This window comes from Siccibacter turicensis LMG 23730 (assembly GCF_000463155.2).
Taxonomy (GTDB): Bacteria; Pseudomonadota; Gammaproteobacteria; order Enterobacterales; family Enterobacteriaceae; genus Siccibacter; species Siccibacter turicensis.
On sequence record NZ_AWFZ01000030.1, the window covers coordinates 16392 to 74062 of the forward strand.

Annotated in this window: 51 protein-coding genes, 1 pseudogene and 1 other annotated feature (1 of these 53 only partly in view); of the genes and pseudogenes, 11 read left to right on the forward strand and 41 right to left on the reverse strand. The window is 55.1% G+C overall.

From position 1 onward, the window contains the following. Nucleotides 1–97: 97 nt before the first annotated feature. From DW58_RS09770 to sbmC, 3 genes are all read right to left on the reverse strand, one after another. Entirely contained in the window at nt 98–436 is a 339-nt protein-coding gene (locus tag DW58_RS09770) for a DUF496 family protein (RefSeq protein ID WP_024550130.1), read from the reverse strand. 176 nt (nt 437–612) lie between these two features. Next, entirely contained in the window at nt 613–1671 is a 1059-nt protein-coding gene (locus DW58_RS09775) for an FUSC family protein (protein ID WP_024550131.1), read from the reverse strand. 254 nt (nt 1672–1925) lie between these two features. Then, nucleotides 1926–2399: a DNA gyrase inhibitor SbmC gene (sbmC, locus tag DW58_RS09780; protein WP_024550132.1), complete on the reverse strand. Its 474-nt coding sequence runs from the start codon at nt 2397–2399 to the stop codon at nt 1926–1928. A 219-nt stretch (nt 2400–2618) separates the two neighbouring features. On the opposite strand from sbmC, the gene sbcB reads away from it, so the two are divergent. Then, nucleotides 2619–4043, forward strand: coding sequence for an exodeoxyribonuclease I (gene sbcB / locus DW58_RS09785; RefSeq protein ID WP_035885476.1), 1425 nt, complete (start codon nt 2619–2621; stop codon nt 4041–4043). A 105-nt stretch (nt 4044–4148) separates the two neighbouring features. Here sbcB and tsuB read toward each other — a convergent pair whose 3' ends face one another. The 5 genes from tsuB to DW58_RS09810 form a co-directional block, all read right to left on the reverse strand. Then, a complete protein-coding gene (gene tsuB / locus DW58_RS09790; RefSeq protein ID WP_024550134.1) occupies nt 4149–4376 on the reverse strand; it encodes a thiosulfate utilization sulfurtransferase TsuB/YeeD in 228 nt (75 codons plus the stop codon). A 17-nt stretch (nt 4377–4393) separates the two neighbouring features. Beyond that, complete coding sequence (gene tsuA, locus DW58_RS09795; RefSeq protein WP_024550135.1) at nt 4394–5449, reverse strand: thiosulfate utilization transporter TsuA/YeeE; 1056 nt, start codon at nt 5447–5449, stop codon at nt 4394–4396. 180 nt (nt 5450–5629) lie between these two features. Continuing rightward, entirely contained in the window at nt 5630–6997 is a 1368-nt protein-coding gene (locus DW58_RS09800) for an APC family permease (RefSeq protein ID WP_024550136.1), read from the reverse strand. Nucleotides 6998–7183: 186 nt separating this feature from the next. Further along, nucleotides 7184–8482, reverse strand: coding sequence for a 4-aminobutyrate--2-oxoglutarate transaminase (gene gabT / locus DW58_RS09805; RefSeq protein WP_024550137.1), 1299 nt, complete (start codon nt 8480–8482; stop codon nt 7184–7186). 264 nt (nt 8483–8746) lie between these two features. Next, complete coding sequence (locus tag DW58_RS09810) at nt 8747–9571, reverse strand: SDR family oxidoreductase (RefSeq protein WP_024550507.1); 825 nt, start codon at nt 9569–9571, stop codon at nt 8747–8749. 226 nt (nt 9572–9797) lie between these two features. Here DW58_RS09810 and hisL point away from each other — a divergent pair, with 226 nt between their 5' ends. The 9 genes from hisL to hisIE all read left to right on the forward strand — a co-directional run bounded on the left by hisL (nt 9798) and on the right by hisIE (nt 17074). Next, nucleotides 9798–9848 (forward strand): his operon leader peptide, encoded by a 51-nt coding sequence (gene hisL / locus DW58_RS20900; RefSeq protein ID WP_106877479.1) that lies wholly within the window; start codon nt 9798–9800, stop codon nt 9846–9848. Continuing rightward, nucleotides 9824–9947: a sequence feature (His leader region), on the forward strand. Its footprint overlaps the gene before it by 25 nt. Before the next feature lie 87 nt (nt 9948–10034). After that, a complete protein-coding gene (hisG, locus tag DW58_RS09815; RefSeq protein WP_024550506.1) occupies nt 10035–10934 on the forward strand; it encodes an ATP phosphoribosyltransferase in 900 nt (299 codons plus the stop codon). Between the two features lie 3 nt (nt 10935–10937). Then, complete coding sequence (hisD, locus tag DW58_RS09820) at nt 10938–12242, forward strand: histidinol dehydrogenase (protein ID WP_024550505.1); 1305 nt, start codon at nt 10938–10940, stop codon at nt 12240–12242. Next, nucleotides 12239–13321 carry a histidinol-phosphate transaminase gene (gene hisC, locus DW58_RS09825; protein ID WP_024550504.1) on the forward strand — a complete coding sequence of 361 codons (1083 nt, stop codon included), beginning with the start codon at nt 12239–12241 and terminating at the stop codon, nt 13319–13321. Before hisD ends, hisC begins: the two co-directional genes overlap by 4 nt. Continuing rightward, nucleotides 13318–14385, forward strand: a complete 1068-nt coding sequence (gene hisB, locus DW58_RS09830; RefSeq protein ID WP_024550503.1) for a bifunctional histidinol-phosphatase/imidazoleglycerol-phosphate dehydratase HisB — start codon at nt 13318–13320, stop codon at nt 14383–14385. Before hisC ends, hisB begins: the two co-directional genes overlap by 4 nt. After that, the gene (hisH, locus tag DW58_RS09835) at nt 14386–14976 is read left to right on the forward strand and encodes an imidazole glycerol phosphate synthase subunit HisH (RefSeq protein WP_024550502.1); all 591 of its coding nucleotides are present in this window, start codon (nt 14386–14388) and stop codon (nt 14974–14976) included. After that, nucleotides 14977–15714 carry a 1-(5-phosphoribosyl)-5-[(5-phosphoribosylamino)methylideneamino]imidazole-4-carboxamide isomerase gene (gene hisA, locus DW58_RS09840; RefSeq protein ID WP_024550501.1) on the forward strand — a complete coding sequence of 246 codons (738 nt, stop codon included), beginning with the start codon at nt 14977–14979 and terminating at the stop codon, nt 15712–15714. Beyond that, a complete protein-coding gene (gene hisF / locus DW58_RS09845; RefSeq protein WP_024550500.1) occupies nt 15696–16472 on the forward strand; it encodes an imidazole glycerol phosphate synthase subunit HisF in 777 nt (258 codons plus the stop codon). Before hisA ends, hisF begins: the two co-directional genes overlap by 19 nt. Next, entirely contained in the window at nt 16466–17074 is a 609-nt protein-coding gene (gene hisIE / locus DW58_RS09850) for a bifunctional phosphoribosyl-AMP cyclohydrolase/phosphoribosyl-ATP diphosphatase HisIE (RefSeq protein ID WP_024550499.1), read from the forward strand. Before hisF ends, hisIE begins: the two co-directional genes overlap by 7 nt. A 65-nt stretch (nt 17075–17139) precedes the next feature. On the opposite strand, the gene wzzB is transcribed toward hisIE, so the two are convergent. From wzzB to DW58_RS09995, 31 genes and pseudogenes are all read right to left on the reverse strand, one after another. Beyond that, a complete protein-coding gene (gene wzzB, locus DW58_RS09855; protein ID WP_024550498.1) occupies nt 17140–18129 on the reverse strand; it encodes an LPS O-antigen chain length determinant protein WzzB in 990 nt (329 codons plus the stop codon). A gap of 164 nt (nt 18130–18293) precedes the next feature. Next, a complete protein-coding gene (gene gndA / locus DW58_RS09860; protein WP_024550497.1) occupies nt 18294–19703 on the reverse strand; it encodes an NADP-dependent phosphogluconate dehydrogenase in 1410 nt (469 codons plus the stop codon). A gap of 132 nt (nt 19704–19835) precedes the next feature. Beyond that, nucleotides 19836–20873, reverse strand: a complete 1038-nt coding sequence (locus DW58_RS09865; protein ID WP_024550496.1) for an acyltransferase family protein — start codon at nt 20871–20873, stop codon at nt 19836–19838. Nucleotides 20874–20895: 22 nt separating this feature from the next. Then, a complete protein-coding gene (locus tag DW58_RS20070; RefSeq protein WP_071789302.1) occupies nt 20896–21732 on the reverse strand; it encodes a glycosyltransferase in 837 nt (278 codons plus the stop codon). Further along, entirely contained in the window at nt 21725–22555 is an 831-nt protein-coding gene (locus DW58_RS09870) for a beta-1,6-N-acetylglucosaminyltransferase (protein ID WP_024550495.1), read from the reverse strand. Before DW58_RS09870 ends, DW58_RS20070 begins: the two co-directional genes overlap by 8 nt. 3 nt (nt 22556–22558) lie before the next feature. Beyond that, nucleotides 22559–23785: an EpsG family protein gene (locus tag DW58_RS09875; protein WP_081706684.1), complete on the reverse strand. Its 1227-nt coding sequence runs from the start codon at nt 23783–23785 to the stop codon at nt 22559–22561. Further along, entirely contained in the window at nt 23760–24977 is a 1218-nt protein-coding gene (locus DW58_RS09880) for an oligosaccharide flippase family protein (RefSeq protein ID WP_081706686.1), read from the reverse strand. The genes DW58_RS09875 and DW58_RS09880 overlap by 26 nt, the downstream gene beginning before the upstream one ends. Next, nucleotides 24970–26211 carry a capsular polysaccharide export protein, LipB/KpsS family gene (locus DW58_RS09885; protein ID WP_071789300.1) on the reverse strand — a complete coding sequence of 414 codons (1242 nt, stop codon included), beginning with the start codon at nt 26209–26211 and terminating at the stop codon, nt 24970–24972. The genes DW58_RS09880 and DW58_RS09885 overlap by 8 nt, the downstream gene beginning before the upstream one ends. 1 nt (nt 26212) lies before the next feature. After that, a complete protein-coding gene (locus DW58_RS20075) occupies nt 26213–27100 on the reverse strand; it encodes a glycosyltransferase family 2 protein (protein WP_071813195.1) in 888 nt (295 codons plus the stop codon). A gap of 200 nt (nt 27101–27300) precedes the next feature. Further along, the gene (gene galF / locus DW58_RS09890; protein WP_024550491.1) at nt 27301–28194 is read right to left on the reverse strand and encodes a UTP--glucose-1-phosphate uridylyltransferase GalF; all 894 of its coding nucleotides are present in this window, start codon (nt 28192–28194) and stop codon (nt 27301–27303) included. 203 nt (nt 28195–28397) lie between these two features. After that, on the reverse strand, nt 28398–29393 hold the full coding sequence (locus DW58_RS09895) for an NAD-dependent epimerase/dehydratase family protein (protein ID WP_024550490.1): 996 nt from the start codon (nt 29391–29393) through the stop codon (nt 28398–28400). A 228-nt stretch (nt 29394–29621) separates the two neighbouring features. After that, nucleotides 29622–31043 (reverse strand): colanic acid biosynthesis protein WcaM, encoded by a 1422-nt coding sequence (wcaM, locus tag DW58_RS09900; protein WP_024550489.1) that lies wholly within the window; start codon nt 31041–31043, stop codon nt 29622–29624. Nucleotides 31044–31058: 15 nt separating this feature from the next. Further along, on the reverse strand, nt 31059–32279 hold the full coding sequence (gene wcaL / locus DW58_RS09905; protein ID WP_024550488.1) for a colanic acid biosynthesis glycosyltransferase WcaL: 1221 nt from the start codon (nt 32277–32279) through the stop codon (nt 31059–31061). Further along, nucleotides 32276–33556 (reverse strand): colanic acid biosynthesis pyruvyl transferase WcaK, encoded by a 1281-nt coding sequence (wcaK, locus tag DW58_RS09910; RefSeq protein ID WP_024550487.1) that lies wholly within the window; start codon nt 33554–33556, stop codon nt 32276–32278. Before wcaK ends, wcaL begins: the two co-directional genes overlap by 4 nt. 41 nt (nt 33557–33597) lie before the next feature. Continuing rightward, the gene (locus DW58_RS09915) at nt 33598–35076 is read right to left on the reverse strand and encodes an MOP flippase family protein (RefSeq protein ID WP_024550486.1); all 1479 of its coding nucleotides are present in this window, start codon (nt 35074–35076) and stop codon (nt 33598–33600) included. A 10-nt stretch (nt 35077–35086) separates the two neighbouring features. Further along, entirely contained in the window at nt 35087–36481 is a 1395-nt protein-coding gene (gene wcaJ, locus DW58_RS09920; protein WP_024550485.1) for an undecaprenyl-phosphate glucose phosphotransferase, read from the reverse strand. A 164-nt stretch (nt 36482–36645) separates the two neighbouring features. Then, entirely contained in the window at nt 36646–38016 is a 1371-nt protein-coding gene (cpsG, locus tag DW58_RS09925) for a colanic acid biosynthesis phosphomannomutase CpsG (RefSeq protein ID WP_024550484.1), read from the reverse strand. 111 nt (nt 38017–38127) lie between these two features. Then, entirely contained in the window at nt 38128–39573 is a 1446-nt protein-coding gene (gene cpsB, locus DW58_RS09930) for a mannose-1-phosphate guanyltransferase (protein ID WP_024562412.1), read from the reverse strand. Then, complete coding sequence (gene wcaI / locus DW58_RS09935; protein ID WP_024547807.1) at nt 39570–40859, reverse strand: colanic acid biosynthesis fucosyltransferase WcaI; 1290 nt, start codon at nt 40857–40859, stop codon at nt 39570–39572. Before wcaI ends, cpsB begins: the two co-directional genes overlap by 4 nt. Further along, nucleotides 40856–41335 (reverse strand): GDP-mannose mannosyl hydrolase, encoded by a 480-nt coding sequence (locus tag DW58_RS09940; RefSeq protein WP_024547806.1) that lies wholly within the window; start codon nt 41333–41335, stop codon nt 40856–40858. Before DW58_RS09940 ends, wcaI begins: the two co-directional genes overlap by 4 nt. A gap of 3 nt (nt 41336–41338) precedes the next feature. Next, complete coding sequence (fcl, locus tag DW58_RS09945; protein ID WP_024547805.1) at nt 41339–42304, reverse strand: GDP-L-fucose synthase; 966 nt, start codon at nt 42302–42304, stop codon at nt 41339–41341. 2 nt (nt 42305–42306) lie between these two features. Beyond that, on the reverse strand, nt 42307–43428 hold the full coding sequence (gene gmd / locus DW58_RS09950; RefSeq protein WP_024547804.1) for a GDP-mannose 4,6-dehydratase: 1122 nt from the start codon (nt 43426–43428) through the stop codon (nt 42307–42309). Nucleotides 43429–43580: 152 nt separating this feature from the next. Further along, nucleotides 43581–44117 (reverse strand): annotated as a pseudogene (gene wcaF / locus DW58_RS09955) (colanic acid biosynthesis acetyltransferase WcaF); the annotation flags it as partial. Between the two features lie 44 nt (nt 44118–44161). Continuing rightward, nucleotides 44162–44914, reverse strand: coding sequence for a colanic acid biosynthesis glycosyltransferase WcaE (gene wcaE / locus DW58_RS09960; RefSeq protein ID WP_024547802.1), 753 nt, complete (start codon nt 44912–44914; stop codon nt 44162–44164). A gap of 14 nt (nt 44915–44928) precedes the next feature. After that, a complete protein-coding gene (wcaD, locus tag DW58_RS09965) occupies nt 44929–46149 on the reverse strand; it encodes a colanic acid polymerase WcaD (protein WP_024547801.1) in 1221 nt (406 codons plus the stop codon). Next, the gene (wcaC, locus tag DW58_RS09970; protein ID WP_024547800.1) at nt 46124–47341 is read right to left on the reverse strand and encodes a colanic acid biosynthesis glycosyltransferase WcaC; all 1218 of its coding nucleotides are present in this window, start codon (nt 47339–47341) and stop codon (nt 46124–46126) included. The genes wcaD and wcaC overlap by 26 nt, the downstream gene beginning before the upstream one ends. After that, entirely contained in the window at nt 47338–47826 is a 489-nt protein-coding gene (gene wcaB / locus DW58_RS09975; RefSeq protein ID WP_024547799.1) for a colanic acid biosynthesis acetyltransferase WcaB, read from the reverse strand. The genes wcaC and wcaB overlap by 4 nt, the downstream gene beginning before the upstream one ends. 2 nt (nt 47827–47828) lie before the next feature. Continuing rightward, on the reverse strand, nt 47829–48674 hold the full coding sequence (gene wcaA / locus DW58_RS09980) for a colanic acid biosynthesis glycosyltransferase WcaA (RefSeq protein ID WP_024547798.1): 846 nt from the start codon (nt 48672–48674) through the stop codon (nt 47829–47831). Between the two features lie 161 nt (nt 48675–48835). Then, complete coding sequence (wzc, locus tag DW58_RS09985) at nt 48836–50998, reverse strand: tyrosine-protein kinase Wzc (protein WP_024547797.1); 2163 nt, start codon at nt 50996–50998, stop codon at nt 48836–48838. A gap of 2 nt (nt 50999–51000) precedes the next feature. Next, nucleotides 51001–51444 (reverse strand): low molecular weight protein-tyrosine-phosphatase Wzb, encoded by a 444-nt coding sequence (gene wzb / locus DW58_RS09990; RefSeq protein ID WP_024547796.1) that lies wholly within the window; start codon nt 51442–51444, stop codon nt 51001–51003. Between the two features lie 5 nt (nt 51445–51449). Next, a complete protein-coding gene (locus DW58_RS09995) occupies nt 51450–52589 on the reverse strand; it encodes a polysaccharide export protein (RefSeq protein ID WP_024547795.1) in 1140 nt (379 codons plus the stop codon). A 737-nt stretch (nt 52590–53326) separates the two neighbouring features. On the opposite strand from DW58_RS09995, the gene DW58_RS10000 reads away from it, so the two are divergent. Further along, a complete protein-coding gene (locus DW58_RS10000) occupies nt 53327–54907 on the forward strand; it encodes a TerC family protein (protein WP_024547794.1) in 1581 nt (526 codons plus the stop codon). A gap of 673 nt (nt 54908–55580) precedes the next feature. Here DW58_RS10000 and asmA read toward each other — a convergent pair. Further along, entirely contained in the window at nt 55581–57428 is a 1848-nt protein-coding gene (gene asmA / locus DW58_RS10005) for an outer membrane assembly protein AsmA (RefSeq protein ID WP_024547793.1), read from the reverse strand. 25 nt (nt 57429–57453) lie between these two features. Continuing rightward, nucleotides 57454–57671, reverse strand: the 3' portion of a protein-coding gene (gene dcd, locus DW58_RS10010) for a dCTP deaminase (protein WP_024547792.1). Its footprint extends 364 nt past the window's final position; the window shows 218 of its 582 coding nt (coding positions 365–582); its start codon lies beyond the right edge, outside the window; its stop codon occupies nt 57454–57456.

The window sequence follows — 57671 nt, forward strand, 5'->3', positions numbered from 1 at the left end:
AATTCGAAAAGCCCGCCGCGTGCGGGCTTTTTGCTATCCGCCGTAAGCCCGTCTCGCCCGGGACCAAAAAAAACCGCCATGATGGCGGTTTTTTACGTTAGTCGGCTTTAGGTTCCGTCGGGGCCTTCAGCTCGCCCATCGCTTTGAGCTTTTTAGAGATCTCGCGACGCTCTTTCGAGATTTCAGCGTTTTTGATGATGTAGTCATCGACGCGGTCTTCATAGTCCGTTTTCATGCTGGCGATGATGCCCTGGATGGCTTCAACGCTCATTCCCGGCTTGATGTAATCGCTCAGGTTATCGAGCAGCAGCACGCGTTTCTGGTTGTCACGGATCTTTTTCTCAACGTCCTGGATTTCACGCTGAAGCTTGTTCTTACGACGGAACAGACGGACAAACTCCAGTACGTCCTGAAATGAAGGTCTGGTATTTTCCATTTTTACACCCCTGCTAATTTGAGACTCGGATTCGTTGTTACAACCATCATGTTGTTAGCTTAATGGTAGCGGCTATTCAAAACAATGGTTTCGCCTCGCGGGCGCCCTGCCGCTATCATACTCTTATTTCAGGTTAAATCGACACCGCCTGGGCCTGCTCCCTGCGCATCTGGTGCTTATTTACGCAGCGCGCGGCACACTAGCTGCGACAACAGTTCAAGCTGACGGGCCAGTTCAAGGCTGAGCCACACATAGCCGTGAATGGGCGTCTCTTCGAGGCTGCCGCTGTGGCTTTCGCGAATAAGCTGGTCCAGTTCGCTGATGATCTCGTTCAGCTTCTCACGGCTGGCAATGGCGGGCGTGGGATTGCCCTCGTACAGCGCCTGGGAGAGATTGGCCAGCGTACGTTGCGTCATGTGCTGAGTGTCCCGCAGCGTGCGGGCGTTGATCATCACAAAATGGCTCTCGCGCGATGCCCAGTGCGCGTTGATTTGCAGCTCCAGGGTACACACCATGTTGCGGCAGGTGGTCTGGATGGCTTCAAAGATGCGCTTCTGAATGTGGGTCTCTTTACACGCCGGGGTGATAAGCCCACGCATTTTTACCACGTCGTTCAGCACGTTTTGCAGCGGCTTTTCCAGACGCGGACGCTCCACCAGGTTAGGTGAAAAGCCGGCCTGATAGATGCGCTCGAACGCCGACATAAAGCTCGCCATCTGAATGCGCCAGTGCACGAAGGCACGCTGCGGCCAGATGCTGGTAAAGAACATGGCCAGCAGCGACCCGAGAATCACGTCCCCGCCGCGCCACAGGGCCGTTACCATATCGCCCTGCGGGGCACCGACCACTACGCCCAACGTAATGCCGATGAGCAGTGCCTGATAGGGACGCTTGCCGAGCGTGAGCCAGCCGCAGATAAACATCGCCATTGCGCACCACAGCATCATCGCCGGCAGCGACCACAGTTCAAGCTGCAGCGCCACTAACCCTAATACGGAACCAAAAATGGTGCCGCCGATCCGCTCGAAAGCCCGCGGTATCACGTTTCCCCAGAATGAAATCGGCCCCATGACCACCACCAGCGTGATAAGCGGCCAGGAGCCTTCGGGCACATCCAGCAGCCGAACCAGCAGAAACGTCAGCACGAACGCCAGCGCGATGCGCAGACCGTGGACTATCCGATAGTGCTGATAAACGCGGACGTCAAAGGGGGTTAAGGGTTTGTCAGGACGCACAACCGCTCTCCGGAATTCAAAAAAACGAATTGTACCCGTTTTTGCACAACCAGGATCGCCCAACCGCCAGAAACCGCCCCATACAGATGGTTATTTTTTAGCATCGAAGACAAAAAAAGTGCTCCTGAACATCGCTCACTATCGCCATTAACATAACTTTATCGCGTTTTTAACATGAGTTTACTTTCTGACGCCTGAAACTGAACGTCAGGCGTCCGCACACGCCGCCATGTGTAGCATCAGCGTGGCGAAGGTTATTTGCTTTTCTTTTGCACCGGAATATACATGTCGATCTCCCAGAAACCGTCCGCATTGCCGTCATTGAGATAGACTTCGAAACAGGGCAACGGAGCGGGCAGGTAGCGGTCATCGCCAAGCAGACTGTTGAAGAACAGCAGCCACGGCTTGCCAAAGTTCCCCTCCTCCACCCGGGCATGAGCGATGGCATACTCCCCGCCGGCTATTTCGGTGTGGATCACGCCGCCGCTGTTTTCCGGCACCGCGAAGCCCGCAGGCACCGACACCACCGTTGCGGCACGCAGCCTTTCCGGCGGGGTTTCATCGGGGTTGTCGTAATAGACCGCTATCCACTCTTCAGGACGCAAATGGTGCGTCTCTACCCATAACAGCAGCTGCTGAAAGCCCTGCGGTACGGTTTTTTCCCACGGGCCGACCAGATGAAAACCCGCTACGTTGCGGGCAGGAACTGCCTCAATGTTGTAGTGCATGCTACGCTCCAGGGTTGAAAGATGACTGTATTTATATACACCCTGATGGCGCCGATGAGCGGGGTGCGGGGATAAATTTGTTCATTTTGCGAGCAGCTTCGCGAAGGTGTCACCCGGCCCGGCGAATCCCTTTCGCGAACGCGTTTCTTTCCTTCTGGTCGCTCTGGTTATGGTTTACCATGCATGCGTTCATGAAATTTTATAAGGATGGTCTTCCTGGTGTCTGACTCCCCGGCGCAATCCACGTTCCTGTTTCACGATTACGAAACCTTCGGTAAAAGCCCCTCGCTGGATCGGCCCGCGCAGTTCGCCGCTATCCGTACCGATGCCGAATTCAACATCATTGGCGAGCCGGAAGTGTTCTTCTGTAAGCCGGCCGATGACTATCTGCCCCAGCCCGAAGCGGTCATGATCACCGGCATTACGCCGCAGCAGGCGCTGGCTCAGGGCATGAACGAGGCCGATTTCGCTAAGCGTATCCACGCCCTGTTTACCGTGCCGAAGACCTGCGTGGTGGGCTACAACAACGTGCGGTTCGACGACGAAGTGACGCGCAACATCTTCTATCGCAACTTTTACGATCCCTACGCCTGGAGCTGGCAGCACGACAATTCGCGCTGGGATCTGCTGGATGTGATGCGCGCGTGCTACGCGCTGCGCCCGGACGGTATCGTCTGGCCGGAGAATGACGACGGTTTGCCGAGTTTCCGGCTGGAGCATCTCACCAAAGCCAACGGCATCGAACACGCCAATGCCCATGACGCGATGGCTGATGTCTACGCCACCATCGCCATGGCGCAGCTGGTACGCACGCGCCAGCCGAAACTGTTCGATTACCTCTTTAGTTTCCGCAGCAAGCAGAAGCTGATCTCGCTCATTGACGTGCCCCAGATGAAACCCCTCGTGCACGTGTCGGGGATGTTCGGCGCGCTACGCGGGAATACCAGCTGGGTTGCCCCGCTGGCGTGGCACCCTGACAACCGGAATGCGGTGATCATGGTGGATCTGGCGGGCGATGTGTCGCCGCTGCTGGAGCTGGATGCCGACGCGCTGCGCGAGCGGCTGTATACCCCGAAGGCGCAGCTCAACGCCGCCGCGGTGCCGGTGAAGCTGGTGCATCTCAATAAGTGCCCGGTGCTGGCCCAGGCGAACACGCTGCGCCCGGAAGATGCCGAACGGCTGGGCATCGACCGTCAGCACTGCCTCAACAACCTTAAGCTGCTGCGCGATAATCCGCAGGTGCGTGAGAAGGTGGTGGCCATCTATGCCGAGACGGAACCCTTTGTACCATCCGATAACGTCGATGCGCAGCTCTACAACGGCTTCTTCAGCGACGCTGACCGGGCGGCAATGAACATCGTGCTGCAGACCGAACCGCAGAATCTGCCCGCGCTGGATATCAGCTTTGTGGATCCGCGCATTGAGAAACTGCTGTTCAACTACCGGGCGCGCAATTATCCCGGCACGCTGGATGAGGCCGAGCAGCAGCGCTGGCTCAACCACCGCCGCGAGGTGTTTACCCCGGACTATCTGCAACGCTGGGCGCAGGAGCTGGAGATGCTCTACAACCAGTACGAGGGTGACAGCGAGAAAACCACGCTGATCAAGGCCCTCTACCAGTATGCCCAGGAGATCGTCGGGTAAGCGGCCAGCCCGGCGCAGCTAAAGGTAGAGATAAAACCCGGCTGGCGCTGCCTCCACCCCATAAAAAAGGGTCGCTTATGCGACCCTTTTTAGTATCAGAAAGGATTATCCTTTCATCACCGTGATGCTCCAGGAGGCATCCCCGACCTGCTGATAATCGGTGACGCTGTGCCCCTCTTCCGCTGCCCATTCCGGAATCGCTTCGGTTGCCTGAGTACAGTCGAAATCGATGACCAGCTCATCACCCTTCGCCATTTCCGCCATTGCCGCTTTTGCTTCGATCAGCGGGAACGGACAAACCTGGTTTACTACGTCTAATTTCTTAATTGCCATTCTTAAACTCCACTCGCTTAGGCCGCAGCGGCGCGCAGGGTCGCCTTACGCTGCGGACGAACAAACAGGAACCACGACGCCGTCCACACGCCGAGGATCATAAAGGCCAGGCCAATCCAGCCCTGCCAGGTGAGCATAGCGGTCATCACCAGTCCGTTACCGATAGAGCAGCCGCCAGCGATACTGGCTCCGAAGCCCATCAGCAGCCCGCCAGCGACGCTGCGCAGCGTGGTGGCCGCATCTGCTGCACGCACGCGGAACTCACGGCTGGCTTTGGCCGCGATATACGACCCCAGGAAGATGCCCAGCACCAGGAACACGCCCCAGTTGAGGTACTTGCTGTCACCCACCACCAGGAACTGCAGAATGTTTGCGCTCGGCGAGGTGATCCCCAGCCCAAACAGGCGCCCGGTGGCTTCGCTCAGTGGCCATGCCAGGATGGCGATAAGGCCAATCAGGATCGCGGTGACAAACGGGTGCCAGCGCTTTTCAAACAGGAGATGTGCCAGACCGGTGCGGCGCGGTGGCAGGCTCGCCACCTTGCGTTTCGGCTTCATCAGCTCCCGGCGTACCAGCCAGAGCGTTACCACCACCAGCACCGCAATCAGCGGCCATGCCGGGAGGCTGAAAGTTTCCGGAATGGAGTTGTGCGCGGTGCTGTACTCTTTCAACATCGCATTCAGCCCGGCTGCGTGCGGTGAGCGCATGATGGCGCTCATCAGCATATAGGTTACCAGGGCAATCCAGCTGCCGATAAGTCCTTCCCCGGCGCGATACCAGGTGCCGGTGGCGCAGCCGCCCGCCAGCACGATACCCAGCCCGAAGACATAGCCCCCGACCACGGTGCCGAGCCACGGGAAGGCACCCGCGTCATAGCGCACCACGCCCACCTGGATCAGCGCGAACACGCCCACGCTCTGAATGGCGATGGCGATCAGCAGGGCATAGAACATGCGGTTATTTTTGGCGATATACATATCGCGAAAGCCGCCGGTCAGGCAGAAGCGGCCGCGCTGCATAACGAAGCCCAGCAGTCCGCCGCACAGCAGGCCGGTTAAAATCATCTGTAACATAGCACCACCCGTTTCCAGGTCAGAAAATCAAAACGGCCATTATTCACGCCTGCGTCGGCCTGACCAATAACCAAACTCACTACCATATAGCGAAAGGTTATAGATATTTTCTCTGCCGAATAACGGGCAAAAAAAATCCGGAGGCTAAGCCTCCGGATCCTGTGTGATACCGATGCGCGATTACTGCGCGATATCTTCGTACTGCGGAACCGGATTACGGAAACTGCGGGTGACGCAGGCCAGATAGACGATACCGATACCGCCCCAGATCAGACCCAGCACCATGGAGCTCTCTTCGAGGTTCAGCCACAGCGCGCCGACGGTGAGTGCGCCACACAGTGGCAGAATCAGATACTGAACGTGATCCTTGAAGGTTTTGTTGCGCTTCTCACGGATCCAGAACTGCGAGATCACCGACAGGTTAACGAAGGTGAACGCCACCAGCGCGCCGAAGTTAATCAGTGCGGTTGCAGTTACCAGGTCAAAGTTAATCGCCAGCAGTGCAATGGCGCCTACCAGCAGCACGTTGAACGCCGGGGTACGCCATTTCGGGTGCACGTAGCCGAAGAAGCTGCGTGGGAACACGCCGTCACGACCCATCACGTACATCAGACGAGACACGCCCGCGTGCGCCGCCATACCGGAAGCCAGCACGGTAATGGTGGAGAAGATCAGCACGCCGTACTGGAAGGTTTTACCTGCCACGTAGAGCATGATTTCCGGCTGAGACGCTTCCGGATCTTTAAAGCGCGAGATGTCCGGGAAGTAGAGCTGCAGGAAGTAGGACGCGACGATAAACACCAGGCCGCCAATCAGCGCGGTCAGGAAGATAGCACGCGGGATCACGCGCTCAGCGTCTTTGGTCTCTTCGGACAGCGAGCTGATACCGTCAAAGCCGAGGAACGAGAAGCACAGAATGGTGGCACCGGTAATCATCGGCACAACGTGCGCGTCGGCGCTCCAGAACGGCTGCGAGCTGGTCAGCGTACCGGCGCCTTCACCGTTGGACACCCCGTGAACGATCAGGCCCACGATCACGGCCACGATGCCCATCTGCAGCACCACGATAACGGTGTTGAAGTTGGCAACGGTTTTCAGGCTGCGCAGGTTGGAGATGGTCATAAAGGCCACCAGCGCAACCACGAACATCCACGACGGTACGTTCGGCACCAGCGCTTCAAAGTAGATTTTCGCCAGCAGGATGTTGATCATCGGCATGAACAGGTAGTCCAGCAGGGATGACCAACCCACCATAAAGCCAACGGCCGGGCTGATGGATTTCTGGGCGTAGGTGTAGGCAGAGCCGGCAGACGGGAAGCGGCGCACCAGTTTACCGTAGCTGATAGCGGTAAACAGAATCGCCACCAGCGCGAAGGCGTAGGCGGTAGCGACGTGACCGCTGGTCAGGCCGGACACGATACCAAACGTATCGAACAGCGTCATCGGCTGCATATAGGCAAGGCCCATCATTACAACCGGAATCAACGTAAGGGTTTTACGCAATTCCACGCGAGAGGTGGTAGTACCTGGAGTAACGTTATGCGACATGGCGGATCTCCATTACGGCGTGTGCCGTCGCAAATGCAAATGATTGCCCCATCTTTCTGATTTCCTCGGCGACACGACTGTCGATCTTTAGGTAAGTATCTATCCGGTACGAAGCCCGGCCTCTTGTTTAAAATGACGTTTCTTAATTGCAAAAAAATAACCGACGTTATTCACGTCGGCTAATTCTCATTTTGCAGGGCGCGTATTTTGCAACATTTTCAGGCACGATGACAAGATGTTGAGCCCCTCATCGACAATTTCTTTTTCTGCGGTCAGTGGAATCAGAAAACGGATAACGTTTGCCCGTACGCCACAGGAGAGTAACACCAGTCCCTGACGCCCCGCTTCCTGCACCAGACGCTGGGTCAGCGCCGGGTCCGGACGCTGAGGATCGCCCGCCTCGACAAGCTCAATCGCGACCATGGCACCCACGCCACGCACGTCGCCAATACAGGGATAGTCCGCAGCAAGCTGGGTGAGCCGGGCGATAAGATGCTCGCCCATCGCCCGGGCTTTTTCATTGAGCTGCTCGCGCTCAATCAGGTCGGTCACCGCCAGCGCGGCGGCAATCGCCACCGGCGAACCGGCATAGGTGCCGCCGAGCCCCCCTGGCAGTGCCTTATCGAACAGCGTCCGGCGCCCCACCACCGCTGCCAGCGGGAAGCCGCCCGCCAGGCTCTTCGCCATGGTGATGAGGTCAGGCTCCACGCCGGCGTGTTCGATGGCGAAGGTTTTCCCGGTGCGGCAGAAGCCGCTCTGGATCTCATCAATTATCAGCACGATGCCGTGCTTATCGCACAGGGCGCGCAGCTGCTGCAGAAAGTGCGCTGACGCGGCGTAGAAGCCGCCTTCGCCCTGCACCGGTTCGATGATAATCGCCGCCACGTCATCCGGCGCAACGTCTGCGGCAAAAATCCCGGCCAGTGATGCCAGCGCCTGGGTGTCGCTGACGCCAAGCCAGGCGGCGGGATACGGCGCGTGGTAGATGCCGGCCGGGAACGGACCGTAGCCTTTTTTATAGGGCTGCACTTTTCCGGTCAGGGCCATACCGAGCAGCGTGCGGCCGTGAAACGCACCGCGAAACGCGATCACCGCCGAGCGCCCGGTGGCAATGCGCGCCACCTTGATGGCATTCTCGACGGCTTCCGCGCCGGTTGAGAGAAACAGCGTCTGGCAGGCGTCCGCGATGGGCACCAGGGCGTTTAGCCGCTCCGCCAGTTCGATGTAGTTCCCGTAGGGGGTAACCTGAAAGCAGGGATGCGTAAAGCACTCCAGCTGGGCTTTCACCGCCTCGATGACCGCCGGGTGATTGTGCCCGGTATTCAGCACCGCAATCCCGGAGGCGAAATCGATATAGCGTCGCCCCTCCACGTCCCACAGCTCCGCATTACGCGCCCGCTCGATATACACCGGCAGCGCATTGCCGACGCCCTGCGCAACCGCTTCCACCCGCCTCTCCTGCCACTGCTGATTGGTCTGCCCCATAGGTTCTCCTTGCCAGACGGCCTGGATGCCGCCTGAAGCCTGAGCTGCCACCCGGAAATTGTCGTCTTAGTGGCGCTGTCTGCGCATCGCGTCCGGGTGGTGTTGCGGGCGTGAATGGCGCGCCCCTCTTAAACATAGACGAGGGCAAACGCTTTACCAGAGAGGCACGAGCAGGCAGGAAAAAAGGGAAGTACCGGGCGACACGGGGGGTGCAGAAAGCGGTCGCGCCGGACTTGCAGTGTCGGCGCGACGGTGGCAGAGGGGTTACTCCATTGGCATCAGCAGCGGATCGGGATAGCTGTACTCGAAGCCCAGCTCGTGACAGATGCGGCTGCCGTCCACGCGCTTGCCCTCGGCGCCGGTCACCCCGTCGCGGAAGGTCGGCGGCTCAACCCCAAGCTGGCGTGCCATCACCGGGTAAAACTCGGCGCGCGCCGGATGCTGCGGGGCGCAGAGGTTATAGATATGCCCGCCTTTCGGCGTCTCCAGCAGCAGGGCGATGGCCGCTACTACGTCGTCGAGGTGCACCAGGTTGACGCCCTGGTCGCCGTTGGGCGCCGTCTTGCCAGCAAAGAAACGTCCGGGATGACGCCCCGGCCCCACCAGTCCGGCGAGGCGCAGAATATCAACCGAGGTGCCCGGCAGATTGTGCAGCCAGTCCTCCAGCGCTTTCAACACCCGCCCACTGTGGGTGACCGGCGTGGTGGGGGTGGTCTCTTTTACTACGCCGTTGCGATCGCCGTAGACCGAGGTGGAGCTGGTAAAGATGATGCGCGGAATGCGATGCACCAGCGCGCTGTCGACGATCTCCTGTACCGCCTGCTGGTAGAAGGTGTCGCCCTCCCCCGTACGGCGCGCCGGGAGCGTCACCACCAGCGCGTCGACGTTGAGCAGCGCATCCAGTTCGGCGCTGTCACATACCAGTTCAGGCGTCAGTTCCAATTGGTAACTCTCAATACCGCACATGCGCGCGGCTTCCACGCCGTCCTGGGTGGTTTTACTGCCGGTCACCTGCCAGCCCCGTGCGGTGAGCGCCAGCCCCAGCGGCATACCTAACCACCCTAAACCGACAATCGCTACCTTTTTCATATCCGTCTCCTGAATCATCGTGCGGCACGTCATGCTTATACCAAGCGTAACCGACAACGCTGCCGCCTGCATAGCCGCCGCACGGTAAAGGCTACCCCTGCCCGCCACGCGTGACAACCGAGGCGCAAGCCGTAAAGCGACACGGGTTGAAAAAAGCCCTTGCCATCCTCCATATATCTGGTTTACGGTAAGAAACATTGTGAATAGTCATTCATCAGAGAAATTTATGAACAGCGTTCAGTGCAAACACCACCATCATCACCATCACCCTGACTAGTCTTTCAGGCGATGTGTGCTGGGAGACATTCAGGATCTTCCAGTGGTGCAGAGCGCAACAGAAAGCCCCCGGAAGATCCTCTTCCGGGGGCTTTTTTTTGGGGTTTTGATGCCAGCCGCTCCCGGATAAAAAAAGAGATTCACTACCGATTGCAGACGACCACGACAGGATTACGAGGAACCGAGAATGTTAGATAACACCCGTTTACGCATAGCTATTCAGAAATCAGGCCGACTGAGCGACGATTCACGCGAGCTGCTGGCCCGCTGCGGCATCAAAATCAATCTGCACACCCAGCGCCTCATCGCCCTGGCAGAGAATATGCCGATCGATATTCTGCGTGTGCGTGATGACGACATTCCGGGTCTGGTGATGGATGGCGTGGTGGATCTCGGCATCATCGGGGAAAACGTGCTGGAAGAAGAGCTGCTCACCCGCCGCGCGCAGGGCGAAGACCCGCGCTACTTCACGCTGCGTCGTCTGGATTTCGGCGGCTGCCGTCTGTCGCTTGCCACCGCCGTGGACGAGCCGTGGGATGGCCCCGCCGCGCTGAATGGCAAACGCATTGCCACCTCTTATCCGCACCTGCTCAAACGCTATCTGGATCAGAAAGGCGTGCAGTTTAAATCCTGTCTGCTCAACGGTTCCGTCGAAGTGGCACCGCGTGCCGGTCTGGCCGATGCCATCTGCGATCTGGTCTCCACCGGCGCGACCCTTGAAGCCAACGGCCTGCGCGAAGTGGAAGTGATTTACCGCTCCAAAGCCTGCCTGATTCAGCGCGACGGCGAGATGGCCGATGCCAAACAGCAGCTCATCGATAAGCTGTTAACCCGAATTCAGGGAGTGATTCAGGCCCGCGAATCCAAATACATCATGATGCACGCGCCAACCGAGTGCCTGGATGAGGTTATCGCCCTGCTGCCCGGCGCCGAGCGTCCGACCATTCTGCCGCTGGCTGGCGATCAGCAGCGCGTGGCAATGCACATGGTGAGCAGCGAAACCCTGTTCTGGGAAACCATGGAAAAACTGAAAGCGCTGGGGGCCAGCTCCATTCTGGTGCTGCCGATTGAGAAGATGATGGAGTAAACCATGGCCTTTACTACCCTGATTGACTGGAACGCCTGCAGCGCTGATGAACAGCGCCAGCTGCTGACCCGCCCGGCGATCTCCGCGTCGGAAAACATCACCCGCATCGTCGGCGACATTCTCGACAGCGTTCGCCGCGACGGCGATGCGGCGCTCAAGGCCTACAGCGCGACGTTCGACAAAACCGAGGTTGAGGCGATTCAGGTCAGCGCAGAGGAGATCGATGCTGCCGCTGCGCGTCTGGGTGACGAAGTAAAAGCCGCCATGGCGGTGGCCGTCGCCAATATCAACACCTTTCACCTTGCCCAGCAGCTACCGGCAGTGGATATCGAGACCATGCCGGGGGTGCGCTGCCAGCAGGTGACGCGCCCGATCGGTTCCGTCGGGCTCTATATTCCCGGCGGCTCCGCGCCGCTGTTCTCCACCGTGTTGATGCTGGCAACCCCGGCGCGCATTGCCGGCTGCCAGCAGGTGATTCTCTGCTCGCCGCCGCCCATCGCGGACGAGATCCTCTATGCCGCGAAGCTGTGCGGCGTGCAGCAGGTGTTCCAGGTGGGTGGCGCGCAGGCGATTGCCGCCATGGCGTTCGGCACCGACAGCGTGCCAAAAGTGGCGAAAATTTTCGGGCCGGGCAACGCCTTTGTCACCGAAGCGAAACGCCAGGTGAGCCAGCGTCTCGACGGCGCGGCGATCGATATGCCTGCCGGGCCGTCGGAAGTGCTGGTGATTGCCGACAGCGGTGCCACCCCGGCTTTTGTTGCCTCCGACCTGCTTTCCCAGGCCGAGCACGGCCCGGATTCGCAGGTGATCCTGCTTACCCCGGACGCCGACATGGCGCGCCGGGTGGCGCAGGCGGTAGAGCAGCAGCTTGCTGACCTGCCCCGCGCCGATACCGCTCGTCAGGCGCTGGCGTCAAGCCGCCTTATCGTTGCCCGGGATCTCGCCCAGTGCATCGCTATCTCGAACCAGTATGGGCCGGAGCACCTGATCATTCAGACCCGCAACGCCCGAGAGCTGGTGGAGAGCATCACCAGCGCCGGGTCGGTCTTCCTTGGCGACTGGTCGCCGGAGTCGGCGGGCGATTATGCCTCCGGTACCAACCACGTGCTGCCAACCTACGGCTATACTGCCACCTGTTCGAGCCTCGGACTGGCGGATTTCCAGAAGCGCATGACGGTGCAGGAGCTGACCCCGGCCGGTTTCTCCGCGCTGGCGCAGACCATCGAAACCCTGGCCGCCGCCGAGCAGCTTACCGCCCATAAAAATGCCGTCACCCTGCGCGTTGCCGCCCTGAAGGAGCAAGCATGAGCATTGAAGAATTAGCCCGCGACAACGTGCGCACCCTGACGCCCTATCAATCGGCGCGTCGCCTCGGGGGTAACGGTGACGTATGGCTCAACGCCAACGAATACCCCGTTGCCGTTCCGTTTGAACTGACGGCGCAGACGCTTAACCGCTACCCGGAGTGTCAGCCCCAGGCGGTGATTACCCGTTACGCCGACTACGCTGGTGTCACACCGGAGCAGGTGCTGGTAAGCCGCGGCGCGGATGAGGGCATCGAGCTTATCATGCGCGCGTTCTGCGAACCGGGGGTGGATGCCATCCTCTACTGCCCGCCGACCTACGGTATGTACAGCGTCAGCGCGGAAACCATGGGCATTGCCTGTCGCACCGTCCCGACTCTGGACGGCTGGCAGCTGGATCTGGACGGCATCGCCGCGCAGCTCGACGGTGTAAAGGTGGTGTTCGTCTGTAGCCCGAATAACCCCACCGGGCAGCTCATCAATCCGGCGGATATCCGCGACCTGCTGGAGATGACGCGCGGGAAAGCGATTGTGGTGGCCGACGAAGCCTATATTGAGTTCTGCCCCGACGCCTCGCTGGCCAGCTGGATTGCCGAATTCCCGCACCTGGTGGTGCTGCGTACGCTGTCGAAAGCCTTTGCGCTGGCCGGGCTGCGCTGCGGGTTTACCCTTGGCAGCCCGGAGGTCATCGCCCTGCTGATGAAGGTGATTGCCCCTTATCCGCTCTCCACCCCGGTCGCAGACATCGCCGCGCAGGCGCTGACCGCACAGGGCATTGCGGCAATGCGTGAGCGCGTAGCGACTATCCTTGAAAATCGCCTGTTCCTGATGGACGCGCTGCGCACGCTGCCGTGCGTCGAAGCGGTGTTCCCGTCGGAGACCAACTACGTGCTGGCGCGGATCACCGCCTCCAGCGCGGTATTTAAATCCCTGTGGGATCGGGGCATTATCCTGCGTGACCAGAATAAACAACCGTCGCTCAGCGGCTGCCTGCGCATCACCGTCGGCACCCGTGATGAGTGCCAGCGCGTGATTGATGCGCTGAATGACCAACCCGGCCTGACCGCCACGGAGAAGCAATGAGCCAGAAGATCCTTTTTATTGACCGCGACGGCACCCTTATCTCTGAACCGCCAGAAGATTTTCAGGTAGACCGCATGGAGAAGCTGGCCTTTGAGCCCGACGCAATCCCGGTACTGTTGACGCTGCAGAAAGCGGGCTACCGGCTGGTGATGATCACCAACCAGGACGGGCTGGGCACCGCCAGCTTCCCGCAGGCCGATTTCGACGGCCCGCATAACCTGATGATGCAGATCTTCACCTCTCAGGGCGTGGTGTTCGATGAGGTACTGATCTGTCCGCACCTGCCCGCCGACGCGTGCGAGTGCCGCAAGCCGAAAATCGCGATGGTGAAGGGCTATCTCGACGACGGGGTGATGGACCGCGCCAACAGCTACGTCATTGGCGACCGCGAAACGGATGTGACCCTGGCAGAGAACATGGGCATTCAGGGCCTGCGCTATCACCGCACGGCGCTGAACTGGTCCGCTATCGGCGAGCAGCTGACGAAGCGCGACCGCTATGCTCACGTCGAGCGCAGCACCAAAGAGACCCAGATTGACGTCAAGGTGTGGCTGGATCGCGAAGGCGGCAGCAAAATCAACACCGGCGTGGGTTTCTTCGACCACATGCTCGACCAGATCGCCACCCACGGCGGTTTTTGCATGGAGATTGCGGTCAAGGGAGATCTCTACATTGACGATCACCACACCGTGGAAGACACCGGCCTGGCGCTGGGCGAAGCGCTGAAGCTGGCGCTGGGCGACAAACGCGGCATCAACCGCTTCGGTTTTGTCCTGCCGATGGACGAGTGCCTGGCCCGCTGCGCGCTGGATATCTCCGGTCGCCCGCACCTTGAATACAAAGCCGAGTTCACCTACCAGCGAGTGGGCGATCTCAGCACGGAAATGGTCGAGCACTTTTTCCGCTCGCTCTCCTACACCATGGGCGTCACGCTGCACCTGAAAACCAAAGGTAAAAACGATCACCACCGTGTGGAGAGCCTGTTTAAAGCCTTTGGCCGCACGCTGCGCCAGGCCATCCGCGTGGACGGCGATACCCTTCCCTCTTCGAAAGGAGTGCTGTAGATGAGCGTGGTGATCCTTGATACCGGCTGCGCCAACCTGTCGTCCGTCAAGTGGGCCGTTGAACGGCTGGGCTACGCCCCGCAGGTCAGCCGCGACCCGGATATCGTGCTGCGCGCCGACAAGCTGTTTCTGCCGGGCGTGGGGACCGCCCAGGCGGCAATGGACCAGCTGCGCGAGCGCGAACTGATCGACCTTATCAAAGCCTGTACCCAGCCGGTACTGGGTATTTGCCTGGGGATGCAGCTGCTCGGCAGCCGCAGCGATGAGAGCGGCGGCATTGAGACGCTGGGCATCATTGATGAGCCGGTGCCGCACATGACCGATGTTGGTCTGCCGCTGCCGCACATGGGCTGGAACCGCGTCTATCCGAAGGCGGGAAATCACCTGTTCCGCGGGATTGAGGACGGGGCCTACTTCTACTTCGTGCACAGCTACGCCATGCCGGTTAACCCCTGCACCATCGCGCAGTGCAGCTACGGCGAACCCTTCACGGCCGCGGTGCAGAAAGATAACTTCTACGGCGTGCAGTTCCACCCCGAGCGTTCCGGCGCGGCGGGTGCACAGCTGCTGAAAAACTTCCTGGAGATGTAAATGATTATTCCGGCACTGGATTTGATAGACGGAACGGTGGTGCGTCTCCATCAGGGGGACTACGGACAGCAGCGCGACTATGGCAGCGACCCGCTTCCGCGGCTGCAGGCGTATCAGGCGCAGGGCGCCGAGGTGCTGCATCTGGTAGATCTTACCGGGGCAAAAGATCCGGCGAAGCGCCAGATCCCGCTGCTGAAAACCCTGGTGGCGGGCGTCAGCGTTCCGGTACAGGTCGGCGGCGGTGTGCGCAGCGAAGAGGATGTGGAAGCCCTGCTGAACGCGGGCGTGGCGCGCGTGGTGATCGGCTCCACGGCGGTGAAATCCCCGGAGGTGGTAAAGCAGTGGTTTACCCGCTTCGGCGCGGAGCAGCTGGTGCTGGCGCTTGACGTACGCATCGACGACGCCGGCAATAAGCAGGTGGCGGTGAGCGGCTGGCAGGAGAACTCTGGCGTAACGCTGGAGGCGCTGGTCGAGCAGTTTTTACCCGTTGGCCTGAAGCACGTGCTGTGCACCGACATCTCGCGTGACGGCACTCTCGCAGGCTCCAACGTCGATCTCTATAAAGAAGTGTGCGCCCGTTTTCCGCAGGTGGCATTTCAGGCCTCCGGCGGCATTGGCGGCCTGGCCGATATCTCAGCCCTGACCGATAGCGGTGTCAGCGGCGTGATCGTGGGTCGTGCGTTGCTGGAAGGTAAATTTACGCTAACGGAGGCAATACAATGCTGGCAAAACGGATAATCCCCTGCCTCGACGTGCGCGACGGTCAGGTTGTGAAAGGCGTGCAGTTCCGCAACCATGAGATCATCGGTGATATCGTGCCGCTGGCGAAACGCTATGCCGAAGAAGGTGCCGACGAGCTGGTGTTCTACGATATCACCGCCTCCAGCGATGGTCGCGTCGTGGACAAGAGCTGGGTATCGCGCGTCGCGGAGGTGATTGATATCCCCTTCTGCGTGGCGGGCGGGATTAAATCCCCGGAAGACGCAGCGCGTATTCTGACCTTTGGCGCCGACAAAATTTCCATCAACTCCCCGGCGCTGGCCGACCCGACGCTGATTACCCGTCTGGCTGACCGCTTCGGCGTGCAGTGTATCGTGGTGGGAATCGACACCTGGTTTGATGAGGCTTCCGGGAAATATCACGTCAATCAGTATACCGGGGATGAGAGCCGCACCCGCGTGACGCAGTGGGAAACCCTCGACTGGGTGCAGGAAGTACAAAAGCGCGGTGCCGGCGAGATTGTGTTGAACATGATGAATCAGGACGGCGTGCGTAACGGTTACGATCTGGCGCAGTTGAAGAAAGTGCGTGAGGTCTGCCACGTCCCGCTGATCGCCTCCGGCGGCGCCGGTACCATGGAGCACTTCCACGAGGCGTTTCGTGATGCGGACGTCGACGGCGCGCTGGCGGCGTCGGTGTTCCACAAACAGATTATTAATATTGGTGAGCTAAAAGCGTACCTGGCACTACAGGGCGTGGAGATTCGGGTATGTTAACAGAGCAACAACGCGCGCAGCTGGACTTCGAAAAAACCGACGGCCTGCTGCCGGCGGTGATCCAGCACGCGGTGTCCGGCGAAGTCTTGATGCTGGGCTACATGAACGACGAGGCGCTGCGGGTTACCGAGCAGAGCGGGAAAGTGACCTTCTGGTCGCGTACCAAACAGCGGCTGTGGACCAAGGGCGAAACCTCAGGCCATTTCCTCAACGTGGTCAGCATCACGCCGGACTGCGATAACGATACCCTGCTGATTCTGGTTAACCCCATCGGGCCAACCTGCCACCTTGGCACGTCGAGCTGCTTTGGAGAGACGCATCATCAGTGGCACTTCCTGTGGGAGCTGGAGCAGCTGCTCGCCTCGCGCAAGACCGCCGATCCGGCAAGCTCCTATACCGCGAAGCTCTACGCCAGCGGCACCAAGCGTATCGCGCAGAAAGTCGGGGAAGAAGGCGTGGAAACCGCGCTGGCTGCCACGGTGAACGATCGCCACGAGCTGACCAATGAAGCGTCCGACCTGATGTATCACCTGCTGGTGCTGCTTCAGGACCAGGATCTGGATTTGACCACGGTGATTGAGAACCTGCGCTCGCGCCACTAGTCGCGGCCAAAAAGCAAAAAAGGCAGATGCATAGCGCATCTGCCTTTTTTATTGTCGGGAGTAAATTACCCTTTATGGCGCAGGTTGTACTCGCGAATGGCGTTACGTCCCAGCACGGCAGCCGCGCCGAGCATGCCGCCCAGCAGCACGGCCAGCACCAGCGTGAGTGCGCGTTTCGGGCTGTCGCGACGAATCGGCGTGTCTGGCTTCATGACGTAGCGGAAAGCATAGAGCGTATCCGGCTGCGCTTTCAGAGAGTTCACCGCCAGCAGGTTCTGACGCAGCTGGTAGTAATCCACGGTCAGCGGCAGCGGGCTGGTGGCGTGGTTCTGGATCATCGCCTTCAGCGCGTCGCTCCCCAGTACAAACAGCGTGTCGTCCGAAACGCCTTCTGACTGCTGGACCTGCGGCTTGGTAATGCCGGACTGCTCGGCAATCAGCAATGCCTGATTAAGGACTTTCTCACGCTCCTGCTGCTTCTCTTTGGCGACGTGTTCCATCGCCTGCAACGAGGACGTCAACTCTTTCACGCGCGAGTTGATGTTGCTGGTTAAATCTTTCTCGATTTCACCGGCAATGCCGCGGTTAATCTCGGTAATGTACTTCTCCAGCGTTTTGCTGGCTTTTTCCGCCGTATCGGATTCATAGCTGATCGCAAGCGGCGCCGGTTGACCTTTCACGGTCGGCTCGATGGAGAGCTTTTCCGGCTCTTCCTGGTTGTTCAACTGCAGCGAACGGGCAGACAGCGCGGCGTTCAGGCGCGAGAAGAACTGCTGCTGAATATCCGATACCAGCGGGGCGTTAGTCGGATACAGCGTGTTCATGGCGTTGGTATAGCTCGAAACCTGACCGGAATCGGGCGTTGTGATAATCGCAGAGGAGGTCCATTTCTCTTTAGCGAACGCCAGATAGAGACCTGCTAACACCAGAGCAACGATGACGAAGATGCCAATGATGACTTTGCCGCGCCAGAGTTGAACAAATATATCAATCAGATCAATGTTTTCTGCATTCTCGTGGTTACGTTCCACTGTTTTATAGTCGTGCGTTGCCATGATTACCTTATGTATTAAAGAAATAGCTACGAAGCGCCGCGCTAAGTGTAGCGATTTTCAGGCGTAATGCCTGTAATTTTTTCGCGTCAACGATAAGAAAGGACTGAAAACCAGACGGCTTGCAAGGCAGGCAAAAAAAAGCCCTCTTGCGAGGGCCTGGGGAGTTACTCCATCCACTCGGTATGGAATACGCCTTCTTTATCAATACGCTTGTAGGTATGCGCGCCGAAGTAGTCGCGCTGCGCCTGGATCAGGTTGGCAGGCAGCACGGCTGAGCGGTAGCTGTCGTAGTAGGCGATGGCCGCAGAGAAGGTCGGGGTCGGGATACCGTTCTGCACTGCATAGGCCACGACGTCACGCAGCGCCTGCTGATAGTCATCAGCAATCTGCTTGAAGTAAGGCGCCAGCAGCAGGTTGGCAATCGCCGGGTTCTCAGCGTACGCGTCAGTGATTTTCTGCAGGAACTGGGCGCGGATGATGCAGCCAGCGCGGAAAATCTTCGCGATTTCACCGTAGTTGAGATCCCAGTTGTTCTCGTCGGATGCCGCACGCAGCTGGGAGAAGCCCTGCGCGTAAGAGACGATTTTGCCCAGGTAAAGTGCGCGACGCACTTTTTCGCTGAATTCCGCTTTGTCGCCGGTAAACGGCTTCGCCTGCGGGCCGCTCAGTACTTTAGACGCTGCAACGCGCTGCTCTTTCAGAGAGGAGATGTAACGGGCAAAGACGGACTCGGTGATAAGCGACAGCGGCTCGCCGAGATCCAGAGAGCTCTGGCTGGTCCACTTACCGGTGCCTTTGTTAGCTGCTTCATCCAGAATCACATCGACAAGGTATTTACCCTCTTCATCTTTCTTAGTGAAGATATCCTTGGTGATATCGATGAGGTAGCTGCTCAGCTCGCCTTCGTTCCACTCGGTGAAGGTGGTCGCCAGCTCTTCATTGGAGAGGTTCAGACCGTGCTTAAGCAGGGAGTATGCTTCTGCGATAAGCTGCATGTCGCCATACTCGATGCCGTTGTGCACCATTTTCACGTAGTGGCCAGCACCGTCAGCGCCGATGTAAGTCACGCACGGCTCGCCATCTTCGGCCACGGCGGCAATCTGCTTCAGGATCGGCGCAACCAGCTCATAGGCTTCTTTCTGACCGCCAGGCATGATAGACGGGCCTTTCAGGGCGCCCTCTTCACCGCCGGAAACGCCGGTACCGATGAAGTTGAAGCCTTCGGCAGACAGCTCGCGGTTACGACGGATGGTGTCCAGATAGAAGGTGTTACCACCATCAATGATGATGTCGCCTTTTTCCAGATACGGCTTCAGGGAGTCAATCGCTTTGTCGGTACCCTCGCCCGCTTTCACCATCAGCAGGATGCGGCGTGGGGTTTCGAGGGACTCGACGAATTCCTTAACGGTATAATAAGGAACCAGCTTCTTGCCTGGATTTTCGGCAATCACTTCCTCGGTCTTTTCACGGGAGCGGTTGAACACGGAAACGGTATACCCACGGCTCTCAATGTTGAGCGCCAGGTTGCGCCCCATGACTGCCATACCGACAACACCGATCTGTTGCTTGGACATTACATACTCCTGTCAGGTTTGGTCACCGCAGCATACGCGCGGCTTGAAAATGTAGTGTAAATGTTAACTCATTATACTTAATAGAACAGTAAAATTTGACTGTATCGCAGAGCGCGATGATTTTACAGATGTTCATTTTTGATAAGCTATCTTTGACCTGAAAAATTTCCCTAGCGGCTTTTCCAGATATTCATGAATAATGCAACCGAAAACTATAGCTGCTATAAAAAGACTAAGCCCCATTACCCAATGAATCTTGATTGCAGGCCAACTTAACGAGTTGAAGACAATATGCGTCAAATAGATACTATACGAGGCGTTTCCTAAATAACATAGAAAGCGCCCAATAGGTGTTTCTTTATATTGAAAAGACAGAAGCAAATAGAAAACTATAGTAACACAAAATATTAATACAGCCTTTGATTCATGTAAATTTGGGCATAACATTAGCACTAACAGTATACTTAGTAAGATGAAACCCAATATTGTATTTTTTACAATTACTAGCTTCGGCGCAAAATACAAAATCGCACCTATTGCAAAGCATAAATTTATCATATCAGAAACTACATAAAGCCAATTAACCCATCGCCCCCTTGATGGTTCAAATAAAGAGTTAATGATCAAAAATGATCCCAAAAAACAGACTAATAATATATAAGGTATATATTTTAATTTAAAAAAAACGAGTAAAACTGCAAATAATGCATAAAAGAATATTTCGTAAACCAAACTCCATGCGGTTGCTAACGGCATCGCATAAAATTCCGAGTTGTACAGCGGAGGGATCAGCGTTAAAGCGCTAACCAATTCTCCAACTCCCTTCGGGTAATAATTTAGATTTATTAACCATGATAGCTCACCTCTCGTGTAATGAAAGATAATCAAGGAAAGCAATGTAAATGTTACGTATAACGGATATATTCTTACAATCCTGTCTAAAATAAAGACTTTAGCCGACTTAGGCCTTTCATTACATGAAAGCATCATGACGAAGCCACTAATACAGAAAAAGAAATATACGGCAAAATCCCCTAAATAATTAAGATGAACCACATCAAAGAAAGCATTATGGTGAAAAATCATCTGTAACTGAGGTAATAATAGATGATGAAACGCCACAACTAGTGCGGCAATGCCTCGGCCAATTTGAATTTGCTCTAGTTTCATTATATACCTTAGCTATTAAAAGCTATTTCCGGGACCTTAGCGCAGAATATAAACTAGTCAATACTTTAGTTGGAAGGTATCTCGATAAGGCTCTAATAAGAAATATAGAGATAGTTTTCCATTTGCTGCCTATTCGAAGATCAATTTTAAGCTTCATCAGCTTAAATTCGCTTTTTATATAATTCCATCCACGTCGACGGCTGATCATTTCACTACCAGCCCTAACCTTTACTAAAATATCTGGCAAATTAGCCACTTTATAACCTAAAGCAATCAAGCGCAGCCATAAATTATAATCTTCCATATACAAATGGTGCTGATATCCGCCACATTTTATTATCGCATTTTTTCTGAACATTACAGTCATATGGTTGAAAGGATTACGAGAGACCGCCAGTTTTAGAATCTCATCCTCCAGAGCAGGTACAACTCTAACCCCTGTTTCCTTGGAAAAATCTGCATTATATTCAGCGATTGCTCCTCCAAGTAAAGCGACTTCGGTATGACACTGCATATATGAAATTTGCTTTTCAAAACGATTTTTACTACAAATATCATCTGTATCCATTCTAGCAATTATTTCATAATTACATGCAGCAATACCTGCATTTAACGCAATACCAAGACCTGAGTTTTTTTCGAGTTTGACCGAAATCAATCCATGATTAACTCTGTAATAATCAATTATTTTTTCAAGACGTTCTGTTAACGGACCATCTTCTACTAAAATGACCTCAGCTGGCACTAACGTACTCGAGTAAATACTAGACAAACTTTCATTTAGAAAATCAGGATGTTCCTTAAAATATACAGACATTAAAACAGAGAAATTAGCAACGGGCGAACTGGAGTTAGTCATGTTTGAATTCTTTAAGTTTGCTTATCATTTCGGATTCATGAAACTTTCTACTAAACCAATTTTTTTTATTCATTTTCAAAACATGGTCCAGATTCAAGTACTTCGGATTTGATGCACCTGGCGGAAATTCAATATATCTTTTATTATCATCAGCAATTTTGCAACTGCCTTCCGCTCTTATATAAGTCGCAAAAGCATGTTCATCAGCACAAGTAATCCTGACATACTTTTTAAAGAAGTTTCCGTTTTCATACTCTGCGACTACTTTCTGTGCAAAATCCCTATTGATTGAACACCATAGAGATCCGTAATATGCATCGCCTTTGATTCCTGAAGTATTAATAAAATACGATATAAATCTTAGCGTTCTTTTCAACACCTTCCCAGGAAAAGTCCTCATGTGCTTCGTGTCCGCGTGCGGCATCCAGGTCCTAACCCGCCATTCATTGTCGGCTCGATGATGACTTTCAATGTAGTTTAAATTCGGGTTTTTATCCCATTCTCGTTCCATTTCAGAAAAGGGTATAAGTGGAAAACATTCTGCACTGATCAAGTGTATATACTGGATGCCTTTCAGCTTCACGGCAAATGATAATAGTTTTATAACCGCCTCAACCTGACTAAAACCAGCCCAATATACGGAGGTGCGTTCTTCGATAAAGTGCACATTTTCAAGCGCGTAAGCTTCTTTATTATTATCGAGATGTACCTTAAGATCGAAATGAACAATGAATACCGTTTCAGGGAAAGCTTTTGCTAAGTGGATTATATAATCAATGTTTTTATGAGCTAATATTGCAACCGCTGTTTTAAAAGTAATCATTTTTTATAACTTAAAATTCGCCGTTAAAAATTCGATAATATTACTATCAAAGTAGGCCGGATTGTAAATTAATGATGAATATAAATTATACATTATAAGCCCTCCCCCGATGTAGACCATTACTAAATTTGCAACAAACTTTGTATTCGAAACCAATATCTCTTTAATCTGAACAAACTGGATGCTGATAACAATATAAAAAAGTAATACTACAAAATAATATAATCTTTCAACGACTTTTGAAATGTTAGACACCAACGCAATTGTAATAACCAAAAGCGTTAAACTAAAATACATTAGTTTATATATATCGCTGCGTGGAATTAGTTTTTTATAGATAATAGAGTCAAATAGCAATGCACCGATTGAAAGGACTAGTACCCTTATAATTGCAACGCCACCAAAATCTGAACCATCCCAGGATGCATAGTAGTTTAATTTAGATGAGATATAGCCTGGTAAAACCGTATCAAGCAAGGATGAAACTGGTATAACAAGTGTTATTATAAGACATAAAATTGCAACCCCAGCAACTTTTCTCATGTCAAAATTATGCATGAGTCGATATATAGGGATAATAGATAATAGTAGAATACCCGTGCTATGAGACATGGCAACAACAACCACAAAAAAAAGTGCCAGAATTCTTTTCTTCTCAATCAATAAAACAATAATGCCAATAAAATATGTAATTACCCAAGCCTGCCGGATATAATTCCCATATAAGTTCCAGAATGAAAAGGATGATAACAAAAGAATGAAAAACAGACTGGCTATTTTAGATGTTTGTGTGACTCCATATATCTTACTTAAGTAATTGAAAAAAAGTATATATGGAAAAAAAGAAATAATATTAACAATCCAGAAAAAAGTAAAAGGATCGTTGTTAGGTATTGCTTTTAAGATTAAAGATATACTTTCCCAAAAGAAAAAATCTGTTTTACTTTCACTCCAGGTGGGGTATTGCCCTTCAAGAACATTAAAGTAATAAGTAATGAAGTCATTACCTTCACCATATAATGACTTTGTAGCCAAAATACCTGAAAAGAATAAAACTATAAAAGTTACATATAAATTTAATGTTACTCTTTTATGCAAACCAAAAAACAAAACAGAAAGAACAATAAACACACCGCCAAGATTTGGAAATAAAAAAAACAAAGAAAACACGATAAAAAAAACAATAGGCATTAATTTTTGGGTGTTAATCATTTTTAATGCGTTTGTCATTTTTCTTTCTCATAATAAGTGTTATTGAAACCAACATAGCTACTACAACTACTACCTCTGTAGATACTAAAGTCAATGCGGCATCCTTCAGAGAGTTAGGAGTTACAAAATACCTAAGCATCATTATATTCCATAATGCTCCAATGCATAATGAGATTGCGAATGGCCGGTTATGATCTTGCGCTAATAAGAAATTCACACCGAGCATCCCGCTCAGGGCCATTGGTATTAAAGAGGAAAACATGATAATTACGATCATGAAACTTGAGCTTAACTCTGGAAAGAAACTTAACAATATATCCTTTGCGAGGAGTAATGTTAAGACACCTAACGCAGCCATGATGACGAGAGCAATTGTTAATATAAGAAAGTTCTTTCTCGATGCATTATTGCAGAAATAAGGATAGGTTGCCTGTTGAAAAGCATAAAATATTGAATTGGCTGCACGAACTAATTTATCAGCCAGGCTATAAACACCCAGTAACGTTGGGTTGAGCAATGAAGATAATAAAATTATTGATAATTGTGAAAGCCCCATGCTCATTACGCGTGAAAAAAATATCCATAGTCCATCTTTTAGTTGCAAATTAACATCTTTGAACTCAACCTTCGATAGCTTTACATTTAACTTTTTATAGATTATCCATGTCATTAGTAATGATGACAGAAGATTTATTATCGCGTAGCCAGCATATAAGGGACCACTTGTGGTTTGCTCTCGAAAATTGATTAAATATAAGATAAAACAGCAAAAAGCGAAATTTAGAAAAATAGTGTTATATACTAAGTAGCCCATTTTTCTTATACCTTGAAAAAGATATACTGGCATAATTACTTGACTAAAACAGAATATAATTACCCCAATCGAATTTTTAGTTTCTCCCCTCAAGATAAAAATCATTATTATCACTACCGATACAGTAGTGAATAGTATGGCTTTACTTATCATTGCTACACTATAATAATGTGAAACCAAATTTCGATCTTCGTATACCCTGGAGATATTCCTACTCGCGGTATAGTCAAACCCGAAATTTACAAAAACCGATGCAATTGCTCCAAATGCTAATAATACGTTATAATATCCATACTGATCTATACCGAGAAGTTTAATTTGAAGAGGGATTAAAATTAATGGGAAGAATAATGTTAATCCACGCACCATTATCATTGATAATATTGATTTAAGCATGATGTTTGTTTTTGGCTATATCGATAATCTTATTGAGTTCTTTAAGCGAGATTTTTCCCGGCTTGAATATATCAATGTCAACCAGCCATTTGTTTAAATAATAAGAAAGTATGTCATCATTGCTAAAATATTTATAAAAGCTTTCCCCCAAAAAAGTAACGTCTTTGTTGCATATTATAGCTTCAAGACCAACCGTTGAATTAATCACCACTACTTTTTTTGATTTTTTTATTAATGAAAATGTATTGTTAGTGGAAATTAAAAATTTCCTCTCATGCTTGAGCTTTATAATTTTTGTTAGAACAGTTGCATCTGGTTCAGCCGGATGAGGTTTCACAATTAGTGGTAAATTTAGTTTTGTGGCTTCTTCACAGGCAATATCGAGGGCTAACTCATTGCTAACCTTTGAGTGTAACTTTATCTGTGAATCACCAAAAACTTGCAATGGAAATAACACAAACCCATCTAAGTGATCGACGCTATCCGTGTAGGGTTCCCACTCATTTATATATAGTTTTTTAGTTACTTTCTTTTTATCAGATAATGCCTCATCGATTTTGAATCTTTGATAGGAAGGTAACCTCATTAAAAACTCAGCAAGTCCATATGCTCTATGAATGAGTGCCTTGATTAAGTTTTTTTTCGTTGCTTGTTTGACTATATGATTATTAAATTTATCGTTGCAATAATCACTCTTCCATCGAGTTAATACATCATCATTACATTTTTCGAATCGGATTTCATTATTTTCTAAAAGCTCATAAAAATATGAACTTGCATTGGAACCCTGACTATCAAAAAATAGCTTGCCATCAATATTTGACAATTCTGTAAAAACAGAATAAACATTCTTATTTTCTTTTTTAAATTGTAGTATTGCCTTATCGAATGCATGCAGGCCATTTCCACCGAAGATATAGACATCGTCAATGTGGTCTTTGAATTTGACGAGAGCTTTAGACGTTGAGTGGTAAATTTTAGATGCGCTTCTTATGTTTACAAATCCAGCGGCAACATCAATTGTTTTATTTAAATCAGTAACAATATTTTCACAGCGGCTGTATTTTATTAGTGAAAGAGATTTTCTGTCGTAACCTTTGCTTAAGAACCAATAATATTCCCTGAGGCTGAAGCAAATGATATTAGTATCAATTCTGTTTAATTTCGCTGCTTCACACAAACTCCAAAACATTTCTCTGCGGAGGCCATCATGAATTACAAATACAAAAGTCATTTTAACCTCTTAATGTTTTATATATATAACTAGCAACACTTCTAAAAATAATGAATACAGAAAAAATCATATTCCCGGGCTTGCCAGGCGATTTTGCAGAGTATGTAAGCAGAAACTTAAATAGTTTTAATCTGTTTTTAAAAGAAAGACGACTTCCTCGTCCATCTCCCGTTATCACATAACAACTAACAGGCAAAATCCATTTTAATCCAGTCCCATTGTTTACTAGTTGCAAATAAGTTGCAATATCTTCACCCCATGGCAAAGAGTTTGAGGGAATGTTTTCTAAAAAATATTTTCTCCGGATTACCAGGCTACTGAAATTTGGCATGCCATACTTAATGTAATCTAATGCGCTTTTTACTGTTTGCTCTTCATTCTCTTTTTTGAATTTGATTTCTGCGAGATTGGGCTCATGATTAGACGTATATGAAGGCGTATAAAAGAAGTTATATCTACTACATCTATGTGATGTTATATACTCAAGAAAGGCTTTAAAATTTTCTTCTAAGAGAATATCATCAGCATCGAGAAAGAATATCAATTCTGTTTTCGATAATTCTACGCCTTTGTGTCTTGCAATGGCGGGTCCGGAATTTTTATTAAGCTTATGATAAGTTATATTTTTATTATCAAAGTTCTTAACTATAATTTCCGTATTATCAGTGCTCGCATCATCGATAATGATCCACTGTATTTCATCTGAAAGAAGATCACGAAATCTGGCATACTGTTTATTGATAAAGCCTTCTGAGTTATACGAAGGAGTAACTATCGTTATCATACATCCCCGAAAAAATGCTACCGCCCCTGGCTCAACAGCTACCAGTGCACTATGATCCAGGCCTTCTGCATCCGAAACGTCATTGATGACGCTGGCAGAACGCATTGTATTTGCTTACTTCCGAACGGCTTTTGGCTGCTGCCATATGGGTGAAGCCCACATCGCCCAGCCCGTTAATGCTCTGTATTTTGTAGTTAATCTTTCACAAAAGCAAAACGGCAGCGTCATTCAGTGTGTAAAAATCAACCAACCTGAATGCTCGACTACCGTTTCGTTATTACTTTGGCTGCTTAAAACGTCAGGCCTTAACCCGCCAGCACCTTCTTGATGCTCTCGCGGAACTTCTGCCCTTCTTTCAGGTTACGCAGGCCGTAGTTCACAAACGCCTGCATATAGCCCATTTTCTTACCGCAGTCATAGCTTTCACCGGTCATCAGTGCAGCTTCGACCGGCTGTTTCTTCGCAAGCGCTGCGATGGCATCGGTCAGTTGGATACGGCCCCAGGCACCCGGTTCGGTATTGGCCAGCTCATCCCAGACATCAGCCGACAGCACATAGCGTCCAACCGCCATCAGATCGGAATTCAGCGTCTGTGGCTGGTCCGGTTTCTCGATGAAATCGACGATGCGCGCAATCTTACCCGGGTTATCGAGCGGATCCTGCGTGGTGATCACTGAGTACTCAGAGAGATCGCCTTTCATGCGTTTTGCCAGTACCTGGCTGCGACCGGTTTCGTTGAAGCGCGCAACCATAGCCGCCAGATTGTAACGCAGCGGATCGGCCGTTGCATCGTCCAGAATAATATCCGGGAGCACCACCACGAAAGGATTGTTGCCGATGATGTGCTGCGCGCACAAAATCGAGTGGCCGAGACCCAACGCCTGCCCCTGACGCACGTTCATCATGGTCACACCCGGCGGGCAGATTGACTGTACTTCAGCCAGCAGCTGACGCTTAACGCGCTGCTCCAGCAGGGCTTCCAGCTCATAAGAGGTATCGAAGTGGTTTTCAACCGCGTTCTTGGATGAGTGGGTAACCAGAACAATCTCTTTGATACCCGCTGCGACGACTTCATCCACGATGTACTGAATCATCGGTTTGTCGACGATGGGCAGCATTTCTTTAGGAATCGCTTTCGTTGCCGGCAGCATATGCATGCCGAGGCCTGCAACCGGGATAACCGCTTTTAAATTACTCATCTCTCTTCCACCTCTAAACGTTAATAATGCTGAATCCTGTAAGCGCGGGCCGCGGGAACCTCTCGTTCAGCGCGACGCCCCAGTTCTTATGGGTTAAGGAATACGTTAATCATAAGAACTGACTTACCTTTCAATGTGGCTCAGAGGATTCGGAAAAAAAAGCGAACCGTGCATTTTCCGGAACAACCGCAGCCCGAACGCTATTATTCAGAAACGAAGGTGATATCGTCTTTCTTCACCGCCACGAACTCATACTGTAGCGTACGATCCAGCCCTTCTGACAGGCTGTACGGCGCGATGAAGCCAGACTGATGCACTTTGGTGGCATCGAACTGGGTGGTAGCGCAGAACTTCTTCACGCGCACCGCGCTGACGGCATACTTTTTACCCGTCAGTTTACTCAACACATCAAAGCACATCCCGCCGATCATGCCGACCGGATACGGGAGGTGTACGGAAGGAATCTTTTTGTTCAGGCTCTGTTCCACTTCCGCTACCAGCTGATTCATATTCAGGTCGGGTTTATCAACGTAGTTATAAACCTGGTAGCCCGGCGTCACGTTCTGCAGCTTAAACTTGATGAAGGCAACGATGTTACCGACGTAGGCCATCGACTTATAGTTGTTGCCCGCCCCCACCATGGCAAAGCGCCCGCTGGAGATTTGCTTAAGCAGATTATAAACGTTACCGCGGTTACGCTCGCCGAAAATCACCGTCGGACGCACAATGGTTAGCGAGCGTGTTTCCGGTGAGCGGCCATACCACTCGCGCAGAACTTCTTCGGCCTGCCATTTGCTTTTGCCATAGTGGTTGAAAGGGTCGACCGGATGCGTTTCGTCAGGGTTGGTTTTGTTCAGACCATACACTGCAACCGAGCTGGTGAAGATGATGTTATTGATGTTGTGCTTGTCCATGGCAGCCAGCACGTTACGGGTGCCCTGCACGTTGACATCGTAGTACAGCGAGGTGGGGCTGACATCATCGCGGTGTTCAGCCGCCAGCAGCACCACGGTTGAGCAGGATTCAAAGAGGCTATCGAGGGTGTCCGGGTCGCGCACATCACCGATCGCAGTTAACTCGGGGTAAAAGTGGCTGGTTTGTTTGTCTACGTTCTTGATATCGAAATCAGCAATTGCGGTTTCAATCAGTCGAGTACCAACAAAACCGGACGCGCCGATAAAAATAACCTTCTCTTTCATGTCCTGCCCGATGCGTTATTTGTGCGAAAAAAAACTGAAAGCGCTCTCCTGCTTTCACAAACAGGAAGCGACTTTCAGTATTGAATATGCGTCCCGTAAATTCAGACCCAGAAGTATAAACCTTTGCCCCGGGACTGCCAGTAGAAAAAATCCCAAACCCTGTCAAAGTTCACGATGTGAATGAGTGACGTACAGCGCGCTTCGCTGCGGATTTGGGATTGTTCCGGGCTAGCCTTTACGTGCCGGCAGCGCGAAGTTGATGGTCGAGACGTTGAGATGCTTATGATCCAGGCGGTCGATATCTACTGAACTGTCGCCGTTTTCGTTCACCGCGTTGATGTTTGCCATCGACAGCAGCGTATCGTGTTTCGCCGCGAACTTACCGCGCACGTCCTTACGCAGGTCGAAGTGCAGCCGCATCGCCGGGCCGCGCGCCGCAGGCTGCATGATGTCGATATTACGTAAGAACAGGTGCTGCGGTTTGTTATGCAGCTCCAGCGAGGCACGCGTCATCTTCAGGTTGGTGATGGCCACAAACGAGGTGGCATTCCCGGAGGAGATCTGAATACCGCGCAGCTTCCAGGGCAGGTCGCCGTTCAGCAGCGCCACGTCGTTCAGCTTGAAGTTCTGCGGAATCGACAGGTATTTCCCCTTCACCACTCCGTAGCCAATCAGCATCCCGGCGCTGTTTTTCATCTTCACGTTATCGATGATGAAGTTGTCGCAGCCGTAGATTGCCACGGTGGCGTTATCAATCCCGGCTTTTTTACTGAAGTCGGGCGTGATGTTCTCCGCCTTGATATTACGAATAATAAAGTGTTTGCCGTTCTCGACGTGGACCAGCTGGCGGCAGTTGCGACCAGTGATGTTCGCGACCACAAAATGCTTCACCGCCTGATCTTCCGGATAGTCATTGTCGTAGGTGCTGCCCGCAAGCCCGATCCCGATGCCCCAGTTAATTTTGCCGTTGGTGCAGTTGATGTCCTCCAGCAGGTGATCGGAGATCAGCAGGTCGCGGTCGTTGATGGCGACGTTCCACTCGATGGCATCCCCCTGCAAGCGTCGGAACTGGCAGTGGACGATACGCACGTTGGTCATCTGGTTATGGAAGCCCTGACGCAGAATGGCGTAGTTGGCATCGTGCACGTTCAGGTTTTCCACCAGGAAGTTATTCATCACCCGCTTCTGCTTGCCGCCGATATAGATCAGCGCCACCGGCGCCAGGCCGGTCATCTCCAGATCGCGGATGACGCAGTCCGAGCCGCGCACGTCCAGCACCAGGTTATTGATTCTGCCCTTCCCTTCGCCACGCACGCTGCATCCGTCCTGCAGGATAAAGCGCCCTTTGCCGTTGCCCTTCAGGCCACCGGCAATAAGCAGCGTGGCGCCCGGCGGCATCCACACCGCGCTGTTGATGTTATCGCACACCAGATTTGCCGGAACGTGGACGGTTTTACCGGTCTGAAACGCGCGTTTGAAGGCGTCCGGCCAGTCCGAGCGAAAGAAATCCTGCACGTTTACCGTATCGCCCGCGGCGGCGCGCGCCAGCGGGCTGTAGAGCAGAGGAGAGACGGCCAGCAGCGAGCTGGCCTGAAGAAGCGTACGGCGGGAGAGCGTGGAAAAGACGTTGGTGTGGCTGTCGTTGCGCATAAATCCTCAACGTAGTCAGAGAGTGCTCAGCAGTCCGGAGAGTTTCCGGTAGATAACCTGCTGATTGAAGTCGGTTTCCACCTTCTGGCGCGCCCGGGCGAGCACCGGCTCCAGCGAGTCGCGATCGAGCGCGATAAACTCTTCCAGGCTCTGGGCCAGTGCCTGAGGGTCGTTTTCCGGCACCAGCCAGCCGGATTCGCCGGCTTCGATAAGCTCGGGAATACCGCTGTGTACGGTGGAAACCACGGGAATGCCGACGGCCATCGCTTCCATCAGCGCCACCGGGATGCCTTCCATGTCACCATCAATACCGGTCACCGACGGCAGCAGGAACAGGTCGGCCTGGTCCAGCATCGCTTTCACTTCATGGCTCGGTTTAAAGCCCGGCATAAAGATCACATCTTCCAGCTGATACTGTTCGATCAGGGTGCGCAGACGCCGTTCCCAGGGACCGATACCTAGTATGTTGTAACGAAAGTCGACGCCGCGCCCTTTGAGCAGGCGGCAGGCTTCGATAGCGACGTGCAGCCCTTTTTTCTCGGTCAGACGCGCCACGGAGATGATCTCCAGCGGCGTACCCGGCGCTTTGGCCGGACGGCGCGAGAACTTCTCCATATCCACGCCCATGCGCGATACCGCGATTTTCTGCGGCGGGCAGCCCATCTCTTTGAGGCGTCCGGCCCACAGATCGCTTATCGGCAGCATCAGGTCGCCGCGATCGAACAGCTTTTTGTACTCGGGGATATAGTGCTCCAGCACCTCACGGTGGGAGACGTCAATCCCGTGAAACACGGTGGCAATCTTGCCGCGCAGCACGCCTAGCTCACGCAGCTTGGCCGCCGTCACGCCCGCCGGGCCGAAGTGGGCGATAAACACGTCGGCGGCGATCTCACCGTTAACCCGGCCGCAGATGGCGGAGAGGATCAGATTGCGGGCCTCGTCCCCGTAGCGCGCCATGTTCAGCGCGCGCCAGGTGCGGCCTTTGCCGATGCCCTTCAGGGTGTTCATCGCGCGAAAGCGCAGCTTATCCATCCTGCGCTCCGGCTCGTCGAGCAGCCAGGTGGTTTTCTCGGCCAGGTTATACTGCTGCCACGCCGTATGGGTATTCTGCAGATCGCCCTTATGAATCGAGACAATCTCCACCTCGTAGCCCATGTTGATAAACGCTACGATCTGGTTGAGCACGAAGGTTTCCGATGCCACCGGAAATTTCAGCAGGAAGAAGCTGACTTTCATCGGCTGCCTCCCACGCGTGCCAGCACCGATTGCACCATCTGCTGCCCTTTTTCACGCTCGGCGGCGACGGCGACGGCCAGCCGCTGGTTGATCTCAGGCAGCTGCCCGAGGGTATCCCCGACCATGGTCTGTAACGAGCCGTCGAGCAGGTGGCGAATATCGATGGCCATCTCCGGCATCCCAAGCTGCTGCATGATGCCCGCCGACTTGTGCTCATAGTTGATGGCGATAGCCGGGGTGGCGAAGTTCATGGAGATGATCGCCGAGTGCAGACGCGTTCCGACGGTCAGCTCGCAGGCGCCGAGAATTTTGCCCATCTCAAGGTCGTTCAGTTCGTCCATCACCACGTGGAAGCGCGACGGGTCCTTAACCAGCTTGCTGAGGTTAAGCGCCACCATGCGGTCATCTTTGTTGTAGCTGTCGATGCCGGTGCAGGTGGAGAGCGCCAGCACCTGATAGCCTTCATCAATAATGCGGTTCACCACGCCAGCGAACGCCTGTTCGTAGGCCTGCTGGGTGGTACCGAGGCGCTTATCGAAGGGAGCCAGTTCACGCAGGGTAATGGCCACGGTTTTGTCGCGCGCGGCGACGTCCAGCCAGTGCTGTACCGCATAGCTCGGGACGAAATCGTCGTTGTGATGCTCCACCAGCCAGGCGGTGTCTACTCCCAGCTCCACTTTCGAGGTATCAATCTGCCCTTTCTTCATCAGGTCGAGGCTGACGGTTTCGCGCAGGATCAGCGCATCACAGTGGCCGAACACGTAGTTCGCCAGCTGGTTAAACTGTGGCTCCTGGAACGGACCCACGCTGTGGCCGATCATATAGAGCGGCTTTTTCGCCATAAAGGCGCACAGGGCGTGCTCAAACTGCGGCGTGCCGTACAGGTCAACGAAGAACGATCCGCCGACCTGAATAATGGCATCGTAGCCGTTCAGCAGGCTGACAAAATCGGTGAAGCCCTGGGCCAGGGAGATGTTGCGCAGCTTACCGTTGCCGGTCACCTTCGAGAGCAGCACCTGATGCTGGTAGCGACGGCGCAATACTTTCTTCACCCGGCCCATCACGCCGGCGGCGTTGTTGAACTGCTTCATCTGCTTATAGAGCGGGTCCGGCATCACGTCCCGGTCCAGCAGCCAGGCGGAGCTCACCGGGAAGCGGCTCATCACATCCACCTCTGCGGTGGGGTCCTGAAGGGAAATCGCATCAATCAAGCCGCGCAAAATGGCGCTGTCACCGCGGTTACCGCAGGTGTGATTGCCTAAAATTAGTAACTTCATGTTGACCTCAAAACGGGGTTCTCAAATTGGATGTCATCGGCTTAGCCAGCGCGAAGCAGCATTTTCATTTTATCGTTACGGCAAAACTGACGTTTCAGCTCGACCACCAGCGCATTGCGCGACAGCACAATCATCACGCCAAAGGCCAGCACCCCGGCGCCAATCTGCACCGCCAGCAGCGAGGCGAGTGGCAGATGGCCGTCCAGCGCCACGCCGAGCGCCCAGCTCACCACCAGCGTCGGCAGCGACAGGTAGAACGGCAGCCAGATGCTCTGGATGTACTCCCGGTAGCTGGAGCCCAGCACCGGTTTAATCATCACGAAGTAGCTCAGCACGGTGTTGACGATCTGCACCAGCAGGAAGCCCAGCGTCACGCCAAGTGCGCCGGCCATATGGCCGCCGACGATAATTGCCGGAATAAACAGGAAGGTTTTGAACACGTTGAATTTGAAGCTGATATCGACCCGCGCTTTGGCCATCAGCAGCGACCCGATAGGGTTACCGATGGAGCGCAGCAGGCCGACGATGCAGAGCAGCTGCAGGATGGGAATGATGCTGACCCACTTCTCGCCAAACACCAGCGGCACAAAGTTGTTGGATACCACCATCAGCCCCAGCAGCGCCGGGAAGTTGATGATCCCCACCACCGAGAGCAGCTTGTAGAAGTTAAGGCGCAGCTTGCCGATGTCGTCCTGGATTTTGGCGAACGCCGGGAACAGCACGCGGGTGATGATCGGGTTGAGCTTCATCGGCGGCACCACCGCCACGTTGTAGGCGAGGTTGTAGCCCCCGGCGACGCTCGCGCCGAGAATACGCGCCAGCACCAGCGTCGAGAGGTTGGTGTTGACGTAGTTGATCAGGCTGTCCGCGGTAAGCCAGGCGCCGAACCGCAGGTTAGAGGCCACCGAGCGCAGCGAGAAGTGAAGCCCCGGACGGTAAATCTTGCGCCCGAAGAAGCCAAACAGCATCGTGCGCACCACGCTGTTGACCAGATACCCCCAGATAGCGGTCATCGCCACCGGCCAGAACTGGGCGCTCACCACGGTAAAGGTGAACCCGGCCATGACCGAGAAGGTCTCAATCGAGCCGATCTTGTTGAACTCCAGCTCTTTCTGCATCAGCGCGCGGAACTGCTGACCGTGCGGAATAACCACGAAAGCAAACGACAGGGTTTGAATCAGCGGCGCCAGATCGGGGTTGTTGAGCGCTCCGGCGATGACATCGCCCAGCAGGAACATGGCGATGCACACCACGATCCCCAGCCCGACGTTCAGCCAGTAGAGGGTGGTCAGTTCGAGATTCGAGATCTCTTTGCGCTGGATGATTGAGTTCGCGATGCCGAAATCGGACAGCGTATCGGCGAGGGCGATAATCACCAGCGCCACCGTCAGCAGCCCGAACTGGTGGCTGTCGATGATGCGCGCCAGCACCGTCATCTGAATCAGCCCGAGGCTGATAATGATGACGGTGGCCATGGCTGACCACTTCGCCCCGCTGATGGTTTTATTTCTCAGGCTCATGCGTACTCGCTTAATAGGCCGCTTTGTTAACAAAGCCTTTGAAGATGGTCAGAAAAACAATCTTGATATCAAACCAGAGGCTCCACTCACGGATGTACTCCAGGTCGAACTCAACGCGTTTTTCCATTTTTTCCAGGGTGTCCGTTTCACCGCGCCAGCCGTTGATCTGCGCCCAGCCGGTGATACCCGGTTTCACTTTATGACGCAGCATGTAGCCCTGGATCAGCGAGCGATACTGTTCGTTGTGCGCCACGGCGTGTGGACGCGGCCCGACGATGGACATCCCGCCGGTCAGCACGTTGATGAACTGCGGCAGCTCGTCAAGCGAGGTACGACGCAGGAAGTTGCCCACCCGGGTGACGCGCGGGTCGTTCTGGGTCGCCTGGGTCACGACGGCGTCGTTCTCCATGACGCGCATCGAACGGAACTTCCACACCTTGATCGGCTTCCCGTCCATGCCGTAGCGGGTCTGACGGAAAATAATCGGGCCAGGAGAGCTCATCTTCACCGCCACGGCGATGCAGCACAGCACCGGGGAGATGAGCAGCAGGATCATGGCCGACAGCACGATGTCCTCCAGACGCTTGAGCACGCGGTTGACACCGCTCAGCGGGGTATCGAACAGCGGCACCACCGGCACGCCGTTCACCTCTTCGATGCGCGAGTGCAGGATATTAAAGGTGAAGACGTCAGGAATAAGGATTACCGAGCAGGTGGTGTCGGCCAGGGACTGCACCAGCTTTTTGATTTTTGACTCTTCGCACATCGGCATGGCGATGTAGACGTTGTGGATCTTTGCCGCGCGCGCGTCTTCCACCAGTTGCTCAAGGGTACCGGCCCACTGGGCGGAAACGCCCTCTTCACCTGGATCGTGGTAGACGCCTACCACCTCAAAACCCAGCCAGGGCTCATTACGGAAGCTGTTCGCCAGCTCGCTGCCCACCGGCAGCGCACCGGCAATCGCCACGCGGCGAGTGTTATACCCGTGATGGCGCAGCCAGCCCGCACCGAAGCGGATAAGGGAGCGGCACACCACCAGCCCGACGCTGCTGAGGAAGTACCAGGCAAAAATCAGGCCAAACGAGGCGTCAAAGTCGCTATTGAAGGCCATCAGTCCGGCGCTGAAGATGATGCTCAGGGTCCAGTTCTGGAGCAGCAGCATCAGTTCGGTTGAGATCTTCACGCCGCGCCATGAGCGGTAGAAATCGGTGATTCCCCCGATCATCTGGAACACGACGAGGGTCATCAGCGCCATCAGTAGGTGAATGTAGAAAAACGGCAGCGCGTAAACCTTACATACCACCCACAGTCCGAAGAACATGATGGTGATGTCAGAGAATCGTTGCACCATTGAAATTAACGATGCATTTGTTTTCGCCCGCTCGCGCTTTTTTAGATTTGTCATCGTTTTACCCGTTAGCGCCGAGGCGCACTGTAGACGGTCGGCGTCGTCTGTTCCTTTTTCCGTGAGGCGTGCACTACGCGCGCCCCACCCTCCTTAGAACATCACGTCGGGGCGTCGGCCCGGCCCGCTCGTCAGTGAGCGAACCGGGGCGATATCCCGGATGATCACTGCGTCAGCAGCGCCAGAATCTCTTTGGTTCGCGCCTGCATCAGTTCCGGATTGGCGCGCGACTCCACGTTCAGGCGCACCACCGGTTCGGTGTTGGAACTGCGCAGATTGAAGCGCCAGTCCACGAACGCCATGCTGATGCCGTCGGTGCGATCCACCGACAGTGCCTGCGGCGCGAAGTGCTGCTCCACCCGGGCAATCGCCTGCGCCGGTTCGGCAATCTTGTTGTTAATTTCGCCGCTTGCCGGGAAGGCCGCCATGCGGTCGCGCACCAGTTCACCCAGCGACTGCCCTTTCAGGCTCACCAGTTCGGCCACCAGCAGCCACGGGATCATCCCGCTGTCGCAGTAGGCGAAATCGCGGAAATAGTGGTGGGCGCTCATTTCGCCGCCGTAGATGGCGTCTTCCTGGCGCATACGCTCTTTGATAAAGGCGTGGCCGGTTTTCGACATCACCGGCGCACCGCCCGCGGCGGTCACCACGTCAACCGTGTTCCAGGAGAGGCGCGGGTCGTGGATGATTTTCGCGCCGGGGTGTTTTTCGAGGAACGCTTCGGCCAGCAGGCCAACGATGTAGTAGCCCTCGATAAACTGCCCGGTTTCGTCAAACAGGAAGCAGCGGTCGAAATCGCCGTCAAAGGCGATGCCCATGTCCGCGCCGTGCTCAATCACCGCGTTGCGGGTATCGTCCCGGCACTCGGGCAGCAGTGGGTTAGGAATACCGTTCGGGAAGTTGCCGTCCGGGGTGTTGTGTACCTTGATGAACTGCACCGGTACGCCAAGCGCAGTGAAGCGCGCTTCGATAGCGTCCACCACCGGACCGGCCGCGCCGTTACCGGAGTTGATCACAAGCTTCAGCGGCGCGAGGTTTTTCACGTCGATGTAGCTCAGCAGATGGTCGATGTAGGCATCGCGCAGATTGATCTGCTTATAGCTGCCGCGTGCGGCCTCATTCACCGGCGGGAAGTCGTTGGCTTCGGCGAGGCGCTGTACGTCACGCAGGCCGGTGTCGCCGCTGATCGGGCGCGCGCCTTCGCGCACCAGCTTCATGCCGTTATAGTCCATCGGGTTATGGCTGGCGGTCACTTCGATGCCGCCGTCCACCCCGAGATGGAAGGTGGCGAAATAGATCTCTTCGGTGCCGGACAGGCCGATATCCAGCACGTCCACGCCCGCGTCCTGTAAGCCGCGCGCCAGCGCCAGCTTCAGGGCTTCGCTGGTCAGGCGCACGTCGCCGCCCAGCACAATGGTTTTTGGCTTCAGGAACTCGCCGTAGGCGCGGCCGATACGCCACGCGATGTCTTCATTCAACTCTTCGCCCAGACGGCCACGAATGTCGTAGGCTTTAAAACAGGTTAACTTTTCCATTTTTTTATCTCTTGGTTACGCTTTTTTCGGAAAACCGTTATTCATTGGGATGCTGCGCGCTTCAGGTGGCAGGCGGCGGTACCGCTGCCTGCCCCTGAAAAGGCCGCCGGATCAGACGCGGCCGTAGCGGTCGGCAAACCGCACCACGTCGTCCTCTTCGAGGTACGATCCGGACCGCACTTCAATCAGGTCGAGCGCGATTTTGCCGGGATTCTCCAGGCAGTGGGTCGCACCCAGCGGGATGTAAATGGATTCGTTTTCACCCAGCAGTTTGATGTCGTCGTTGATGGTCACCTTCGCGGTACCGGCCACCACAATCCAGTGCTCGGCGCGGTGGTGATGCATCTGCAGTGACAGCCCTTCGCCCGGCTTCACGGTGATGCGTTTCACCTGATAGCGATCGCCGGCGTCGATGGAGTCGTATTTGCCCCACGGACGGTACACTTCGCGGTGGATATGGTGCTCATGGCGACCGTCGGCTTTGATCTGCTCCACCACCTTCTTCACGTCCTGAACGTGATTACGGTCAGCAATCAGCACCGCATCTTTGGTCTGCACCACCACAAGATCCTTCACGCCAACCGTGGTCACCAGACCCGACTCGGCGTAGACGTAGCTGTTTTCGGTCTTATGGCTGATGACGTCGCCATGATGGACGTTTCCCTCTGGCGTCCGCGGGCTTATCTCCCACAGCGACGACCAGGAGCCTACGTCGCTCCAGCCTGCGTCCATCGGCACCACCACCGCATCGGCGGTTTTTTCCATCACCGCGTAGTCGATAGACTCTTCCGGACAGGCGAGGAAGGCCTCTTCATCCACGCGAATAAAATCGAGATCCGGGTCAACGGTGCTCATGGCACGCTCGCAGGCTTCGAGGATATCCGGGCGATATTTGCCCAGCTCTTCCAGATAGCGACCGGCGCGGAACAGGAACATACCGCTGTTCCAGTAGTACTCCCCGGACGCCACATAGGCCTGGGCGGTGTCGAGATTCGGTTTTTCCACAAACTGCGCCACGCTGAACGCCACCGCGTCCACGTCCGCCGTGCCAGGGTTGGAGACCTCGCCGCGGCGGATATAGCCGTAGCCGGTTTCCGGCAGATCCGGCACGATGCCGAAGGTCACCAGCTTGCCGCTCTCGGCAAACGGCGTGGCGGCGCGCACCGCGTCGCGGAACGCCTCTTCGTTCTGGATAACGTGGTCAGCCGCGAGGACCAGCATCAGCGGATCGTTATCCGGGCTATTGCGCACCGCGGCCAGCGCCGCCAGTGCGATCGCCGGGGCGGTATTGCGGCCCGCCGGTTCGAGGATGATGTTTTCCGTCAGCTTGTTGAGCTGGCGCAGCTGCTCGGCGACGATAAAACGGTGCTGCTCGTTGCAGATCACTACCGGGCTTTCGCACTGCACGCCGTTGAGGCGGCAGATGGTGGCCTGCAGCATGGTCAGCTCGCCTTTCAGGCACAGGAACTGTTTCGGATAGAGCACGCGGGAGAGCGGCCACAGACGGCTGCCGGAACCGCCCGCCATGATCACCGGGTAGAGTTGAGACTGGCTCATGATTGATCCCCGTATTTTCTTTCGCCCACCGCCGCGTGCGGATCAACCTGTCCGCCGGTGCGCTGAGCGTCAATATCAGCAATAAACTGGCTTAACACGTTCTCTTTCTCGAGCGTGCGTTCGGCATATTCACGTGCCACCGTGTTTTCTTCCGGCATCGCCAGCGCTTGCAGAATGCCGGCCGCGAGGGCATCAACGGACTCTGGCTCGACGCAAACGGCAATGCCGGGATAGGTAGTGCAAAGCTGGCCCAGCTCGGTCTGCGCTTCTGCGGTGATCACCGCATTGCCGCCGACCGCCAGAATGTTGGTGAGCTTGGACGGCAGTACCGCATCCGCCGCACCGCGGCGCTGGATAACCAGATGGCAATCGCCCATCTTCAGCAGAGCAGGCAGCGCCTCGTAAGGCTGCAGCGGGAAGAATTTGACGTTGTGCAGGCCGCGGTCGGCGACCATTTTCTCCAGCCGCGCTTTGCCGCCGCCCTGCCCGACGATGGCGAAGGTCCAGGGACGATCGCGGAAGCGGTCGGCGACCTCAATCACGTTCTCAAGCCCCTGCTTCTCGCCGACGTTGCCGGAGTAGAGCAGCACTTTGTGATCGGCCGGCAGCCCAAGCTGGGTGCGCAGCGCCGCGACCTGAGCGGCATCGACATCGCGAAAACGCGCCACTTCAGACCAGTTAGGGAAGAAAATAACGCGCGACGGGTCGACGCCCTTCTCGATGGCTTTGTTCATCATCGAGCGCGAAATGGTAGAGACGTTATCGACGTTGTGCAGACCGCTGCGTTCGAAGCGGCTGGCAAGACGCGCCACGGTGCCGCCCTCGCCTTTCCCGGCCATACCGAGGCCGAGCATGGCATCCACTTCGTAATCCTGAATGTGCAGGACGGTGTGCGCCCCGGTCAGTTTCGCCAGCAGGCGCATGCCCGGTACGCAGAACAGGGTCGGCACCACGCCGATGATGACATCCGGCTTCCAGCTGCGCTGACCCAGCAGCGGGAACAGCGAACTGAAGGCGAAACTGCCCAGGTGAATCAGGCGTTTCAGGGTTGACGGCTGCTTTGGAACATAGAGCGGGCAGCGCCAGACGGTGGCGGCGCTCTGCTCTTTACGGTAGCGCCAGCTAGCATAGCCGTTCTGTACCGCCCACTGCGGGTAGTACGGCGGCGCGGTGATGACGTGAACGTCATGGCCCTGACGGGCCATCCATTCCACCATCTCCCCGGTGTACTTCCCGGTGCCGGTCAGCTCCGGGGCGTAGTTAATTCCGTACACCAGTATCTTCATAGCCCCGGCGCCTCCGCTTTGCGCGCGTCCAGAAAGTAAGCCCGGCTGTTGTCGTGCACATCGTTACCGGCCAGCAGCGCCTCAGGGGTCTGCCAGCGGTAGTCGTTGTGCTGCTCGTCAGGCAGACGCAGGTCCGCCTGCGTCACCTTCAGCCGGAAGCCGAGCACGATATAGTGGGTAGAGAAATCGGTGCCGGAGAAGTTGTCGTCATAGAAGTGCTGCCAGACGCCATAGAACTCCCCGTCACCCATTGCATACCCTTTCCCCAGTTCGGCCTGCGTCAGACGTTCAAACGCCGCCGCCAGGGTTTCGTCTTTCTGCACGCGTCCCCCCGGCACGAACCAGAAGCCCTGTGCCGGACGGTTGTTGCGCTTGCCAAGCAGAAACTCTCCCCGCTCGTTCTCGACGATCAGATCGATTGAGATAAGCGGCGTGGAGCGCACCACGGTGGCAAAGTCTTGCTGGCTTAAAAACATCCCTTACCCCCGGAACCGGTTCTGGTTTTCAAGGAACCACTGGTAGGTGCTGGCCAGACCCGCTTCCAGCGAGATCTCGTGATACCAGCCCAGCGCGTGCAGACGCGTTACGTCGAGCAGCTTGCGCGGCGTTCCGTCCGGCTTGGTGGCATCAAACACCACGCGGCCCTTGTAGCCGGTAACCTGCGCGATGGTCTGCGCCAGCTCACGGATGGTGCAGTCCACGCCGGTACCGACGTTGATGTGCGACAGCATCGGCTCGGTGTTCTCCTGCCATACCTCGCGGTCCAGCTCCATGATGTGAATGCTGGCAGCCGCCATGTCATCCACGTGCAGGAACTCGCGCATCGGCGTACCGCTGCCCCACACCACTACGTCCGGCGTGTTCTGCTCGGTCGCTTCGTGGAAGCGGCGCAGCAGCGCAGGGATCACGTGGGAGTTGCTCGGGTGGAAGTTGTCGTTCGGCCCGTACAGGTTGGTCGGCATCACCGAGCGGTAATCGCGATCGTGCTGGCGGTTATAGGACTCGCACAGCTTGATCCCGGCGATTTTGGCAATCGCGTACGGCTCGTTAGTCGGCTCCAGGGTTCCCTGCAGCAGTTCGCTTTCCGCGATAGGCTGCTTCGCCAGCTTCGGATAGATACAGGATGAGCCGAGGAACAGCAGCTTGTTCACGTTGTGCAGGTGCGCAGCGTGAATGATGTTGCTCTCGATCATCATGTTTTCGTAGATGAAGTCAGCCGGGTAGGTATTGTTCGCCACAATACCCCCCACTTTCGCCGCCGCCAGGTAAACCTGGTCAATCTGCTGTTCGGCGAAGAAGGCGTTGACCGCCCCGCTGTCCAGCAGGTTGAGTTCGTCACGGTTGCGCAGCACCAGCTCGATCTCATCGCGCTGTTCGAGCTGGCGTACGATGGCCGACCCCACCATCCCGCGGTGGCCGGCAACGAAGACACGTTGTTTTTTCATGCTCAGGACTCCAGCGCGATGGCAACCTCGTAGCCATGGGACTTCAGCAACGAGTGTTTCTTCGCGGCTTCGAGATCTTTAGCAACCATCTCGGAGACCATTTCCTGCAGGGTGATTTCCGGTTTCCAGCCCAGTTTTTCGTGTGCTTTGGTCGGATCGCCGAGCAGGGTTTCCACTTCAGCAGGACGGAAGTAGCGCGGGTCAACCTGTACGATAACGTCGCCCGGCTTCACGCCCGGTGCGTCGTGACCGGTAACGGATACCACGATGCCTTTCTCATCCACGCCGGTGCCTTCAAAGCGCAGTTTGATACCTAGCTGGGCAGCCGCCATTTCCACAAACTGACGCACGGAGTACTGCACGCCGGTGGCGATAACGAAGTCTTCCGGTTTTTCCTGCTGCAGCATCATCCACTGCATTTTTACGTAGTCTTTGGCATGGCCCCAGTCACGCAGGGAGTCCATGTTGCCGAGGTGCAGGCAGGATTCCAGACCCTGAGCGATGTTGGCGATCGCGCGGGTGATTTTACGGGTCACGAAGGTTTCGCCGCGACGCGGGGATTCGTGGTTGAACAGGATGCCGTTGCAGGCATACATGCCGTAGGATTCACGGTAGTTGACGGTGATCCAGTAGGCGTACAGTTTGGCGACGGCATACGGAGAGCGCGGGTAGAACGGCGTGGTCTCTTTCTGCGGGGTTTCCTGCACCAGACCGTACAGCTCAGAGGTGGACGCCTGATAGAAACGGGTTTTCTTCTCAAGGCCCAGGAAGCGGATGGCTTCCAGCAGACGCAGCGTACCCATCGCATCGACGTCAGCGGTGTATTCCGGAGACTCGAAGGAAACGGCAACGTGGCTCATGGCACCCAGGTTGTACACTTCGTCCGGCTGCACTTCCTGCAGGATGCGCGTCAGGTTGGAGGTATCGGTCAGGTCACCGTAGTGAAGGTGGAATTTCGGGTTGGTGCTGTGCGGATCCTGGTAGATGTGATCCACACGTTCGGTATTGAAGGACGATGCACGACGCTTAATACCGTGAACTTCGTAGCCTTTTTCCAGCAGAAGTTCAGCCAGGTAGGAGCCATCCTGTCCGGTTACACCTGTGATGAGAGCAACTTTACTCATGATTTCATTTCCTCTGTTATTCGGTCTGGGCCTTAGACGTTTTCAGAAAAGGCGGATTTCGTGTTGCCCTGTTCAGGCTGTTGCGGTGAGAGTCCACTCTCACCCCGGTCCCCTCCGGCAAGAGGGGCTAAATCATTTCCCGTATCACCGGGAACGCGCTCCCGCACGATGACGGCCGGGTTGCCCCGACACACCACGTTCGGCGGTAAAGACTTGAATACGCTGCTGCGGGCGCCAACCACGGTGGTGTCGCCAATCGACACGCCCGGTGCCACAAACACATCGGTGGCCAGCCAGCACTTCTCGCCAATCACAATCGGCGAGGCGGTAATATCAAAATGTTTACTCAAATAGTCGTGGCTGCCGGTGCACAAATAGCACTTCTGCGAGACCACCGAATTGGCACCGAGGGTAATATCGCCCAGGGTATACAGCACCGCGTCGTCCCCTACCCAGGCGTAATCGCCTACGGTTAATTTCCACGGATAGGTTATTTTTACCGACGGGCGAATGACCACGCCTTTACCAATTCGCGCCCCAAACAGGCGTAATAAAAATGCTCGCCAGCGGTAGGCTATTTGCGGAGACCAGGCAAATAATGTTGCCTGCACCGCCCACCAGAGTTGAACCTTAATAGCATTCCCACCCCGGAACCCATTTGGCACCGAGAATCCTCTTAATTCTTGCATTTTCTTTCCCTATATTTTCGCGTAAGGATATTCTGAAAAGTGATTTACGCTTTGTGATATAAGGCTTTCGTCTTACCGGTCGTGCGCATGCGTAATAAATAAGATAATTCTGCCCAGAAGCCAGGCACACCTAATATCTTACGCTGTACATTTTTTGCATCACGACACAGTTCAATATTATTAGAGGTCGACACCCCGCCCATGGAAAATTCAGACACCACGCCCTTAATACGTTTAAAGGCATAGCCGGCTTTATACATGCTGGCGGCAAGCGCGTAATCGGATGAGACTTTATATTGTAAATCGTAGGGGTGCTGCTTAAGCCCGGCAACCGGGAAGAAAATCGCCTGATGGCTGGCTGGCAGGCTGTGATAAATATACCAGCCGTGCTTCGCGCTGCGGCGAATTTTGGTGCCGTCGCCGAAATCGAGCAGCGCATCGGCAATGTACATCGCGCGTTCAGATTCCGGCTTGCGGGCCAGCTCACGAACGACGTCACACACCTCGTCGTGGAAGACGTCGCCGGAGTTCAGGAAGATGGCGAAGCGGCCTTCGGCCATCGCAATGCCTTTGTTCATGGCATCATAGATGCCTTTGTCTTTCTCGCTGATATAGCGTAAGTGGTACTGCCCGTTCAGGTTTTCGAGAAATTCTGCGGTGCCGTCATCGGAGCCGCCGTCAACCACGATCCACTCGAAGGAGAGGTCTGCTGCTTTCGCCAGATGGGCCAGCGACTGCCAGGTTTTCACCACACCCTCGTAATTTTTCCAGGCGACAGTAATAACGCTTAATAACATTTCGGCATACCTCATCAGGAATCAGCAATTTTTAACGCTTTTCTCAGAATAAACGGACAGACAATTAAGAACGCATATTCCGGGCTAAATATTGAACCGGTAAAAAACAGCGAAACTGGCGTAAACAAGTAGAGCTGAACACGGAAGTTTTGGTTGTTACCAAACGCATTTCGCGTCATCTTAAAAATCTTGTACATGAACCAGCCAGCGAGTATCACGGCACACCATGAGAAATATATGATGAGCAGATACAGGCCATTGTCTATTGTTTTACCGACGTCCGCACCGTTAAAAATTCCGAATGATGCAACATATTCGTAAAGCGAACCGAAACGTACGACGCCATCGATATTGGTGAGCGAGTAACCAACCATCGCCAGCGGACCAATTATACGATAATACGATGACGAGCCTTCCGTTCCTAAATCACCGAGGCGATCCGCAATGTAGGGGAATGCGAACACCACGCCGACCACAAACACGCTTAGCGAGATTATCGCCAGCGGCAACTTCTTTTTGATGGCACTTTTGTTAAGGTACTGAAACGCCCATTCGAGCAAATAGAAAATGATGAACGTCATTACCCCTGAAAACGATCCGGATAACACGATTCCAGCCAGAATCATACCATCGGTTTTCGGCGTTTTGATACCAAACTGTTTGATGCTGAGCCAAATTGAGATTAACGCCAGAGCAAAAAACGCCGGTTCAAAATAGAACGCGGTGGTGCGTCGACCGCCAAATTTAATAAAATTCAGAACATAGCTGTTGCTGTAAATCAGATACTTCGAAATTGTTTCAATTAAACTGCTGCCGCCGGTAAGAATTATTTCCGCCATTTCCACCGCCGCCAGCCCCACCACCAGGGCAATCACCACGTAAAACAGCCGCAGGATCTTCTTATGGTTGCGGGTGGAGATGGTTTTGAAGCGGATTGCCCACACCATGCTGATGATGATCACCAGATAGATAAACAGCATGGTGGAGGTGACGTACTTACTGGCATCCAGCGAGCGGCCAAAGATGTAGTTGAACAGCGTCAGCCCGGCACCAATCCCGAGACCAATCATCAGCTTCTTGAGGTTAATCTTCTCCACAAACAGCAGCAGCAGCAGTGGGAGGAAGGTGACGATGGTAATCGGGAAGCTTTCGCCCAGCTGGGCAATCTTGATGTTGACCACCAGATAGATGATGGGCAACAGCAGATAGCTACAGACTCTGATAGAACGAGACATATTCCTCCAGCATCTGTTTCCCGCTGTACGCTTCACGGCTGCGCGCGCGAAACGCGGCAAGGTCCGTCCCAAAAAGGCGCTGGGCAATGGCGGCTTTGTTGAGCTGCACCAGCTCCAGCACCTGCGACGCATCCACGGTCACGCCGCCGGACTTGCGCAGCACCTCTTCCGCCGCTTCACTGTGGGTGGCAATCACCGGTACGCCGATGGAGAGCGCTTCGCACAGGATCAGCGGATAGTTGTCCACGCGGGAGCTGAAGACCAGGGCATCCATCTGGTTAAGTTCGCTCATCAGCTTTTTCTTGTCGGTCACAAACCCGTGGTTGGTCACGTTCGGGCCGTTAAACGGCGAGAACTTGCCGAAGGTGTGCAGTTCAATCTTATCGCCGAGCGCCACCATCTGGCTCACCAGCTTCTGGTTGGTTTTGCCGTCATAGCGCAGGTCATGGGCCACCACGGCGATTTTCGGCGTACCGACGCGCGCCGGCGGTTCCGGCAGCTGGGCGAGAATGGCTTCGGTTGCCACGTCGATACCGTTATTGATGATCCTGCACTGCCCTGCCCCGTAGAGGCTGTTGAAGGCGTCGGCCACGTGCTGGCTCGGCGAGATAAACGTACAGCCGAGGGCGAGCATCTCGTTAAAGCAGCGGCGCTTATCCGCCACCAGATGGCGTGCGCGATCCACCTTCACCGGCGGGTAGTTGTCGAGGGTCGGGCACTTCACGCAGCCGCTTTTCCAGCCGTCGCAGCCGTCGAGAAAGGCGCAGCGCCCGGTCACGCTCCAGTGATCGTGCAGCGTCCAGACAAAGGTCACGTCCGCTTTGTTGGCGCGTACCTTACGGCAAAAGGCCACCACCTCATCGAGATTCAGCCAGTAGCTGTGCAGCACGTGGAAGTGCAGCACCACCGGCTCGGGGGTGGCGACAATCTGGCGGTAGAGGCCGTTGAGATTGCCAAACAGGTCGCGGTTAAAAAAGCGAAACAGCGCGATGTTCGCCATCGACACCAGCCGCGGGGTGTGTTTTTCCACCTGGCGAAACTGGTCATGGCTGACGCTTTTTTTACCGCCCTTGCCGTATCCATAAATAAAGCGGGAGTGCATGCCCTGATTCAGGGCACGCTGGTGCAGGTCGAGGGCAACACCGGCCGCCCCGCCCTCCGCCAGGCGCACGTTAAATTGCAGGATATTCACGCTATCACCTTAATTTTTGCTTTTTCGCCTACCACCAGCGCGTTATCCGGCACGTCGGTCACCACCACGCTGCCCGCGCCGACGATGACGTTATTTCCAATGGTGATATCACCAATCAGTATCGCGTTCGCACCCAGCTCGACACCGTTGCCGATAACCGGGCAGGCCAGGCTGTCCGGCCCACGGTTGCCGATGGTGACGCCGTGGCGAATGGTAAAGTCATCCCCCGCCACCACGTTCTTATTGATCACCACGGCGTAGCCATGATGAATGGTAAAACGCCGACCGATGGTCGCTGCCGCCTGGATCTCATACCCGAACAGGCATTCGGTGATGAAGCGGTACATCAGCAGCACCGGCGCGGCCCAGAGATTGTTCACCACGTTCTTTTTGCGCCACACCGAGCAGAAGTGCGCGATGCGATAAGCCACCACCATGCAGCACGGGCGCAGGCTCCAGCTATTGGCGCGTAAATCTTCCATCAGCATCACTTACTCCGCAGTCCGTCGGTCAGGCGTTTGGTATTGCGCACGCTCAGCAGCGTCATCAGGGTGCGGAAGCTCATCTGCTTATTGCGGATCTGGTAGAGCGTAAACAGCTGATACTTCTTGCTGGCGCGATCGAACACGTGCTTGTGTTTGCGGTAGAAGTTGAAGTAGCCGGCAAACTTCTTCGCCGATTTGGTGATCTGCATTTCGCCGTGGTTGATGTGCAGGATCTGGGTCGCCTCTTCCACTTTGAACGGCTCGCCGTACTGCAACACCATGCGCAGGAAGATGTCGTAGTCCTGAGCCGCCATCAGATGAACATCGAACAGGCTCTCTTTGAAACGCCATGCGAAGGTAAACACCTGGTTGCCGACGATATTGCGTTTGAAAAACAGCTTCAGCGACCAGGGCGACTTCGGATAGAGCGGCAGGCTGGTCGGCTGGGAGTAGACCTGCCCTTCGCACATGTAGTCGTTGGCGTAGAGGAAGGCGTGGGTTTGCAGCTTGTTTCGGTGCTCGAGGAAGACCGACAGGCGATTCGGGGTCCACTCATCGTCATCGTCGATGCCGGTAATAAAGGTGCCGGTGGACTTGAGGATCGCCTGGTTACGCACCGAGCAGGCCCCGGAGTTATAGTCGTTGCGGATATAGGTCACGCGCGGATCGCCCAGCTCGTCAACAAACTGCTGAAGCTGATCGTACGACGCGGAGCAGTCGTCCACGATGATCATCTCCCAGTTGTCGTAGTCCTGGCGCAGCACGGATTTGATGGCGCGAATGGCCAGTTGCTGACGGTTCCATGTCGGCATATAGATTGAAATCAGCGGGCGCGATGTGCTGGTCATATTCCGTTCCCCGATGTGGTTAATTTTTACGTTGGGTGTGGCCACCCTCACCCTGGCAATAGTGCTGTCCTTGTTCCGCCCTCCTCCCGTCCCTCTCCCTGAGGGAGAGGGCGTTACGCACGGGTTAATGGGAGGGGGTCGGGCTTAAGGGACGCGGCGGATTATTTGTGATCCGACTTGTACTCGTACTCGTAGTAACCGTAATCCTGATAGCCGGTTGCACGACGGAAGATGGAGTTGAGGATGACGCCCTTCACGTGGATACCGTTCTGCTCGAAGCGGCTGAGGCTGGTTTCCACCTCTTTCAGGGTGTTAACCGCATAGCGCGCCACCATCAGCGTCGTACCGGCGTGGCGACCCACGACCGCGGCATCGGTGACCGCCAGGATTGGCGGAGTATCGATCAGCACCAGGTCGTAGTGCTTGCTCGCCCACTCCACCAGCTGAGTAAAGCGCTCGCTCATCAGCAGTTCGGACGGGTTAGGCGGCACCTGGCCACGCGGCACCAGATCGAAGTTTGGAATCGAGGTCGGTTTCGCCGCCTGGCTAATGTCGCCCATACCGGCCAGGATGTCAGACAGCCCGTTGGTATTGGTGGTGCCCAGCAGCTCATGGGTGTAGCCCTTACGCATATCACAGTCGATGAGCAGCACGCGCTTGTCGGTCTGGCTAATCACCGCCGCCAGGTTGGCGCAGACGAAGGTCTTACCGATTGAGGGGCTGACACCGGTCATCATCAGGACGTTGTTGCTGGCCTGCATCATGGCGAAGTGCAGGCTGGTACGCAGGCTGCGAATCGCTTCGATGGCGAGATCGGTTGGATTACCCACCGCCAGCAGCTGGCTCTGCTTGTAGCGCTTGACCCCTTTGTTGGTCTTGACGCTGTCACGCGCTTTCTGCCATTCGGAAAGTGGGATGCTGGCGTAGACGCTGATCCCTGCCTCTTCCAGTGCCTGCGGGCTTTCGATACCGCGGTTGAACAGCGAACGCAGCAGCACGCCAACGATAGAGAGCAGCAGACCGAGAATAATGGCGCCAAGGATAATCAGCGCGCGCTTCGGTTTCACCATGCCCGGCTGGGTAATCGCCGGGTCGACGATACGCACATCGCCCACGGTGCTCGCTTCGGTGATCTTCAGCTCCTGCTGTTTGTTCAGCAGCTGCATGTAGACCTGCTGGCCGGACTCCACGTCGCGGGTCAGACGCACGATCTCCTGTTGGGTCTTCGGCATCGCCGTTACGCGGTCGTTCAGGCGTGACTTCTCATCTTCCAGCGCCTGGCGTTTCTCCAGCAGCGTGCGGTACGCCGGGTGCGCTTTGGTGTAGAGCTTGGAGATTTCCGCCTCTTTAAAGGTCAGCTCGTTGAGCTGGGCGTCGATGTTGACCATCGAGTCCAGCACCGCTTTGGCTTCCAGCGGCAGGTCAACCGAGTCTTTATCCTGACGGAAGGCGTTAAGCTTGTTCTCCGCGATGTCGAGGTTGTTGCGCACTTCGGGCAGCTGCTTCGCCAGGAAGGCCAGGCTCTTCGCCGCCTCTTCCGATTTGCGCTGCACGTTCTGCTCAAGGTAATTGCGGGTGATGCTGTTGAGGATGTCGCGGATCTGATCGCGGTCTTCACCGGTGTAGGTCAGGCTCAGTACCCCGGAGTCTTTGCCGTTCTCGGTCACCATCAGGTTGTTTTGCAGCTGGTTGATCATCCCGAGGGTGGAGTATTTGGTGACGGTGAAGCTGCTGCCTTCCGACGCCTTGATCTCGCTGACCAGCAGGCTGACGCCGTTTTTGTTCAGCATCTGCCCCACTTCGCCGCGCGCGCTGAAGCCCGCGTCGCTGGTCAGTTCATACTGTTTCGGGCCGAGCACTTCAAGGGTGAACACATCGGTGCCCATGCCTTTCGGCAGATTGAAGGTGGTGACCGTTACCGTATCGTTGGCGCGCCCCATCAGGCGATCCCAGCCGGCCCCGAAAATCGGGAAGCTGTTCTTCTGGACCGCGATATCGAGGTTCAGATCGTCAACGGTTTTCCCCAGCACCAGACGGGAGGTAATCAGCTGCATTTCCGCCTGGGACGCCGGTGGCTTATTGCTCAGGGCGCTGTTGATATCCTGCACCAGCGAGTTGCCGGTGTTCTGCTCAATCTGCACCATGGCGTCGGCGCTGTAGATTGGCGTGGCGAACATCACATACACCAGGGCCGCCAGCGCGAACAGCGCCGTAATCCCCAGCACCCACCAGCGCGCCTCGATCACCGTCCCTAACAGACGGCCGATATCAATTTCATCGTTGCCCTCAGTCGAGGCGGCAGAATGTCTCACGTGTTCTGTCATTGTTATCCCTGCTGAGCTTTCAGTGCATGCGCCCACTTGCGGGCAGAATGGTCAAGGAGTGAGTAGACCGCTTCAAACGCCTCGCGGCTTTTACGATACGGGTCGGGGATTTCACGTTCGTTATCCCAGTGCCCGAACAGCATCACCTTGCCGCGCATCTCCGGCGCCATTTCGCATAGCGTATGGATATGCCGTTTCTCCATGGCGAGGATCAGGTCGTATTCCCGGCACATGCGCGCGGTGATCTGTCGCGCGACATGCCCCTCCAGTGAAAGGTCATGGGCCTGAGCGACATCAACCGCCGTCGCATCGGCTCCCTTGCCGACCAGCGCCCCCAGCCCCGCTGACGCGACGGTCAGCGCTGGCTGGTACTGTTTGAGCAGGCGCTCTGCGGTAGGGGAACGGCATATGTTCCCCACGCATACCACAAGTATTTTGTTAAACATGGGCATTACCAGTTGTGAACGTCGCTTGCCGTATCCGTCATATAACGAACACCGCTGATGGTTGGCAGCAGCTGGCTGACCAGACGGTTCCAGCGCGCGACCGGTGCGGTGGTGACATACACCACGTCATACGGTTGCAGCCTGAAGTTGGTGGCCATAATCAGCGAGGTAGCATCCGACATATCGAGCTGATAGATGCTGGCAATTTTGCCGTCGCGGCTCTGATCGCCTTTCAGCGGTCGGATAACAAAGATGCCGCTGGCGTTGGAGGTGGTCATATCCAGCCCTTCCGCCTGGCCGAGCGCTTCGGTGAGCGTCATGCCGCTGAAGTCCATCTTGAGGGTGCTCTGTTTTTTCACTTCGCCCATCACGAAGACTTTCAGGTCATCGTTACGCGGCACAAACAGGATATCCCCCGGATAGAGCAGGCGGTTCTGGCTCAGGTCGCCGTTTTGCATCAGGGCCTGAAGCGAGATGCGCTGCTCGACACCGTTGTGGGTGAGCACCACGTTACGCCAGTCGGCGTTTTCGGTCAGACCGCCCGCGGCGTTGATGGCATCCAGCACGGTTAACGGCACGTTGGTGATCGCCTGCTGGCCGGATTTGTTCACCTGGCCGGACACGTAGGCTTTCTGAGAGCGGAACGCGGCGATGTTCACATCAACCTGCGGGTCGTTAATGTACTGGGCGAGGCGGCCGGTGATTTCGGTGCGGATCTCGGCGAGGGTTTTGCCCACGACGTGGACTTTACCAATATAGGGATAGAACATGGTGCCGTCGGACTGCACCCAGTTACCGGTGTCGCTTGAGCTACGGTACTGACCGGCGGGGGTTGTCAGCTCCGGGTGGTCCCAGACGGTGACGCTGATAACGTCGCCCGGACCTACGCGGTACTGATAGCTGTTTATCTCCTGCTCAAGGCTGGCGTTCGGCTGAGCAGTATTAGGACGCGGTTTTAATTGTTCGACGAGTCGGGGGGTCAAAGGATAAACGTTCACCATCCGATCCAGATCAAAATTGGCATCCTGCTGCTTGATCACGTCCTTGCCCATAGTGGACATATTGCTGCCCGGAAAGACGGTACATCCACTCATCAAGGTTACAGACACCAATAATGGCATCAATTTTAGTTTGGATTTCATCATTGAATATTTATCACTTTGGCAGAGTAATTATCCTGAGGACTTAAATAAACGTACGACAATAACTTGCGCATCAAGCATGCAGTCATCAGAGCCCAAATATAACTGGAATCTGTCCTAAAATACGCTTATTTACCGCTATCATATTGACAGAATAATCGAGGCTTATTGGCAGGTATTCAGGCACGCTACCGCCCTTGGCTTTCAGTAACCAATCCACTGCATAAACAAAAGGTTAAATAATCTTTCACCAGCAGAATAGCTGAGTTAGAGAATAATCTTATTAACCGTAAAATTAACTAAAACGTCATTTTTGGTACATTTCCCGGCTAACTTACGCTCGACCACAGCGAGGCGCTCGTTAACGTTGAATGGATTGTTACAGCTAACGTATTAGCAGGCAAGGCGCCTTAATCCTTTAAACAGCATTTTAAGATTAATATGAAGCGCGCAAATCGTCGGTTTTAGGATTATCCTGAGGTTGACAATTTGGCAGGTAAAAACTAAGCGCGTTAATATATTTTTCAATGTCAGAACATTCTTTCCGCAAGCAAGGAGTATTCTTATTGGCAAGCGATTTAAAAAGCGAACGAAAAAGTTTCGCTGCGCAAATATATAATGTGGTTAACGCTGCTCATTATTCGTTCGTGCGCTAAAAGTGGGCTAAAATTGATTTTTATGAAGAAGTTATCCATCATCGCCCTGTCTTCTCTTTACAATCACGCAGGAAACTGACCCCTATGGAATGGATTGCCGATCCCTCAATCTGGGCCGGACTCGTCACGCTGGTGGTGATCGAGCTGGTGCTGGGCATTGATAATCTGGTGTTTATTGCCATCCTCGCGGAGAAACTCCCCCGCGAACTGCGCGACCGCGCACGGGTTACCGGCCTGATTCTGGCGATGCTGATGCGCCTTGTGCTGCTCGCGTCGATCTCCTGGCTGGTCACCCTGACCACTCCCCTGTTTACCGTGAAAGGACTGAGCTTCAGCGCCCGCGATTTGATTATGCTGCTGGGCGGGCTGTTTCTGCTGTTCAAGGCCACCGTCGAGCTTAACGAGCGGCTGGAGGGCAAGGATAGCCATAACCCTACCCAGCGCAGCGGGGCGAAGTTCTGGGCGGTCGTGGCGCAGATCGTGGTGCTGGACGCGGTGTTCTCGCTGGACTCCGTGATCACCGCGGTGGGGATGGTAGACCATCTGCCGGTGATGATGGCCGCGGTGGTGATTGCCATTTCGGTGATGCTGCTCGCCAGCAAAGCCCTGACCCGCTTTGTGAACAACCATCCCACCATCGTTATTCTCTGTCTGAGCTTCCTGCTGATGATCGGCTTCAGCCTGGTGGCGGACGGCTTTGGCTTCCACATTCCGAAAGGCTACCTCTACGCAGCCATTGGCTTCTCGGTGATGATTGAAGCCCTGAACCAGCTGGCGATTTTCAACCGCCGCCGCTTCCTGCTTTCGGCCAACCAGACCCTGCGCCAGCGCACCACCGAAGCGGTGATGCGCCTGCTCAGCGGTAAGAAAGAGGATGCCGAGCTGGATGTGGAAACCGCCTCGATGCTGGCCGACCATACCGATCAATCCATCTTCAATCCGCAGGAGCGGCTAATGATTGAGCGGGTGCTGAACCTGAATCAGCGCACCGTAAGCAGCATTATGACCTCGCGCCATGATATCGAGCATATCAATCTCAACGATGACGAGGCGCATATCCGCGCCCTGCTCGACAAAAACCAGCATACCCGGCTGGTGGTGACGGACGATGACGACGATCTGCTGGGCGTGGTGCATATTCTGGATCTGCTCCAGCAGTCGCTGCACGGCGAACCGCTGGATCTGCGCAGCCTGATTCGCCAGCCGCTGGTGTTCCCGGAAGGGCTGGCGCTGCTGGGCGCCCTTGAGCAGTTCCGCAATGCCCATACCCACTTCGCCTTTGTGGTGGACGAGTTTGGTTCGGTGGAGGGTGTGGTGACCCTGAGCGACGTGATGGAAACCATCGCCGGTAATCTGCCGAATGAGGTGGCCGAGCTTGATGCCCGCCACGATATCCAGAAAAACCCGGACGGCAGCTGGACGGCGAACGGCCACATGCCGCTGGAGGATCTGGTCCAGCACGTGCCGCTGCCGCTGGATGAGAAACGCGAGTATCACACCATCGCCGGTCTGCTGATGGAGTATCTCCAGCACGTTCCGACCCCCGGCGAAGAGGTGCAGGCGGGGGATTTCATGCTGAAAACCCTGGACGTGGAAAGCCACCGCGTGCAGAAGGTGCAGATTATCCCGCTGGCGCCCGCCGGGGAGCTGGATTATGAGGTGTGATGGGGGGCTTTCGTCTATGGGCGTGTGGTGGTGTTGCGTTCACCGTAGCGGCCGCACGTGCATGTCATCTCTGCTCTTCTCTTTACCTGCGGGGTGGTCTTCGTCTTCCATCACAGCAGGCTGCGGCTGGGTTTAGTCTATGCACGTTCGGTAATGTTCCGTTCACCAGGCCACCGCGCTTCCATGGAAATACCGCCGCACGTGAACGTGCAAAGGGGGCTCGCCGCCGCCCCCTTTGCCATCCCGGCTCCCGGCCAAAAAACCGGCCCTGCGGGCTTCCCTTACCTCCGGCGTCTCGCTCCGGTCGGTCGCGATACCCCATCCCGGGGCTCGCGCCCTCTGGCGGTTCCCGACCGCCAGCCCGGACTCAACGCCTGCGCCGCGGCGGTTTTGATGCCGGAAAGATCCCTCCCTCCAGCAATGAGGTTGGTTTGAAGGAAGATAGTGCCGGTCTTCTTTACTCAACGCCTGCGGCGCGGCGGTTTTGATGCCGGAAAGATTTCTCCCTCCGGCATTGAGGTTGGTTTGAAGGAAGACAGTGCCGGTCTTCTTAACCTGGCCGGATAGTGCGCATAAAGGGGAGTAGCACAGGCCAATCTACACATGCGTCGTAATTTGCCCCCTTCAATAAAAAAACGCCCCACAGGGGCGTTTTTCATGTCCGGGTCAGGCGTCAGAGCTTATCGATCAGCTCTTTCACGTCTTTGCCTTTTTCGCTGTTCTTGTGGCGTTCGGCCCAGTCGTTAAGACGGCGTTTTGCCTCATCCTGCAGCTGTTTGCGCAGCGCCTGATCGATATCCAGACTATAGCTGAGCTGCTGCCATGGGCCATACACCCGCAGCGGCACCGCGGTTTTCTGCAGGCGGGCAATCAGCGCGCTGTCCCCTTTCCAGCCGTCGGTCACGCGCACGTTAAAGCGGGTGTCGCACTGCTCCTTCACCAGATCCAGCTGGCCCGTACCGTCAAGCGCGAGCATCGCGGATTCACCCTTCATCTGGTCAAGCCGTAGCTGACCGCGATTAAGACGCGCCACCGCGGAGAAGCTCGCCAGCGACGTGGCGTTGTCGTAATTCTGCTGTGCGCTGACGTTACTGCTGCTGCGCTCCACCGCCTGCTGCACCAGCTGCTGGAAGTTGAGCCCTTCCATGCGGCTGTTGACCATGCTGACGTCGGCCTGACCCTGCCAGGTGTCGCGGAACGCGTCGGCGTCGATTCGCCCACCGGTAAAGTCACCGTGCATCGAGAAGCGGCCGGTTAAGGCAATCGGGTAGTTAAACGCCCGCAGGATATCGCCGATCTCAATGTTGTCGATGGCCGGACGAAACGCGGCTGCCGGCTCCGGCGTGCGCGCATCAAGCCGCCCCGGAAGGGACATACGCCCCTGCCCTAAGGTGCCGTCCAGACGGGCAATGTCCAGCAGCCCGGCATCGTTCTTCAGCGCGGCGCTGACGTTGGTGAAGTCCAGACCGCGCCAGCGCAGGGATTTCGCCGTCAGACGCGCCTCGGCGCTAAAGCCGCGCAGCAGCTGATAGTCATCGTGATGGATTTCAGAGGCGATAACCGGACGCCCCGGCGTCGGCCTGGCCTGTTGCCCCTGCTGCTGTGGCGTCGCACCGGAAACCTCCTGCGCCGCCACGAGGTTTTCCAGATTGAGGGTGTCGAAATTGAGATCGAGCATCCAGCGCGGCATATCGCCGAGCACTACGCTACCCGCACCGCTCACGGCGCTGTCGTTGGCACTCATCACAAGATCGCTGAACGAAAGCGTTTTCGATGGCTCCTGCCACTCGGCCTGGAAACGGCCCTGGCCGCTGATACCGCTCTGCGGCAGCCCTGCGCCCCGCGCCTGCCAGTTCAGCTGCGACACGTTCATGGTCATACGCTGCGGGTAGTCGTTGCGATCAAGGTTGGCAGTCAGCGCCAGCGTGACGTCGCGCTGATCGCGTGTAATGCGACCGCTCAGCTCGATAACGGCCTGGCGCTTATCGTTCTGCTCCATGTCGATATTGATATTGCGCACCGTCACCTGCTCGTCATCTTCGTGCTGGAAGACCAGCAGGCTGTCGGCGACTTTCAGACGGCTGATGTCATAGGACCAGCGGGCGCTGTTATCAGGATGGGGAACGCTGTCACGCGGCCCGACCGGCGCGTTCTCCGGACGGTGCGCTTCGCTCTGGGGCGTCAGTTGGATCACCGCGCCCTTGAGCATCACCTGCTTCACCTGCAGCTGGTGCGAGAGCAGCGGCCAGAGCGCCACGTCGAGACGCATGTTATCGGCGCTGACCAGCGCGTCCTTTGCGCCCGGGGCGGTCAGCGACATACGCCCTGAGAGGATGCTGAGCTGCGGCCAGACGTGCCAGCGTAGCGGCCCGTCAAGTTTGAGCTGATAGCCGCTCCGCGCCTCCACTTCCCGCACCATATAGCTGCGGAAATCATTCGGATTTACCAACATCACCAGCGCGGAAAGGCCGGCAACCAACACGACCAGTAAAATCATCAGCGTGGTTAAAAGTCGTCTCATGGCATCCTCTGCTCAGGGCTGTCGGTCAGTCTTTATCGATCCGGCTTGCGACTGCGCCTTGCTGATCGCGATACTTTGCGTCCTCACGGCGATTATAGGGGCGTGCCGCCGGGCCGGAGAGCGGTTCAAAGCTCAGGGCACCGATGAGCATGCCCGGACGCAGCGCTAGCGGCAGCTTACCGGAGTTGTAAAACTCCAGCACGATGCAGCCCTGCCAGCCCGGATCGATACGGTGCGCGGTTA

Excerpts from the sequence above, each read along its gene's own strand:
- DW58_RS09770 (WP_024550130.1), bottom strand. The coding sequence starts at position 436 with ATGGAAAATACCAGACCTTCATTTCAGGACGTACTGGAGTTTGTCCGT.
- sbmC (WP_024550132.1), bottom strand. The coding sequence starts at position 2,399 with ATGCACTACAACATTGAGGCAGTTCCTGCCCGCAACGTAGCGGGTTTT.
- tsuB (WP_024550134.1), bottom strand. The coding sequence starts at position 4,376 with ATGGCAATTAAGAAATTAGACGTAGTAAACCAGGTTTGTCCGTTCCCG.
- tsuA (WP_024550135.1), bottom strand. The coding sequence starts at position 5,449 with ATGTTACAGATGATTTTAACCGGCCTGCTGTGCGGCGGACTGCTGGGC.
- DW58_RS09800 (WP_024550136.1), bottom strand. The coding sequence starts at position 6,997 with ATGTCGCATAACGTTACTCCAGGTACTACCACCTCTCGCGTGGAATTG.
- gabT (WP_024550137.1), bottom strand. The coding sequence starts at position 8,482 with ATGGGGCAGACCAATCAGCAGTGGCAGGAGAGGCGGGTGGAAGCGGTT.
- DW58_RS09810 (WP_024550507.1), bottom strand. The coding sequence starts at position 9,571 with ATGAAAAAGGTAGCGATTGTCGGTTTAGGGTGGTTAGGTATGCCGCTG.
- hisG (WP_024550506.1), top strand. The coding sequence starts at position 10,035 with ATGTTAGATAACACCCGTTTACGCATAGCTATTCAGAAATCAGGCCGA.
- hisD (WP_024550505.1), top strand. The coding sequence starts at position 10,938 with ATGGCCTTTACTACCCTGATTGACTGGAACGCCTGCAGCGCTGATGAA.
- hisC (WP_024550504.1), top strand. The coding sequence starts at position 12,239 with ATGAGCATTGAAGAATTAGCCCGCGACAACGTGCGCACCCTGACGCCC.
- hisB (WP_024550503.1), top strand. The coding sequence starts at position 13,318 with ATGAGCCAGAAGATCCTTTTTATTGACCGCGACGGCACCCTTATCTCT.
- hisH (WP_024550502.1), top strand. The coding sequence starts at position 14,386 with ATGAGCGTGGTGATCCTTGATACCGGCTGCGCCAACCTGTCGTCCGTC.
- hisA (WP_024550501.1), top strand. The coding sequence starts at position 14,977 with ATGATTATTCCGGCACTGGATTTGATAGACGGAACGGTGGTGCGTCTC.
- hisF (WP_024550500.1), top strand. The coding sequence starts at position 15,696 with ATGCTGGCAAAACGGATAATCCCCTGCCTCGACGTGCGCGACGGTCAG.
- hisIE (WP_024550499.1), top strand. The coding sequence starts at position 16,466 with ATGTTAACAGAGCAACAACGCGCGCAGCTGGACTTCGAAAAAACCGAC.
- wzzB (WP_024550498.1), bottom strand. The coding sequence starts at position 18,129 with ATGGCAACGCACGACTATAAAACAGTGGAACGTAACCACGAGAATGCA.
- gndA (WP_024550497.1), bottom strand. The coding sequence starts at position 19,703 with ATGTCCAAGCAACAGATCGGTGTTGTCGGTATGGCAGTCATGGGGCGC.
- DW58_RS09865 (WP_024550496.1), bottom strand. The coding sequence starts at position 20,873 with ATGAAACTAGAGCAAATTCAAATTGGCCGAGGCATTGCCGCACTAGTT.
- DW58_RS20070 (WP_071789302.1), bottom strand. The coding sequence starts at position 21,732 with ATGACTAACTCCAGTTCGCCCGTTGCTAATTTCTCTGTTTTAATGTCT.
- DW58_RS09870 (WP_024550495.1), bottom strand. The coding sequence starts at position 22,555 with ATGATTACTTTTAAAACAGCGGTTGCAATATTAGCTCATAAAAACATT.
- DW58_RS09875 (WP_081706684.1), bottom strand. The coding sequence starts at position 23,785 with ATGACAAACGCATTAAAAATGATTAACACCCAAAAATTAATGCCTATT.
- DW58_RS09880 (WP_081706686.1), bottom strand. The coding sequence starts at position 24,977 with ATGCTTAAATCAATATTATCAATGATAATGGTGCGTGGATTAACATTA.
- DW58_RS09885 (WP_071789300.1), bottom strand. The coding sequence starts at position 26,211 with ATGACTTTTGTATTTGTAATTCATGATGGCCTCCGCAGAGAAATGTTT.
- DW58_RS20075 (WP_071813195.1), bottom strand. The coding sequence starts at position 27,100 with ATGCGTTCTGCCAGCGTCATCAATGACGTTTCGGATGCAGAAGGCCTG.
- galF (WP_024550491.1), bottom strand. The coding sequence starts at position 28,194 with ATGAGTAATTTAAAAGCGGTTATCCCGGTTGCAGGCCTCGGCATGCAT.
- DW58_RS09895 (WP_024550490.1), bottom strand. The coding sequence starts at position 29,393 with ATGAAAGAGAAGGTTATTTTTATCGGCGCGTCCGGTTTTGTTGGTACT.
- wcaM (WP_024550489.1), bottom strand. The coding sequence starts at position 31,043 with ATGCGCAACGACAGCCACACCAACGTCTTTTCCACGCTCTCCCGCCGT.
- wcaL (WP_024550488.1), bottom strand. The coding sequence starts at position 32,279 with ATGAAAGTCAGCTTCTTCCTGCTGAAATTTCCGGTGGCATCGGAAACC.
- wcaK (WP_024550487.1), bottom strand. The coding sequence starts at position 33,556 with ATGAAGTTACTAATTTTAGGCAATCACACCTGCGGTAACCGCGGTGAC.
- DW58_RS09915 (WP_024550486.1), bottom strand. The coding sequence starts at position 35,076 with ATGAGCCTGAGAAATAAAACCATCAGCGGGGCGAAGTGGTCAGCCATG.
- wcaJ (WP_024550485.1), bottom strand. The coding sequence starts at position 36,481 with ATGACAAATCTAAAAAAGCGCGAGCGGGCGAAAACAAATGCATCGTTA.
- cpsG (WP_024550484.1), bottom strand. The coding sequence starts at position 38,016 with ATGGAAAAGTTAACCTGTTTTAAAGCCTACGACATTCGTGGCCGTCTG.
- cpsB (WP_024562412.1), bottom strand. The coding sequence starts at position 39,573 with ATGAGCCAGTCTCAACTCTACCCGGTGATCATGGCGGGCGGTTCCGGC.
- wcaI (WP_024547807.1), bottom strand. The coding sequence starts at position 40,859 with ATGAAGATACTGGTGTACGGAATTAACTACGCCCCGGAGCTGACCGGC.
- DW58_RS09940 (WP_024547806.1), bottom strand. The coding sequence starts at position 41,335 with ATGTTTTTAAGCCAGCAAGACTTTGCCACCGTGGTGCGCTCCACGCCG.
- fcl (WP_024547805.1), bottom strand. The coding sequence starts at position 42,304 with ATGAAAAAACAACGTGTCTTCGTTGCCGGCCACCGCGGGATGGTGGGG.
- gmd (WP_024547804.1), bottom strand. The coding sequence starts at position 43,428 with ATGAGTAAAGTTGCTCTCATCACAGGTGTAACCGGACAGGATGGCTCC.
- wcaE (WP_024547802.1), bottom strand. The coding sequence starts at position 44,914 with ATGTTATTAAGCGTTATTACTGTCGCCTGGAAAAATTACGAGGGTGTG.
- wcaD (WP_024547801.1), bottom strand. The coding sequence starts at position 46,149 with ATGTCTCGTTCTATCAGAGTCTGTAGCTATCTGCTGTTGCCCATCATC.
- wcaA (WP_024547798.1), bottom strand. The coding sequence starts at position 48,674 with ATGACCAGCACATCGCGCCCGCTGATTTCAATCTATATGCCGACATGG.
- wzc (WP_024547797.1), bottom strand. The coding sequence starts at position 50,998 with ATGACAGAACACGTGAGACATTCTGCCGCCTCGACTGAGGGCAACGAT.
- wzb (WP_024547796.1), bottom strand. The coding sequence starts at position 51,444 with ATGTTTAACAAAATACTTGTGGTATGCGTGGGGAACATATGCCGTTCC.
- DW58_RS09995 (WP_024547795.1), bottom strand. The coding sequence starts at position 52,589 with ATGATGAAATCCAAACTAAAATTGATGCCATTATTGGTGTCTGTAACC.
- DW58_RS10000 (WP_024547794.1), top strand. The coding sequence starts at position 53,327 with ATGGAATGGATTGCCGATCCCTCAATCTGGGCCGGACTCGTCACGCTG.
- asmA (WP_024547793.1), bottom strand. The coding sequence starts at position 57,428 with ATGAGACGACTTTTAACCACGCTGATGATTTTACTGGTCGTGTTGGTT.